The sequence below is a fragment of the Bacteroides sp. FSHCM14E1 genome (genome assembly GCF_019633785.1).
In the GTDB taxonomy this organism is placed as follows: domain Bacteria; phylum Bacteroidota; class Bacteroidia; order Bacteroidales; family Bacteroidaceae; genus Bacteroides; species Bacteroides hominis.
In genome coordinates this window covers 1-57,671 of the sequence record NZ_JADKYL010000003.1, presented here as the reverse complement: position 1 = coordinate 57,671, position 57,671 = coordinate 1, and the positions used below count along the sequence as shown (strand labels likewise).

The window sequence follows — 57,671 nt, the reverse complement described above, 5'->3', positions numbered from 1 at the left end:
AATATCAGGGACCTAACAGTCAGACTGATGAACGTAAGAATGGGCTGAAACTGAATTTACAGACACTGGTCAGTTATAACAATACGTTTGGAAAACATACTGTAGGTGCACTGGCGGGATACGAACAGGAATATTACCGTGAGGACTGGACTAAGGGATACCGGAAAAATTTCTTGAACAATGATCTTTGGGAATTGAATGCCGGTTCACCTGATGGACAGACAGCCAATGGCTCAGCCAATGAATACGCATTGCGTTCATTCTTTGGGCGTCTGACTTACGACTATGACAATCGCTATTTGGTAGAGGCAAATATCCGTCGTGACGGAACTTCACGCATCTTTAAAGACTCCCGTTGGGGTGTGTTCCCCTCTTTCTCGGGGGCATGGCGAATCATCAATGAACCGTTTATGGAAGGAACCCGCAATGTACTGTCCGATCTGAAGCTGCGTGGAGGTTGGGGCGTTCTGGGCAATCAGGCTATTTCTTACTATTCTTATCAATCTGTACTTGATCAAGCCAATTATTCCTTCGGTGGAACAGTTGTACAGGGAGTGGCTCCGGTAGATGGTGCTAACCGTAACCTTGTTTGGGAGACCACAGAAACATTGAACTTCGGACTCGATATGGGATTCTTGGGCAATCAGTATACTTTGTCTATTGAAGGATACCGTAAACTGACTTATGACATTCTGATGAAATTGCCGGTGAGCACCTTGTACGGTCTGAATGCTCCTTACCAGAATGCAGGTAAAGTAAAAAATACCGGTTTTGAAATGACTGCAGGCTATAAACTGAATACTCATGGCTGGAACTTCCAGGTGTCGGCTAATGCTGCATATAACAAGAATGAAGTACTTGACCTGAAGAATGGCGGAGCACGTATCTGGAGCGGTAAGTATTTTAATCAGGAAGGTTATGCCATCAATTCTATCGGAGGATATATTGCGGAAGGACTTTTCAAAACAGAAGAAGAGGTTGCCAATAGCGCTACGATACCCGGTACCGAAACTGCACCCGGTGACATCAAATACCGCGATATCAATAATGATGGAAAAATTGACGGAGAGGATCGTGTTTATATCGGTAATACAATGCCTAAGTGGACTTTCGGGCTGAATCTGTTTGCTGAATGGAAAGGGTTTGATGCTACTTTCCTGTTCCAGGGAGCTGCTGATGTGCAAGGGTATCTTGCAGGCCCCGGTGTAGTGGGCGAAATGATCGGAGCTAAGGGAAAACCTTCTTATATGTATCGTGATTGTTGGGATGCTGAAACCAATCCGAATGGCAAGTTTCCGAGAGCATTCTCTTCTTATCGCCAGAACAACAGTATCTATAATCCCTCTTCTTTCTGGATTGTCAACTCTTCATATTTACGTTTGAAGAACTTCCAGTTGGGATATACACTGCCCAAAGAATGGTGTAATGTGATGGGGATTTCGAGAATCAGAGTTTATTATAGCGGGCAGAATCTGCTTACCTTTACCAAATTTGATAAAGGCTTCGATCCGGAATCACCCGAAGGAGGAAGCTCTTATCCTCAAGTCAAAACAAATACATTTGGTTTAAACATAACTTTCTGATAGATAATACGTATGAAAAAGATAATATATAGTTTGTTATTTGCCGCTTTGTTCTCGGCATGTAGTACCGATTTTCTGGATCGGAATCCTTTGGACAAACCCTCAAACGAAGCCTTTTGGAGAACTGAAAAAGATGCCATGGCCGCAGCTACAGGATGTTATAATGGTTGGTTTTCTATGGATGAAGTGATTTATGCCGACTGTGCGTCGGATAATGCTTATAATCCTTTTACTTGGGAAGGCTGGGCGGTACAGGCCGCAGGAACAGCGACCCCTACCGATCCGGGTTATAGCTATATGGGATATGGGAACATGGTTCGCTATAATAATTTCCTGGAGAATATCCACCGCCCCGAAATGAATGAAGATTTACGCAAACGCTTGACAGCCGAAGTACGTTTTCTGCGTGCGTGGGATTATTTTCAGAAAGTGACACATTATGGTGATGTCCCGTTGGTAACTTCCGTACTTGAAATTAAAAATGCCAATTTACCACGTACCGAGAAAGCGAAAGTGGTTGAGTTTATCTTGAATGAACTGAAAGAGATCGCTCCGCAACTTCCCGAATCTTACTCCGGAAGTGATGTCGGACGTATTACTCGTGGCGCAGTTTTGACACTGAAAGCCCGTCTGGAACTGTTCGAACACCAGTATGATGATTGTATGGTTACTTGTAGCGAAGTAATGGGATTGGGCTACGAACTGTTTCCCGATTATAAAGGTTTGTTTAAGATTGCGAATGAAAATAATTCGGAAGTTATTCTGGATATACAATATGTAGAAAGCTTGTATGGTAACTGGGTTTTAGGAGTATTGCCTCCGGCCAGTGTGGGTGGATGGTGTTCTATCAATCCTACTCAATCACTGGTAGATGCTTTTGAGTGTGAAGATGGAAAAACGATCGAAGAGTCTGAGGTATATGATCCGAAAGAACCTTACTTGCACAGAGACCCTCGTTTGGCTGTTACCGTATTAGCTCCGGGAAATCTATACGAAGGAAAACGTTACGACCCAATTGATGTGAAAGATCCGAATGGAGATTATTATGCTCCCTACGGACGTTCTAAAACAGGATATTTGGTTCGTAAATATGTGGACGATTTGTCTGATTATGCGGATATGTGGGATTGTGGCATGAATGCCATTGTCATGCGTTATGCAGAAGTGCTGTTGATGTATGCCGAATGTAAAATAGAGCTGAATCAGATTGATAATTCCGTTTACGATATTTTGGACGACATACGTACCCGTGCTAAAATGCCGGTTGTAGACAGAACCCGATATACCGGTCAGGAGAAGTTGCGCGAATTACTCAGAAGAGAAAGACGTGTGGAACTTGCTATGGAAGGACTTCGGTGGTTCGATATTTGCCGTTGGAAAATCGGTGAACAAGTGTTGAACGGTAAGGTATACGGTTGTTTACTTGGAACGGTCGATCCTGTAACCGGTGCCCTTTCATTGACAAATGAACGGATTTTTGTTGAGAACCGGAAATTTGATCCGGCAAAGCATTATCTGTGGCCTATTCCGCAGACAGTGATCGATGCCACTCCGGCAATTGTACAGAATCCCAATTATTGATTTGGATGGGGAACTTTGAATACTTATATACAAAGAGTGCAATATTATTGTTTGCACTCTTTGTTACTACAGATGTTTACTCGAATTGTGTTGAATCATGCCCGTCGGGTAGGGAAATTCATGTGTCTTCTTCGCGTGGTAATGATTCTTATGGAGGAGAGGAAGCCCGGCCTTTAAAGACCATACAGGCTGCTGCCAATATTGCGCGGCCGGGAGATGTCATTACTGTTCATGAGGGGGTCTATCGGGAATGGGTGAATCCCCCCGTTGGAGGGGAAACAGCGGATAAACCTATTATTTATCAGGCTGCCGGAGGAGAGTATGTGGAAATCAAAGGTTCGGAGAGAATTAAAAACTGGAAAAGGCTGAGTAATACTACCTGGAGTGTAGCAATCTCGAATAATATATTCGCTGCGTTCAATCCCTATGCTGATACTTTGAAAGGAGACTGGCTTGAAAAAGGTAAATGGGCACATACCGGAGAAGTTTATTTGAATGATCGGGCGCTTACGGAAGCTCCACGACTGGAAAATGTATTATTAAACAAGACAGATAGTGTCCTGTGGTTTTGTAAAGTTACTAAAGACACAACTTATTTGTGGGCTAATTTCGGTCAGAAAGACCCGAATGAAGAATTGACCGAAATAAATGTTCGGCAAGCTGTGTTCTATCCGGAAAAGCCATTCGTCAATTATATTGTTGTGCGCGGATTTCGCATGAGCCATGCCGCTACTCCATGGGCACCGCCGACTGCTGAACAGATAGGATTGGTGGGTACACATTGGAGTAAGGGGTGGATAATAGAAAATAATACGATAAGCCATTCCAAGTGTGTCGGCATTACACTGGGAAAATATGGAGATGAATGGGATAATAAATCCGAATCTGTTGAAGGCTATATACAAACTACCCAACGGGCACTTGAAAATGGTTGGGATGAAAAGCGGATTGGTAACCATTTGGTGAGGAATAACCATATTTCCTATTGTGGTCAAGCTGGAATAGCCGGAAGTCTTGGAGCTGTTTTTAGTAGAATAGAAACGAATGTCATACATGATATCGGGTTACAGGAAACTTTTTGGGGATACGAATTAGCCGGAATAAAATTGCATGCTGCAGTGGATGTAATGATAAGCGGGAATCATATCTATCGGACAGAAGGAGGAATTTGGCTTGATTGGATGGCACAGGGAACCCGGATAAAAGGTAATCTGTTACATGACAACCAGACACAAGATCTTTCTTTGGAAGTGAATCATGGTCCCATACTGATAGATCATAACTTGTTTTTATCTCCGGAACTGGCGCAGATTAGACTTTCGCAGGGAGTTGCGTTCGTCAATAACTTGATTGCCTGGGAGATTTGGCCTACTGATAGCGTTGATAAGCGTGAGACCCCTTATTTAGAGCCGCATGGTACATCTATTATCGGATTTCATGATTGTCCTTGCGGCAACGTGTCCTATTTCAACAATATTTTCATGCGGACAGATTTGACTCCTTATGATCAGTGTCGTTTGCCAGTGCAAATGAAGGATAACGTGTTTTGGTCAGGGGCTATACCATCCATTCATGAGACTATGTGTGCAGTAGATACCACTCAACATCTGGTTGGGATAAGGAAATGTGAGGATGGCTGGTACTTACAAATAGATGTTCCCGAAAGTTGGGAGAAAGAAAAAAAACGGGTTATTCCTACTGTTGGACAGTTGAGATATGCAATTATTTCAAATCAAGCTTTTGACAAAATGGGCGGACTACCTGTGTCGTTAAAGGAGGACTACTGGGGTAAAAGACGTAAGAGTAAGATAACTTATTGTCCGGGTCCTATTGAGTTTGAAGCGAAAGGATTACAAATGATTAAAGTTTTTTGTGAAGATGAAAAGATTGTATTATAGGATTATTTTTTCTTGTTTAGCTATTCTGTTTCCACTTTCTCTGCTTTATGCGGGGGAAGTGGAGACAAGAATTTCGCTGAACATGAATCTTGGTTGGGCCTTTCACCGCGGGGATATTGTAAATGGTGAATATCCTGATTTAGATGATTCCAGCTGGATAGCCGCTACCCTTCCTCATATTATGCAATTAGAGAAGAAACATTGTGGCGGGGATATTATCTATGATGGAATAGGTTGGTACAGACGCACTTTCAAGGTACCGTCACAATACAAAGATAAAAGGATCAGTATCTCGTTCGAAGGAGTGATGAACGCCTGTGAGGTATTTCTGAACGGGCAAAAAGTATATACTCATCGAGGCGGATATATTGGTTTTGTGGCAGATCTCACTTCTTATCTTAATTGGAATCAAGATAATTTGTTGGCTGTCAGAGTTTCAGCAGAGTATGATCCGCTTACACCTCCCGGTAAGCCACAGGGAGGAATGGATTTTTATTATTACAGTGGTATTTATCGGGATGTGGAAATGATTATTGCCGATCCGCTTCACATCACTCATGCATTAGAAGAGGATGAAGTTGCCGGTGGCGGAGTTTTCGTCACATATCCGATAGTTGAAAAAGAGAGAGCTGTTGCTCATGTAAAAACACATATCAGAAATGAAGGTCAATATCTCCGGAAGGCGCAGCTTCGTACCCGGATGATTGATAAAAACGGTAAAGTGGTAGCTTGCCAACAAGACTCTTTTCGTTTGTTGGCCGGTGAGGCTCTTCATATCGAGCAAGATTTAAAGATAGACAATCCTTTTCTGTGGCATCCATATACTCCCGATCTGTATCAATTAGAAAGTACGGTTATTGAAAATGATAAAGTGACAGATCATTGCGCTGAGGCAGTTGGTATACGTACGATTGCTTACACCCGTGACGGGGGATTTTTCATAAACGGTGAACCGCTTTATTTGCGTGGAGCAAATCGTCATCAGGCATTTGCCTATATTGGAGATGCCGCTTCCAACTCCATGCAAGAAAGAGATGTGATCGATTTGAAACGCGGGGGCTGTAATGCCGTCAGGGCAGCTCACTATCCACAAGATCCTGCTTTCTTGGCTGCTTGTGATAAATATGGGTTATTGGTTGTGGAATGTATTCCCGGTTGGCAGTATTTTAATAAAGATTCTGTATTTATTTCCCGTCTCTATGAAGTCGGGAAAAAGATGATTCGTCGGGATCGCAATCATCCTTCGGTAATTCTTTGGGAAACAGCTTTGAATGAGAGCCGTTATCCGGCGGAAGTGGCCCGGGAATTACATGCCATTGCACATACCGAATATCCCGGCGACCAAATGTATACTGCCGGTGACTACTTCGGACATACGGACCGGGTTGATTATTTTGATGTATTTTATAAACAGGTATCCCGTTTCCCGAAAGATGGGGATGTGATGAGTAATTATCCGGAAGACCAGATTGCGGTGAAACCACTGTTCTGTCGTGAGTGGGGTGACGGCGTAGGAGAAAAACCTCGTGTGAGCCTAATGGAGAATGAAGAGGAACAATTGAAGCAGTGCCGGGGACGTTTTCAGCAGCTTAACGGACATGGATACTTTGACTGGTGCATGCTTGACGCAAATCCACGGATGGGGGGACATTTTTTGTGGAGTTATAATGATTATGCACGTGGAGCAGAGCAGGAAACTATGTTTTGTGGAATGGTCGATATGAATAGATATCCCAAATTCAGTTATTATATGATGCAGAGTATGCGTGATAAGGATATATCCCAACCCGGATTATATGACGGACCGATGGTATTTATCGCGTCACAGAATACAGCTCCGCGTTATGTCTCATCCGTGAAAGAGATTACCGTATTTTCCAATTGTGATGAAGTCCGGTTGTTTCGTAATCATCAACTGATAGGTAAACAGACGCGCATAGAGCGTACTTCGTTTTATCATCCTATTGTGGAGAAAGGGGGAAGTCCCTGTTATGTCTTCGATGCCGGAACCTATGAAGCCGGTGAATTAGTTGCTGAAGGACTGGTAGACGGAAAGGTGGTTGCAACTCACAGTGTGCGTACTCCCGGACAACCCCGGCAGATTGAAATCTGGTTGAAAGAAGATGGAATACAACCCATAGCGGATGGTTCGGATATGATTCCTGTCTATTTTAAGATCTGTGATTCGTATGGAACTCCCGTTAATACTTCAGATGTCAGGATATATATATCCGTATCCGGCGAAGGGAGTCTGATAGGGGATGGTATAGAGCGTATCGGGGTTAATCCTCAGCAAGTAGAGGGTGGAATCGGATACACACTGATACGGACTACTTGTCGTCCGGGTAAAATTCATGTTTCGGTTTCGGCTGATGGGCTTAAGGGAGATAGCCGGGAGATTACGACCCGAAGATATAACGGAGCGTATGTGCCTGAGGGACAACATGCTTCCTATATCGGAAATGAAGAGGAAGGAGCAGTTGTGAAGGCAACTGCTTGGGAAAATATAATTCGTACAAAAACTCCGTTGAAAATAGTGCGGGTTGAAGCCACTTCGGAACAGAAACGTTATACAGCCGCATGCATTACAGATGGAGACGATTTTTCGTGGTGGATTGCTGACAATGAAACTCAGCCTCAAGTAGTAACGCTTGAACTGGATAAATCCGAGAAAGTGTTTGCAAGCCGTATCCGGTTTCAGAAGGATAGTTCCACTTATACACATAAAGTGGAAACCTCTATCGACGGAAAAAATTGGGAACTTCTGTATGAACGTGAGTGTACGGGGTGGGATTTTAAGCCGGTGCAGATCGGTAAGGAACTAAAATATATGCGTATCACCATTGAGAAAAGTTCGGAAGGAGCAGCCGGACTGGCTGAAGTCACAATCTATAAGTAAATTGATAATTGGAATATAAAAAGAGACTACTACCATGAAAAATTTTTGTTTATATATTCTTTTAGGATGGTTTGCTTCGCTACAATGTTTGTGTGCTGAGAAAGAACCGGTAAAGGATGCGGATATACAAAAGGTGTACGTAATATTCAAGACCCATTTAGATGTAGGATTTACTGATTGGGGCTCTAAAGTGATTGACACCTATACCTATAATTTCATTCCGGCAGTTTTAAATCTGTCAGAAGAAATTATGAAAGATTCGTTGTCACAGATTGATTATCCCTGGACTTGTGGGTCGTGGCTTATCTGGAATTATTTGGAAAGGGCTTCAAATGAAAATGGACAACGAATGAAGGAAGCTATTGGTCGGGGAGACTTTACCTGGCACGCAATGCCTTTCACAATGCAGGTTGAATTGTGTGATAGTGCCATGCTGTCCGCAGCATTGAATATTTCGAAAAAACTGGATCTGCTTTTTGGACGGAAAACGATTGCTGCAAAAATAACGGATGTACCCGGTGTCACGAGGGGGGCTATTTCTGTCTTAAAGCGGAATGGGATTCAGTTGTTGCATGTAGGGACAAATCCGGGTGCAGCTGTGGCACGATTTCCGGAGATATTTCGCTGGAAGAATGCTAAAGGCGATGCCATTAATGTAATCTATCAATCAGACTATGGCAAACCGGTGCATCTGCCCGGAACAAAAACTGCTGCGGTTTTTTGTTTCACTCATGACAATCATGGACCACATTCCTTGAAAGAGATTAAGCGAATCTATGCCGGCTTAAAGCAAAAATATCCGTCAGCCCGGATCATACCGTCTTCGTTGAATGAAGTAGCTCTTGAATTGAGTAAAGTTGAGAACAGTCTGCCGGTCGTTACTCAAGAGTGGGGAGATACGTGGATATATGGTATTGGCAGTGATCCTATGAAAGTGGCTCAGTTACGTCAGTTAATGCGTTTACGTAATCAATGGATACAGGATGGTAAGCTAAAGGTTAATAGTGAAATGGATACACAGTTTTGTATTCCTTTGCTGTTAATGGCTGAGCATACATGGGGAGTGGATGTAAAGTGGTATTTGAGGAATTTTGATAAATATCAGTTCGATCTTTACCCTTCCTTTTTGGACAGTGAAGAAGCCCGGTATTCCGAACGCTCCTGGAGTGAAAAGAGAGAATATATTTATCAGGCTATATCCAAACTCACTCCGGCCTTGCAATACGAAGCGATGCAAGCTCTCATGAAACTGGTTCCGGTGAAAAATCAAGATACTGATTTCCGTTCCTACCGTTCAAAAGCAAAGATAAATACCCCATTTTTTCGGTTTGCTTTCAATCAGGAGAATGGTACACTATGCTATCTGGAAGATAAACAAAAGGGCATTGTTTGGGTAGATGATACGCAGGGTTGGGGGGACTTTGCCTATCAACGTTATTCCGGAGCCGATTTTGCACATTTTATTGATAGGTATTGTCCAAAGAATCCGGAAGGATGGATGTTGGCGGATTATGGAAAGCCCGGGCTCGATAAACTGTCTGTTACCCATGGGATATGGAATTATAAGGCATCGGATATCCGGATAAAAAAGGAGGTCGGACAGACCACTGTCCGGATTCGCCAGCAATTGAATGAACCTGTTTATGGTGCACCGGAGTATGTTGAAATAATATATGTATTCCCGTATGACTCACCTGATATCAAGGTGGAGATCAATTGGTTTGATAAACCGAAGAATCGTGTTCCGGAAGCTGTTTGGTTTTCGTTCTTTCCAAAAGCCTGTGATTCGAAAGTTTATGTTGATAAGATGGGAGAGCGTGTCGATGTGGAAGATGTTGTTTATAACGGAGCGAGGCAGATACACGGAGTGACGGGAGACGTTCTCTTTTCCAGTGGAAAGGGAAAATTGAGTCTTGAGTCTTTGGATGCTCCTTTGGTGGCGTTTAATAATCGTGATTTATTGTCATTCGACAATAAGGTTGCAGACCCCGATGCCGGTATCCATTTCTGTTTATTGAATACTCTATGGGGGACGAATTATCCGCAATGGTTTGGAGATAATATGAAATATCGTTTTAAACTTAAATTTTATTGAAAATCAGATGAAACAACCGTCTAAGAATTGGTTATTATGTGTCCTATTGGGGATGATAGTGTGTTCCTCAGCAACGGCTCAGAAGTTGCCCGAGAAACAGTTTTTCCATCCCGACCGGGTGAGATACGACAAAGATTGCTTTACAATCGAAGGGAAAGATATTTTTATACTCAGTGCTGCATTCCACTATTTTCGTTGTCCGCAAGAGTTGTGGCGTGACCGTTTCAGGAAGATCAAAGAAGCAGGGTTTAATACAGTGGAAACTTATGTGCCCTGGAATTGGCACGAACGGAATATGCCTAAGAATGTAGATGATTATTCACAATTCGACTTTGATGATCTGAAAGCATGGCTGCGTATGGCACACGAGGAGTTCGGATTTTATACCATTGTCCGTCCTGGCCCTTTTATCTGTGCCGAATGGGCGGGAGGGGCATATCCCCGTTGGTTGGCTAAATATTGCCCGGACAGTTATGACACCAGTTTCTGGCTCCGGAGCAACCATCCCGAACATATGAAATGGTCTGAACACTGGTACAATGCTGTTTGCCGAGTATTTTGTGATGAACAGCTTACACATAAGAAACCCGGAGAGAAAGGAATCATTATGGTGCAGCTTGAAAATGAATATATCTATTTTGATATGGAATCTGAGAAGAAAGAAGAATTTCTGCGTGTACTGTCAGATGCTTGTATCCGGAACGGTATCGATGTTCCCCTTTTCACTTGCGTAACTCCCGAAGTTCGCGGTTCGCACGATCCGGTGATCAGTCAGTTATTCGATATGGATAATCAATATGTATGGTGGAATATGCATGAAGCCAAGTCACGTATTGAAAATCTGAAAGCAGAACAGCCTAATGCTCCTGCCTTTGTGTGTGAGTTGCAGGGAGGGTGGTTCTCTACGGTTGGCGGACGCTTGAGCGAAGATAGCTATCTGGACGGACGGCATGCCCGGGGAATGGCGTTGATGGCAATGGCAGGAGGTTCTACCGGGTTGAATTACTATATGTTTTTCGGTGGAACACATTTTGACGGCTGGGGAGCACGACGTATGACTACCACTTACGATTATGGAGCTCCGTTGAAAGAAACCGGAGGCGTTGGAGAGAAATATGCTGCAGTGAAAGGAATCGGTGAGGTGGTCGGTAAATTTGGAAGCCGGCTTGTCAGAAGCAAGTCTGTACCGTTTGAGATGAAAGGAAATGATAATCTGACGATGGGGGTACGCCGGGCTACGGACGGAACTTTATTTATTTTCTTACTGAACCGTGATAAAAAGCAAGAATTCCGTCAGATAGTCAGCTTGACTATAGAAGGAAAGCCGATGCGGATAGATTGTCTGTTGGGGGCGCTTGACAGTAAGTTACTGGTACTTTCTCCCGGAGGCACTTCGACCGAATGGTATCCCCGTGAACAGGTATTGCCGGCACGTCCGGTTGCACTTCCTGCCGCCATATCAGTAACGAAAGTATGGCGAAAAGACGAAGATTTTCGTGGTGACTGGAAGCCTTTGCGCAAAGGTGTATCGCTTCCCGAATTGGGTGTGAACGATTGCCGTTATTCTATGTATCGCAGCCGGGTGAACCTCACTCAAAAGGAAGTAGATCTTTACGGTTCGTTGGTGTTCGAGCTTTTCACTGGTGACCCGGTTTACGTACAAGTGAACGGAAAGTTTGCCGAGCGGGTGTCGAGAGACGAATTGGATAACACCTTTATCGTTTCAGGATTGTTGCATAAAGGAATGAACGAAGTGGTTGCTATCTACGAAAACCGGGGACATGCTCATGGTTACCGTCCGATGGAAGAGTTGAGCGGACTCCGGCAAGCCGGTTTCGGTCGTAAACAGACGGGAATTTTGCCGGTAGAGGAATGGGAAGTAAGAACCATTGATAAAGAGGAACCGCTGTCTGCCTTGCTTGCCGAAGAAACGGGCTGGGAAAGAATGCGGCTCGATCAACGGACCATTGACAATCTGGCCACTTTGCAGATAGCCGGACTTGAAAAGCCGGAATGGCCTGCTGCCTGGATTTTGCAGGAGAAGGCCGGAAGTGCAGTTTATCGTACACACCTTAGGTGGACACCGGAGATGATTCGGGAAGGAATGACTGTTCTGGAATTTGGCTGTATCGATGATGCCGGAACTTTGTGGGTGAATGGTAAGGAAGTGGGTACGCACGAAGAATGGGATAAGCCTTATGTAGTGAATGTTGCTCCATTCGTCAAACCTGGCGACAATGAGATAGCTATTGTGGTGAGTAACCAGAGTGGGGCAGGAGGCCTCCTTAAGGCTGTCCGCCTGAAACAGGAATTCGAAGTGATTAAAAAAATAAACTGGGAGGTCTCTGCCGATCTGGGAGGAATCTGTCAGGGCTGGAACAGAGAACCGGATAGTACGGAGGGCTGGTCGGTAGCAGAGCTTCCTGCAGATTATCCTTTAGTCTGTAAAGGAAGGATTACAGAAACTCTTGAAGCCGGTGTCGGACGGGATGCATTGCTTACCTGGTATCGTCTTGAGTTTGATATGCCCCGGAATGATCCTTCTGTCCGGATACCTTGGAAGTTGATAGTAAATGCTACGGGTACCGGTTATATGTGGCTGAACGGACATAACATCGGACGCCATTGGGAAGAGGGTCCGCAACGGGAGTTCTATCTTCCGGAGTGCTGGCTACGTCCCGGTGAAAAGAATGTGATAGTGTTGGGATTGCGCCAATCTGAAAATAAAGGTGCCCGTTTGTTTGGGGCAGAAGTGGCTCCTTATGTTGAAGATGCTGAATGTATCCAATAAAAAAAGTACAAAAATGAAAAGAGTTTTTTATATTATGATCGCATTGGTGCTGCCTTTTTGCAGTGTCGGTGCACAAACTTCGGTGTGGAACCCGGATAATGGAAACGGGACATTTACAAATCCTATAATGTGGGGAGACTGGCCTGACCCCGATGTCATTCGAGTAGGGGATGATTTTTATTTTGTTTCTACCAGTATGCACTATGTTCCCGGTTGCCCTATTGCTACCTCAAAGGATCTTGTAAACTGGGAGATGGCCGGATATGCGGTAGAGCGTTATGATGAGCATCCCTGCTATGATTTAAAAGGGGGTGACCGTTATCTTCGGGGATCGTGGGCGGCTACCATTCGTCATCACAATGGTAAGTTTTATGTGGGCTTCTGCACTCCTTCATGGGAGGGGGAAGGTCCCGGACACTTCTCAATCTGTATTGCCGATGATGTGAAAGGTCCTTGGGAGCGTACAATCTTTCCTGAATATCTGTACGATCCCGGATTACTGTTTGATGATGACGGAAAAGTTTATGTCGTCCACGGACAAGGTACGCTTTATGTCACGGAGCTGAATGCGGATGCCAAATCTGTGAAAGGAGAAAAAGTGAAAATCTGGGAAAAGAGGTTCAAGAACGCTCACGAGTTTGGAGGAGGATATGGTATGGAAGGTGCACACGTCTATAAGATAAACGGGAAGTATTATATCACTTGCCCGGCAGGCGGAACCGAAGGCTGGCAGATTTGTTTGCGTTCCGACAATATCTATGGTCCTTACGAACATAAATTAATTATGAATGATTGTAGCTCTTATCCTCCCAACGGTTTGCATCAGGGAGGGATGGTACAGCTTAAGAATGGTGATTGGTGGTTTATCATTATGCAGGACAGGGGGCCCATCGGACGTGTTCCCCATCTGGTTCCTGTAGAGTGGGTAGATGGATGGCCCATGTTGGGGCGAAATGGTAAAGATGCCATTACGTATCCAAAACCGGAAGTAGGTAAAGCATATCCGTTTGCTTCTCCTGCTACAACGGACGAATTTAATACTCCCGTACTCGGGCTGCAATGGCAGTGGAATCATAATCCGGACAATACCCGATGGTCCTTGAAGGAACGGAAAGGCTACATGAGGCTGAAAGCTTCATATGCCGACTCATTGAAAACAGCTCGTAATACATTGACACAGCGTGTGCAGGGGCCTTCGTCCGAGGCAACGGTCGAAATCGACGTGTCCGGACTAAAGGATGGAAATGTGGCAGGATTTGGAATTTTCGAGTTTCCTTATGCCTATGTCGGTGTGGAACAGTCGGAGGGTATAAAAAGAATCGTGATGTGTAATGACGGTAAGAATATTGAGGTCATCGACAACTTTACGGGAAATAAATTGTGGGTACGTGCCCGTGTGATGGATGTGAACTTCCGTGCTACTTTCTATTATAGCCTCGATGGGAAAACATTCATTCCGATAGGTAATGATCTTAATATGGGGCTTGGGTTGGTCTGGACAGCCAATCGCTTTGCTTTATTTAATTTTACCAGAGATAAAGCCGGTGAAGACGGATATGCCGACTTTAACTGGTTCCGCTTTACCAATAAATAAGAATCAATTATTGGGTTGAGAATAGAGATATAAAAAGAGGTGTATCGAAACCCGTATTCACCACAGGTTACACAGGATTTACACAAATAAATATCATTAGCTATCGATAGACTAAGCTCGTTCTGTGGAACTCTGTGGTGAATTATGCTTTCCCCGCCTTGTATTCCGATCTACTATCCGAAGCATTTATTATCCACCGGATATAAGAATTACAGGGTTACGGGAATTAAAGCAGGGGGATGCCTGTTTTACCAAAATTTATTCTGTTCGGCATTGTATTCAAATCCGGCCGATTCCAGTTTGCCAATCAGTGTTTCTTTATTGACATTCATATCGTCACATAGTTCATCGAGCGATTTGTAACAATCGCGGAGTTTCATGTTGATGACGCTGAACAACATCATCGGATCTTCTGGAAGTTCCATAATCATTCTTTTTTAAACGGCTGCAAAGATACGGTAACTCTGTTTATTCTGCAAGAAGAGCCCTTGTTTATTAGAACCATGAAAGGCATCGGTCTTTATTTATCAAAATAGTGGCATAATATCGGATTACCTACTGTAGTCAATATGGGTTCTTTAGACACCTCACCTGTCTGTATGTCCAGAGAGTAGATACCTTTCGCTTTAGTCGAAGAGTTACCTATCAGCACAGTTCCTTTGTAGAGGGCAAGCATGACTCCGAAACCATTGGAAAGGTCGAGTCCCTTGATCTTTTTCATGGACCGGTCGTATAGGTTTATTTCTACAGCGAGATCGGCGATGGCGGTATGTCCTTGTTCTCCAGGCTTGTAGTAACCGGGCATATTGATATAAGCATATGCTTTTCCATTGTTTACATACCGGATGGCAGAGATAAATCCCGCAGTTTTTTCTTCTCCGCTGATGTCAGCTCCCGTAATGGTCCAGCGATACGTTGGGTCGAACTCAGTCTCTCCTGCCTTGATACGCAATATGCCGGCATTATGACCTTTGACCATGCCAAAGGCACCGACACACGAAATATAGATATCCTTTTTTTCATCCATGAAGATTGAATAGCGGTCAATCGGACGGGTAGGCATGGAGATACCACTGGTTTGGTCTGTAATCATTTTCAGTAGTTTATCCGTTTGAGTGTCTATAATGGCAATGTCGCTGTATGGACGGTCCTGTGGAGGAACCCATCCGCCCACCATCTGGCTGAGGCCTACGTATAAAAGTCCGTCGCGCAACAACATGGCAGAGGGGTCCGGATTATTGTCGGACACTCCGAGAGAAGACAGATCGATCTCTCCCTTCTGGACCATGGTGATAGGGTTGAAAATAGCGATCCTGCCCAGTCCTGCCATAGATAGGTAGGCTTTTTCAGCAGAAGCGAAAACAATATTGGTGGCCGAAGAGTTGGGAGGCAATTTCATTGTTCCTGTTTTTGATAACCGGCCGTTGACTCTTGTGTATTTCACCAGTTCGTTTTTACTGTCACCCATGTATCCCGGGAATACAAAGATGTCGTTTCCTTCAATAACCGGATATGCTCCTCCGTAGGGAATGGGAATTCCGTTGTTATTGTTGGTGTTCTGCGGAAATTCATCACGGATCAGCTGCAGGTAAGCGGCTCCCGTCATACCATCGGGGTTGGGCAGAATAGTTGCCAGGGCGATGTTAGCATTGTCGGCCGGGACTTTAGGGTCAGGATCCTTTTCGCATGCCGAAAATACAAGTGCAGCACCGGCAAGTGCCAGTGTCAGATTTCTAATCTTCATAGTTCTCTTGGTTTTTAAATAAATAATCTTGTTTCATTTCAATACATATCTCAGCCTTACTCCCCAATTGCGTCCGGGTAGAGGACGGTTGAATTCGGACATCATCCGGGCATTAGTCAGATTGTTTATCCGTGCTGTGATGATGAACCGTCCGTTCATGAAGCTATGCTCTATTCCGACGTTGGCAGAGAAGGTGCGTGGTATTCTTCGCTCTTGGAACCGGCTTTGTTCAAAGTCGTAGAAATACTCTTCAACGAAAGAACCGTCCGTAAAGATGCGGGTATTCTGCATTTTGCCTCCGAATAGATTTTCTTTATGAAATTCCAGTCCGGCGTTTGCCAGAAGATAGGGGATGTTAGGCATCCGGCTACCTTTGGTCGGGTTGGGGACATGAGTGTTCGGTTCGAACTTTCGTACATCCCGCAAATCCTGATAGGTCATGTTGCAGTAGCCGTAAAGCCAGTGGGTAAGGTCCGCTTTCACCTCTACTTCTGCTCCCAAAGTGCGCATTTTTCCGAAATTCTGGTATTGCGATTGCAGATAACCTCCGGTAAACCGTATCATATTCTCGAGATACCCATAAAAAGTGTTCAATTCCAGTTGAAGATTACTGGCAGACTTTCCGGTACGGTCGAACAGGAACCCCAGATTGATGCTTGTGTTCCGTTCCGGGAGCAGATTTCCGGAAGGAGCGACTGCATATCCATCGCCCAAAAGTTCACTTTCGGCAGGCAGGCGTACGTCATATCCAACCGAAAACTTACCCATGAAGTCCGGAGTGAATCTGTAACGGAGGGCATTGCTGATACCGAAATCCCGTTTCAGCATGTCTACTTTTTCTGCTTCCGATGACATAATGCTGCTCATGTGAGTATTCATGCCGTATGTATAATACTTCACGTTAAGTGAATTCAGGAAAATATCATTGTTCGTGCGGAAATCGTATCCTATTCCGGCAATCCAACTCATCATCGTACTTTTGAAGTTGGTTTTATAGCCGACAACTTTGTCCTTCAGGTCATCCTTAGGATGTCCGGATGCATAACTGAACAGCGAGTTGAAGTTAACAGAATGGTTGTTGTTGATAACGTAGTTCAGGTGTAACTTGTGGGTGATTGTATGTTTCTCGTTTCTGGCGTTTGAAGCCCATTTGCCTATTTCCCCTCCATATTCGGATACGGCGGGGTAAGTGGTACCGTCCCAATTGTACCGATATGCGGCGGTATCCACCATATGAAATACCGTATAAGCATAGGCCAGATTCGATTCCATATCGAGCCCCTCGACAAGAAAGTTTTCTTTCTCCAACTTGTTGGCAAAGAGGAAAGCGTCAGAGTAAGTGTGGGCTTTTTCAATATTATATTCGATTCCTTGGATTTCTTTGAAAGTGTGCATAAAGACAGGTTCAAACTCAATCAGGTCGAACCACCATTTACGTGCTTTCAGACTACCTGCAACAGCTAACTTTTTAAATTTATCGTGGTTACGTTTAATGACAAGCCCCTCTTCGAAGGGAGATTCCATCTTATAGTTGTTGTCAGAATAGGTATAGAATCCCCCGCCTCCGAATTCCAGTCCTTTAGAAGCAATATTCCGTTTGGTTACCAGTGAAAGCTTGTGGGTATTGAAACTTTCGATGCTGTAGCTGGCATCGAGGTACTTGGGCGGATACTCCCTGATGACAATGTTTACAGCTCCGCCTACGGATGATCCGCCAAACCTTGCGGGTACCACTCCTTTGTAGATTTCAATTCGGTCGATCATCTCCACGGGTATGTCATTAATGTCGATGAAGTCCGAATTATCATTCATCGGGCTTCCGTCAATGAAGAAACCGATTCGTTTCCCCTCCAGACCGCGTACCGATACCCGGGACGCACTGCCTACACCTCCTGTGTTACGGATGGTTACACCTACGGTTTTCGACAAGACATCTTGCACATTACTGACCGTCCCCTGTAGCTGTTGCATGCTGATTACCGACATAGGCATGGCCTGCTCGCGCAGTTGGCGGGCTTCACTTTTGGCTGTGATGACAACTTCACCCAGTGACTGAGTTTCCGGTTCCAGGCGGATAACCAGCTTTTTACCTTTGGTATTCGGAATCGTTATTTCCTCTTTCCGGGTGTGATATCCCATAAACGAAAAAGTGACCGAATAACGTCCCGCAGGAGCTTCGATGAGGAACTCCCCGTTTTTATCCGCCGAGACGCCTTTCTTCAGTGCTTCTATATATATGTTGGCACCCGGGAGTATTTCCTCGTCATTGGTGTCGATGATGACTCCGCTCAGTTTGCCCGGTTGTGTTTGGGCCGGGAGGCCGCTGCACAGTGAGAGCAGAGTGATGATGAAAACACAGATTTTATTTCTCATATCCTGTTCTCCTTATTTAGATGATTGTTGTTGGAACTTCATATGTACTATCCGGGACGATTTCCGTAAAGATGGGAATAGTGGGAGCATTACTTTGAAGAACAGAGGCCATCGTTTTTTTAAGCGGTCCATATACAGGTATTCCTTAATCACGTGTAGTCCCGGATACCAGTCTTCCATCTCATATACGTTGTCTGTTCCCCATCGGAATGGTGCGTTATACTTCTTTACGTCCGGATGCCATTTGTAGTTACGGGCTGTCCATGTATTAATTACGTCGAATGCCATTTCCGCATGGTGGAAGCGTTGCCCGATCCGGTAAATTAACTCTCTGATATCTTCTTCTTTGAAGTACATCATCACTCCTTCCGATATGATCAGCAGAGGAAGACCTCTGGGAACAGAGTTCATCCATGAATCATCGAACATCGACCGGGCGATCATTTTATAATTATCCGTTTCCTTGAAGAAAAGTTTTCGTAACCCGATGGATTCTTCTACGTCGATGTCTAACCAAAGGCAATTGTGCAATGGAAGTCTTTTGCAGCGTGCATCCAGTCCGCATCCCAGATTTACGATGGTAGCTCCCTTAGGGTGTTTCGACAGGAAGTCGAGGATGATTTCGTCCAATACGAGGGTACGGGCAATTGTGCCCACCTGCGAACCTTCCGAAACTTTGTCTTTCGAAGAACTTGCCAGTTCGATTCGGTGGAGTATATCTATGGCATAAGGGTCTTTGATAGCGCCGTTGGGTTTTACTGTTTCTATAGCCCTTATTCGCAAGGTTATAAACAGAGTTTCGGGAACTCCTGATAAATTTACTTTCATGTTTAGTTTCTGCTTTTATATTTCCGGTTGTTGTTTATTATTCGTGGAGAATTACCTATTAATGGGGATTGTGCCGATAGGTGGCTTATTGTAATTTTGTATCTACTCTCCAATTGGAGACAAAAGTAGAGCCTTACCGGCTTTTACTGCTTACGCGAAAAGGAACTTGACTTTAACTTAAAGGAATAATGATGGCAACTCGGTTAATGAAACATGATTTGCATGAAATGATGCTGGAATGGCCCGTACAGAATCTGGCGGGAGAGAGCCGGACAGAAAGAAATAGTTATCGGATTGACAATGGGTATTTGAAAGCGACATTCGAAGAAATATGTACTCCGTTTTTTTCGATTATGGAACATCATATATCATGTGAGGAGTCCATTGAGATGTATGCACAGGCCGATGAATATCATGCTGTTTGGTTTTGTGCCGCCTTAGCCGGACACGTCACTTGCTTTTATGACCCTATTACCCGGAGTGAGGAGTGGAACAAAGGAGATGCCAATCTCCTGCAATGTGACGGGATAGACTCATGCGTCTGTTTCCCTAAGCATACGCCGTTTCACATGATGGAGATTATGCTTTCCAACGATTATATCCGTGAACTTGCCGGACAATATCCCGACCTGTTTGGTAATGAAGATATCGAAACCATTTTTTGTGATAGACTCTACAGGGCATATCGGACAAATCGCCCTTTTTGTACCGGTATTTATAAAGCGTTGAGTGATATTAAGCTTTCACAGCTGAATGGGAATATGGCACTTATGTATGTGGATGCCAAGATTAGGGAAATTCTTTCGCTTTTTCTCGCACGGCGGGGAGGAGAGGAGTGTCTTCATTGTTCGTGTTCTGTCGGGATAGAGTGTGATAAGATCCATCATGCCAAGGCCATTATTGAGCAGGAGTATCTCAATCCCCCTTCGCTTCATCAGTTGGCATTGCGGGTAGGTACCAACGAATGTACCTTAAAACGAGGTTTCAAAACGGTATTTGGTACCACCGTGTTCGGCCATATTTTTGATTATCGTATGGAGATAGCCTGTCGTTATCTGCTGGATAGCAGTAAGACGATACAAGAGATCGGGGCATGTGTCGGTTATGAATATCATGCCCATTTCTCTACGGCCTTCAAACGGAAGTTCGGACTGACCCCTCTGGAATACAGGTGCAGCCGTTTGGGCGCCTCCTGAGGTAACGACGGGATTGCCGTCCGACGGAATAAATGGTAAAAGCGTTTGAGAAAAACTTCCTTTATCAGCAGATTTACACGATAATATCATTGGGATAAATCCGTATATGAAGTCTGGTCTGTGAAAGTTTGCGCAGGTTTTGCTCCCTTTGCTTGTTCAGACTTTGACGGCAGAAACAGCCAGCATCATAGGCCGTCTCAATTCCTCTTCCATATCCTTGATCTGTTGCAGCATCTCTTTAGTCGGTTGAGGCTCTATCACATTGGTTATGGTAAATCCGGCCTGCAATAGTCCCTGCAATATGGAAGTTAAAGTATGATGGAATTTCACTACCGTTTCTCCCAAGAAAGAAGTCTCCCGGTATCCTTCAGTGAAATAATGATCTACCGGTCAGTGCTGTGCGGTTCCTGCTGTGTTGTAAAACCAATCTTCGGTTCCATGTGCCGTAAATATCGGATGTTCCATTGTAAACACGAATGTTCCTCCTTGGGCTAATGTACGGTACACCTTTCGGAATATCTCTTCTAAATTTTCAATGTAGTGTAAAGCCAGTGAACTGACAACTACATCAAAGCGATTCGACGGATAATCATAGTCTTCTATCCCTATCCGGTGATATTCTATTTTGTCGGACTCCTTCTTTTTTTCAGCCTCTTGTAGCATTTTCTCAGACAAATCAATACCAACCACATGGCTTGCTCCTTTAGAAGCTGCATATATGCAGTGCCATCCATAGCCACATCCCAAATCAAGTGTCCGTTTCCCTTCAAAATCAGGTAATATCTTTTCCAGTGTCGGCCATTCTCCCGCACCTTTCAACCCTTCTTTTGAGCGTAGCATCTCGCCATATTTCTCAAAGAAGGATTCTTTATCGTAAACATTCTCCTTCATAAATTATTAATCGTTTCTGTTTATACATCTTGCCCTGCATTTCACCTATGCATTAACCGCTGAAGGGGCAAAAGTACGAAAGATAATCTGCTGATTATCGGAATAGATCGTATTTTTGTGCCGATATCCACTTTGCTTTTCTTTGATCCTGAGAATTTTCTATAAAGTTATTAACAGGGTAAATTGTTGATATATAGGTGATAATCTCTTTTTAAATAGGCTTTGTGAACAACTTCATGGAAAGTCGTTGTCTGCTTTGAGACATCTTTTTGGATTCGTTGTTGGTGGAAACTTGTCAATGGCTTTAAATACACTCATAGCGAAGTTAGATACTAAATCCAGAAGCACTTCGACTAAAGTTCTTTTCATCCCTTTGGAAAGTAGCTTTCTTCACCTGACTTTCTTCATCTTAGCGGCTGAGATTTACATCTTAGCCGCTAAGATATAGATCTTGGCTGTCAAGATGCACATCTCGGCTGCTAAGATGAACTTAAATTACTTTCTTTCTCTGTTTCTCATTTAATGCTTTAGCACTTTGGAACGGGTAGTATCTTATTTAAGAACTTGCTTCTTAGCTTCCTTTTCACTACAGAGTATACAGAGAGAATCCCTTTTATTTTTCTTATTGAACAGCTTTTGAACGAAGTTATTAACAGGATAATTATCTGGCTATCTGTGGTTTGTTTTGTAGTAAGCAGGTTTTATGAACAGGTGTGAATAAGGAACTTGTTGATAACTGGGAGAGGGGTATTAATCAAACAGCCTCAGAATTGATTCTGAGGCTGTTTGAGTGATCCGCCTGGGATTCTCCTATCGGAGTTACCATGCTGATATTTAAAACTTTATATTTTTAGTTTCAAGCATATCCCATGAATTATCCCACTAATTTGCTACGTGCTTTTGCGGTAGTTTGCTCATGGAGAATACTAGGTGCAAAGATAAACATATTTGTTGATTTATCAAATTTCGAGAGCATATAGGCATTATAATTATTATAAAGTAGTAATAGCCTCTTTTACTACATCATTTAACCAATTGTGTCCAATTGCAAAATTACGAAAAGCCAAAAATTCATTATCATTATCATTGGCTTCATTAACAAAACGTCTGACCAATATATTTATAGCCTGCTTTTGTTCTTCTGGAGTTGAATTATGAACAAGCTCTGAAATTATTTCTCTCTTAAATTTATCAATAATTTTTTTTCTACTATCATTTAAATATTTACGGTCTATTCTACATGTTTCTATTGTATATTTATAATCTTCGTTATCAGAAGTTATTTTCCCATCTCTTTCAAATATCAAGTAAGGACTTGGATCTGATTGCTCTGGATTTATTAACTTTGGTTGCTCTTGAAGATTATATTTGTTGGATGATATAGTATTGATGCTTTTTAAATTTTTTGTACTAGGGCATTTAGCTCGCTTTCCTTTTATTGCGAAGTTTATGCCTTTATAATTATTGCAATAGTGGCACGCTAATAAAAGATTATCCCAACTATATGCTAACCAGTAGTAAATTTGCTTAGGTCTAAAATGTTCAATATGATATTGTTCAACCTTTTGTTCGCAAAAAGCACATTTGTTGTTATATATAAGCACTAATCTATCTCTAATATCATCAGTTTTATATCGATCATTGTAAGGTGCTTCATTAATATAATGTTTCTTTGCTATTAGTTCTAATCTCCTTTGGTGTGTTAACTTATCATCACCAATAACTAGTGATGGTGGTATTACTGCTAAGTCTTTATTGATCTTCTTCATTTTGATCTTCTTCTAAAATGCTATCTATCAAAGAGTCAATTTCGTTCTCACTAATAAAATTCTTACCTTTTTCTTTTTGTTCTTGTAACTTTGAAATAAGTTTCTTGTTTATTTTATACAATAAATAAGTGTCGTTAGTATCGGAATTATTATCATCTGTGTCTAATCTGGAATCTTCCAATCCAAACAGAGAAGAAGTTACTAAAGTATTCATCATGAGATGATCTAAGTCCTTTCTATAATAGGGTTCACTCACTTTTGTTATGCCGTTCACTCTATATGTTCTAAATATAATAGAATCGTCTGATGCACCTTGAATAATTGTAGGGCTGTGCGTCGTAAATATGAACTGTATATTTGGAAATATATTTCGTAACTTACTAACAATTATTCTTTGCCATTTTAAATGCAAATGTTGATCTATTTCATCGACTAAAACAACACCTTTCGTTTTGAATATATCGTCGCTATTATTTTTATATAAACGATACAACAAATCACAGACAAAAATAATGATACTCCTATATCCTTCTGATAATTGATCTATACCTAGGAAACATCCTTTTTCCTCAAAAAAAACCTTACTCCCTTCAATGTGAGTTTTAACGTTTCTTTCGAGTAAATTAAATAGAATGTCTTCTAATTGTTTAGTTGCAACTTTTATTTTTAGCTTATTTTCTTCAGCTTGTTCCTCTTCCAATTTTAGATTTTTCAGCCATTGCTCTGGGCTATTTAGTGTAAGATCATTATTGAATAATGACATGAAACCATATTTTTCAGAAGGATCAGCATTATATCTTCCGCGATGTGTACCATAAGCATAAAGATTATCAAGATATATTGCATTAGAAATATTATATTGATGCCCCCACTCATCAATACCATATAGATCGCTATTATTATCCAATATATCGGATGCAATTCCTGTATCCCGCTTTTCAGTTTTATATTTGATATAATTTCCGTTAAAAGCAAGATATATTGCCATTATTATAAGTGACTTTCCGTCACCATTTTCTCCAAGAAAATATATTTCTTTTGATTTTTCTAGGTCAATATCTACTGGCTCTTTTATTGATAGAAAATTCCTGATATGTAATTCTTTAACATAGCACGCATTAAAGCTATATCCTTCAAGCCATGTTTTGAATTGATCAAAAGTTAAACTTAAAGCTTTATGAAATTCATTTTTCTCACATATACTATAAAACTCATCATTCGAGAGTTCTTTGTTTGTAAATCTAGAAAACCTTTCTAATAATACTTTTTTAAATAATTTTCCAACTTTAGGATTATAATATGCAACGGAGAAGTCATAAGGTACTTCATTTTTTCTCCTATTTGTCGGTTCTGTTGCTTCTGCAACCACTAAAGCACTGCGAATATTAGTAAGCTGTTTGTCTTTAGAATCAATATAAAAGACACCTTTCATGTTATCTTTTGAATACTTAGTTGCAAAGTCTTTTACAACCCCTCCATGAGTAAAGATCAGAGCTAGTAATGAAAATATTTTCTTTTCTATTGGATATTTTTGAATTTCAATCCAATAATCAGGAATTGGATCATCTAGAGAGTTGATACCAAGAAATGAACGCAAAATTCTTTCATTAATTTTTGCTTCCTTATTCTTATATTTCTGTATAGTATCAACACTATATATAACATCTAATGCTTGGACTATATCATATTTAGTCCATGATGTCCTTAGTTCTGTAAAATCTATCTGAATAGAATCCATGATTATACTTTTTTATAAGATATAATAAGCTCATTCACATCTAATTGGTTTTCATCAGAGCGTCCCATTTTGCTGTGAATATATTCCCTTGATTGTAAATCGCATTTATATCCTTTTCCCAAGACTGAACTCCCAATGTTTAATATTTCTTCTTGACTAATCATTCCATTATTGCTGTAGCTTAGGACTAAATGGGATTCCCTATTTTTAACCCCTTCAAATAATAATTTGAAAGCATTTCTCACCTCTTTCTTCTTATCAAAAGGGGATTGATGCCGATCATCCCTATACCGACCTTTATACTTTATAATGGGGTGGTCATATCGGACTAAAGTTTCTATAGCATGATAAAACCTTGAGTAATGAACCGTGCTATATGGTGGGTCTGCATAAACGATAGAATTTTTTTCTATTACTCGAAGACAATCCATATAGTCTAGTGATGTTACTTTATATTCAAAATTAGTTTCTATATTTAATGTGGAAATTAACTCTTCAAATTTTTTAGAAAACAAATTCCATATATTTTTATGACGATATATTAAAATATCATTCATATTAGATTCAGTAACATCTCGATATTGCGCAAAATGACCTGTACTTTGTGATGCATAAGACATTGAAAAGATTAAGGATGATAATATTGCATAATACGAAGGTGTACCAATATAATCTTCTGCTATTGCTCTAATAGAATCTATCCATACACATTGTTCAAATGACCAATATGTACCAGAATAATATTTTGTGAATAGGTTAAAACCTATTCCAAAATCAAAACTAATCAGTTCTTGTTGAGCTTTCTCAAGTTGCTGTAACTCTTTATAGTTGGTGATTTGGGTATAATTAAATTCTAATTGAGGATATCGTTCTTTGAACTCTGCGACTAAAAAACAAACACGTTTCTCAATCTCCTGTATTTGTAGAGGCGGAATTAAACGATTTAGATTTAGCAAATACGTATTACTAAATATGGCTGAGTATTGCTGTATATCGTTTGCATGTATATTATATTCGTCTTTTAAAGATGCGGAAATTATAGATGTTCCTGAAAATAAGTCACATAGCCATTCGGAATTCACATTTAGATTTTGAATTGATTCTGTTACATATTCCAATATTTCTCTTTTGGCTCCCATATATTTGATTAAATGGGGTATATTTTGACTATTAATCATAAACGTAAGTTAATTCTATTTCAATTATATGCAAATATAGAGAAAGTTTTCCGCTTTCTCGCTGGATTTGAGATTTTATGTATGCAAAATATAGTATCTCTCCTTATAATACTTTTAAAATTTGAACAGATACTTTTACCGTTTGGGCTTTCTCTGTTTTCTCTTTTTGGGTTTAGGCATTTGCTCTTCTAATGTAGAACTCAATGTAAAGTCTACTCCCAATGAAAAGATAGATAACAAGGAATCACCGCCATTGTTGTTTTGTTGATTGTTAGAATGTTTGTTTTCCATCTTGCTATCAAGATTGCAACAAATATTGTTTTCTTTTTCAGTGGATTGGAATATATCTTTTTTCTTTTCACCAGTAAAAGTTTGCGTCTGTAATTCAAGTTGTGAAGAGATAGAATCGTTTTTCATTGTGTTGTGGTAGTTAAACGATTCGTAATGTTGGCGGTCGTAACCAAAGAGTTTATCAAAGCCCTGTTCCGCTTGTTGGAACAGGTTCACACGGTCAAAACCTCCTTTGATTATCCCGTTCTTGGTATTCTTATGATTGGTAAGTGGTGATAGCTTTTTTTTATTGGCTTGGTCTTTTCGGCTCACAATCAAATGACAGTGAATATTTAGTTTATTATCAGAACAACTACGGTCAAAATGAATCTTGCCATAGAACTTTATATCCGATGCTGATAGTCCTTTGTTGAAGTTCTTGGCATATTCAGGGATAAATACCTCACGAATATAGCGTTTCATCGCTTCGGCTTGTTCCTGTTCGGTGTTACCCATTGCCCAAAGCTCACTTTCCGATGGGTTGACATGGATAGCGTAAAATTTAGCATCTGTTTTCAGCAGTTGCCCGATATTACTGTCTATTTCCTTTATCAAAACCGATTTATAGATATTATCCTTCGTCAGATTAAAAAATCCATCGGTATAGATTCCCTTTTCTATACGCTCCAAATCTTCATGTTCCATGTAACTTGCCAGTTGTCGGCTACTTCCTGTATTGCTGTATGTCCTTTTTGAGGGTGGAGCAAAATCTATGTGCATAAGCCTATGTATTTATCAGGTTTGTAATCTCTACTTTTAGGTTTTCTTTCCGTTTGCTATCCATCACACCACAAGCGGAGAGTTCAGAATATAGTTGTATCAGGTGGAGTAGCTTCTTATAGTTCCGTTGATGTATCTGATAGAGTGTCGAAAGTTGTTTGCCCTGCTGATTGATTACATCGGCATGATTGCAGAACTGTTCACTCAATTTTTTCAGTACAGCTGTTTGTCTCTTCTGGTTAGCTTCCAGTTGGGAGAGTATAAGAGTTTCCAAAGTTTTGCCGATAGCATCGAAGCGCAAAGCGATAGAATTAGTTGCCCGTATCATGGGATTCAGTTGCTCTTCCTCGTAGTGTCGGATGAAGCGGATAATATCATCCTGCCTCTTATTTATTTTCGCCAGTTCCGATTTTACGGATTCAGGTGCTTCGGAAGGGTTGATATGTGCCTTTTCAATATACCCGAATGCCAACTTTACAACTTCGCTCTTTTTCAGTGAATAGCGTTTGCATATCTTCTCTACCAAAGCTGCCGTTTCCTTGTCTATGGAAATGGTAGTGAAAATCGTTTTTCGACTGTTATTTAGCATGATAATTACTTTTTTATAGAAATATGAATAGATAAATGCCTGATAATAAGTGTTGAAAAGAAAATGCTTATTACTGGTGTCATTACAACGTGTTCTTGTAACACGCTAAAGCCGAAGGCTTTGCCCCGCAGGGCAAGAGGGAAGAACAGGATTTGTCCAGTTCCCTCTTGCTCGATTTAGTGAAACGGGCTGAACCGATAGGTGAAGCAGTTTCTGTTAAATCGAGGTGACAACACAAAGAAATAGCCCGCACACAGGCTTCTTCCTTCTACTGCATTTTGCTATCAGGGCTGATTTGTCAACTGATTGTCTTTTTCAAACCGTTTGTAGGTTTGGGAATCGGCACGTTCACGAACAAAAGCTCGAATATCTACAGCCCGATAATAGGTTTTCCTTCCGATAGTGAAATAAGGAAGTTGATTATTTACTCTATAGCGTTGAAGAGTTCGGAAAGATACTTCCAGGAGAAAAGCTAAATCCTGATTATCAAGAATCTTCTCATTATCATCTAGTACTGTATCAGTATTGATAAGAGATTTCAAATCTTGTCCGATTACGGTGAGCTTTTTAGATAGCTTTTCCATCCACTTCTCAAAGTTTTCATTGTCTATATACATTTTGCTTCATTTTTTAGTTCAACATTATTATTTTCAATCGATTGATGAAGCAAAGTACGGTAAATGGATGCAAATAAGTTAGGGGTGTAGTATATCTACTCCCCTAACAATTGTTGGTAAGTTCTTGATTTATAGATAGCCTTTCTTTTTACTTTCTTCGGCAATAGCTTTGCGAAGTGTATCTAAAAATTCAGTTACTTTAGATGGCTTGCGCTTTATGACGCTTTCGTGTTTCTTGTGAACATCTCCTAATTTGATATTAAAGAGGTGTTCAAATGCTCTCCCAATTTCTGTTAATGGTGATTTTGTTCCGGCATGGGTTACTACTCTTTGTGATAGGAATAGTCCACTAATCAACTCCATGATTTCAACTAGATTGGTATTGTCGGTCAAATAGAGTGGTGAAGGTGGAAGGCTGCTTATTCTATTTTGAAATTGGCTGGGGTACTGAATTTTTAGATTCAGCAGTTCCATTTCTGCGGTAATAGTAGCCTGTACCTTTTGTATGAACAGCTTTTTAAGCGCATTTTTCCCCCTGCCCGTAAAGAGGTATTGTTTCAAGTAAAGCTATCTCGATACGGGTAGCTGCAAGAATTCGATAAGTAGTTGAATAATCATTTCCATTACTTATAGTTCTAATCTGTTCAACAAATTCGCCATAGGCTTCTTGCATTTCATTATTAGTTACTTCTTGTGAGGTTTCAGAGAATAGTCCGAACATCCTCATGTTTAACAATACATTCATAAGCATAATTTTAATGGTAAGTATTATATAGAAAGACTTAACGTCTGATTTCATGCTTTTATATTACCAATAAATATCCATTATGCCAGAAAATACTAAAATCAATCTACGAATATGAATCTAAACTAAATGAGCTTCTTTCTTTAGAAAAGAATGAAGTGATTTGATAGAACTAAACACATATCCTTGATTTTCCTTTTCTAATTTCTTCATTTTTGAGAGTGAGGCTATCCATGCAGCAGATAAGCATTGTATTCCAACTTTACTACAAGCGGTAATATCGGAAAATTCATCTCCAACATATACCATTTCTGCTGGTTGGGTATTATATTTTGATATTAGTTCCGTCATTGATTCCGCTTTTGTGTTTCTATCTGGCGATCCGATTGAAATACTATCAAAAAGAGCTTCCATTTCAAAATGGTGAAGCGTAATATCACAACTCCTTTGACCTTTACCTGTTATTAAAGATACAATAATTGAGTTCTTCTTCAATTCTGTTATCAATTCTCTTATCCCCGCAAATGGTTGAATGTAGACTGTGTGCATTTCTTTGTATTTCACATAAAAATCAATCAGAGCTTTTTCCCAATCTTCTGAAACGACCTCTTTAATCATTCCCTCTTCATTAAGTCCGAATGTTTTCACAATATCATCTTCTGACAATATTTTTGATGCATAGGGAGATACTGCCTGCTTAAAGGCTTCGATACACATTGGGATTGTATCGGCAATTGTACCATCCAAATCAAAAGCGACCAATTTTATCATAGTTTCTTAGTTTGATTGATTTGACGTATCACTTTACATGGATTTCCAATGGCTAAACTATTTGCCGGAATATCTTTTGTAACAACACTACCTGCTCCAATTACACTACCGTACCCAATTGTTATTCCGGGAAGGATTATTACACCTCCACCAATCCAGCATCCATCCTCAATTGTAATAGGCAAAGCGTAAGTGCGGCGAACTCGTTTTATTCCATCTTCTGTTTCAACAGGCGCTAGCCGTTCATCTAAATCAATAGGGTGAGTTGCTGTATAAAGCTGAACATTAGGGGCAATAAGAACATTACTTCCGATAGTGATTTTATTACAATCCACAAAGGTACAACCGGTATTTACAGTGACATTATCTCCTATATGTATATTGCAGCCATAATCACAAATAAATGGACTGGCAACCGAAACTTTCATTCCGATACTACCTAGCATCTTTTTTAGCAAGCTGTTTTTTTCTTCTTTATTCTCATAAGGTAATGAATTATATTTCATCAATAACTTATGTGTTCGGGGCTTTAAATCCAAGAAAACTTGGTTATGACAATCATACCATTCACCAGCCAGACATTTTTCCATTTCTGTTTTCATAATTGTTACGTTTATAAGATTGAAACTATTTCGGTTATATCTTTTCGTTTAGATGATTTTTCAGGTGGTTGTTTTACATAACCTAATGAAATAATTGCCACAGGGTACATATTGGGAGATAAATGAAGATTATCCTTTAGCATATCAGGATCGAAATTACATACCCAGCAGCTACCTAATCCTTGTTCTGCTGCGGCTAAACAAATATGTTCAGTCGCTATTGCTGCATCAATATCTGCATGGTTCTTATTGTCTGATTTTCTCACCCAAGAAATTGAATTGTCAGCACAAACTACAATATAGAGTGGAGCTTCGGTAAACCATTCACGTGGATAAGATTGTTGAATCAGTAGTTTGGGTTTATTACTTTTTACGACAAAAAAGTGCCAAGGTTGATAGTTTACAGCAGAAGGAGCAAAACGGGCACATTCTAAAATGTAGTCGAGTTTTGCTTGCTCAATCATATCAGAAGAGTAGTTTCTTGCTGAATAACGTTGTTTTGATAGTTCTAAAAAGTTCATAAGTAATCTAATTTTGATTTATGGCAAAGTTATACCTATTTTGTTCTAAATATAGGTATATATTTTCGCCATATTGGTATAATTCCGCTTTATGTGTTATATTTGAGGTATGAAAAAAGAAAATCTTCATCAACCATTTGAGATCAGCTTTAACGAGCATAGTGAATCGTTATTAACTGAGCATGAGCATACTTTTTTTGAACTAGTCTACATCTTAACAGGAACAGGTATTCAATGGATTAACAATAGTATGTTCCCATATCATGATGGACACTTGTTCTTGATAACTCCAAATGATTCTCATTCCTTTGAGATTCACACAACTACAAAATTCATTAACATCAAGTTTAATGACATCTATATACATTCAGCCATATTTGGTTCAGAGAATATCCAGAGATTAGAATTTATTTTGCAACATGCAAATCATCAACCGGGCTGCATTCTTAGAAATAAGGTGGATAAGTTATTAGTGAAACCAATGATTGAAGCAATTATTCGGGAGTATGTAAATAGGAATCTTTATAGTAAAGAGATTATCACGCAGTTGATAAATACTATAATTATTGTTGTGGCAAGAAATATAGCTATGTTTTTACCTCAACAAGTCGATGAATGTTCAGATGATAAGTCTCTCGATATTCTTCAATATATCCAAGCAAATATCTATCAAACAGGTAAAATTAGAGCAAAAGAAATCAGTCAGCATTTTGGTATATCTGAAAGTTACTTGGGACGTTATATAAAAAAACACACCAACGAAACAATGCAGCAATACATATTAAGCTATAAACTAAAATTGGTCGAAAGCAGATTGTTACATAGTCAAATGAGAATAAATGAGATTGCCGAAGAACTAGGATTTACCGATGAAAGCCATTTGAGTAAATTCTTTAGAAAAAACAAAGGCTGTAGTCCTTCAAGTTTCAGAAAAAGTAATAAGACAATATGATGCGTATCTATTCTTAATCTAATATATTTCAACGATAACATATATACTATTTATCTGTTTTCTTATTTCAATAAGAAGCCAGCAATAGTCAAATCTCACCACTTCCAGACAGTTTTTAAAACGTCTCTTGATTCTTCTTTCATTTGCCGATGAAAATAGAATCAACACGTTTTATAAACCATTTAAAAGAGAAAGTATGGAAGTAGTAACCATTGAAAAGAGAACCTTTTCGTATGTCTGCGAACGGTTCACTGAGTTTGCCAAACGAATAGAAAGTTTGTGCAGCACTCATACCCAGAAAGTAGAAAACTGGCTGGATAGTCAGGAAGTGTGTCTGTTGTTAGGCTTTAGCAAGCGAACACTGCAATATTACCGAAGTAGTGGACGGCTGGCTTATTCTCAAATCGGCAGCAAGATTTATTATAAGTCTTCCGATATTGAAAGAATTATTGCGGACAGTGAAATACAGAATCAATCATCCAAACAAACCATGCCTTATGAATAGAACTAAAGAAGATTACCCGTCCTTCAACCTGTTTTCTATTGTCGGCACATGGGAAAGCGTTAATCTGAATCCTACGGTTATCATCTACCGGAATGATAAAGAGTATGTTCTCTCTATTATATATGTATCGGAAACCACAAAACAGGCTTCACCCGCTACTTATGAGATACAGCGAGATGGTAGCCAGTATTTTATTGCCACTGCATCCAAACGGCTCTATGTAGATTATGATCCGGCAAAAGATGTACTTAACATTTCATCTTTGGGTGACTATCTGCGTAACCAGCCAGCTATCTTGAAATCAATATTTCAATAAAACAATCTTTCAATTATGGAACTAATAAATAAAGATACCCCGCAAGTTAAAGAGTTTATTTCCTCGCTTGATTCGATGCTGAACAGTATTGAATCTATAGTCAAGCATTACAAGCCCTACCTGAATGGGGAACGCTTTCTTTCCAACCATGAAGTTTCCAAGAAACTGAATGTCAGTTTGCGAACCCTGCAAGAATGGCGAGATACAGGTCTAATCCCCTTTATCCAGATAAAAGGTAAAATCATCTACCGTCAGAGTGATATTGATAAACTGCTCCAAAAGCACTACTTTGAAAGTTGGAAAGAGTAACCTGCCAAGCCCAAAACATTGTTTTTCGGAATTTAATTTGAATCATTGACTTTCCCAGTGAAGTATTTAGTCTGTGCAAGTCTTTAGATGAAAATACGCTCGAACATAGTGAGAGGAAGATTCTCATCTAAACCGAAGGCTCGGACTTGAACAGGCTAAATACGGAACTTACCTTTGTCAATGCTTCATATTGAGTTCTGGAAAACTTACTATAAAAGAAAAGGATTGAGAAAATGAAATTCATTCTTCCCAATCCTTTTTCAATATTAGCTACTATCTTTATTATATAGCCAATTCCGACAGGCAGCTATTTACTTTTTGCATATCCTTGAAAATATTCTGATCCAATACCCTTGCATAGTGTTTTGTTACGCTTGTATCTGCATGACCTAACATCTTAGCAACATTCTCCATACTTACGCCATTTGCAAGGCAAATGCTTGTGGCATAGCTATGACGGGCGGTATGTGTGCTAAGATTTTTATGAATTCCGCACACATCGGCAATCTCCTTCAAATAACTGTTCATGCGTTGATTACACAATACAGGTAAAAGTTTTCCGGTACACTCTGCCACATCCTTATATTTATCAAGTATAGAAGCTGCCACAGGCAGCACAGGAATGTTACACATGATTTTAGTCTTTTGGCGGTTCTTCCTTATCCAAAGTTCCCCTTTATTGTCTTTTACCAAGTGTTCGGGTGATAAATCTTTCACATCGCTGAACGCCAAGCCAGTAAAAATGCAAAAGACAAAAACGTCACGTACCTGTTCTACTCGTTTAATTGTAAACTCTTTGGCGAGAATGATTTTAATCTCGTCCATCGTCAGAAATTCAGGATCGGTTTCTTCCAATTTGAAACGGTAGTAAGCAAACGGATCTTTCTTTATCCAGTCGTTTTCCAAAGCAATACGGATAATCTTCTTTAAGTTCTTCAATCGGGTAATAGCGGAGTTCTGCGCACAACCTTTTTCAATCTTCAAGAAAGCATCGAACTTAGAAATGAAGTTGGCTTCCAAGTTATTCAGGGCAATATCAGATAACTGATATTCTTTCTTAATGAATTCCTCCAAATATCGGGTAGTGGTTTCATACCGTTGAACGGTTTTACTAACAAAGTCTTTGCCGATCAGCTTACGACTTTGTTCGTTGTGTTCTCTGAATACTTGCAAAAGGGTTTTGCTTTCTTCATCCACACCATAATACAGTTTTCTCACAAGATCAACGGTGATAACCTTGTCGGAAGTTTCCAGTTCCCTATAAATTTGGTGTATGCGTGAGCGTGTGATTTCTAAGTAGTGGTTCAGTTCCACCGACATACGGTCTTTTCCTTTTGAATTCTCTTTTGCTTGATTCCATAGGTTTACGGGACAACTTCTTTTGATAGAAATATCTACCATACAGCCGTTTACAGTGATTCTCATGCACACAGGTGCTTCTCCGTTCTTTAATAACTTGGCTTTTTTGATAAAGAACAAAACAGAAAATGATTTTCGAGCCATTTTTACATCGTTTTTTTAAGTTACAAAACTATGTATTCTCTTCCAAAGTAAGTCTATGCAAAATGCTATGAATCAGTGAGAAAGATGCAAATTCGTGGGACTTTTTAGAATTAAATTTTAGTCCCACGATTTATCCACCGATAATATGCTTGAAACGGCTATTTTCTGCTACCTGCCAGAAAAAAGAAATCCCTGATAATATCTGATTATCAGGGATTTGCTTGATTTTTCTTTTGTTTTCAGTGATCCGCCTGGGGCTCGAACCCAGGACCCCAACATTAAAAGTGTTGTGCTCTACCTGCTGAGCTAGCGAATCAATCCTTATTTGCGTATCAGTTATTTCCTGATTGCGGGTGCAAAGGTAGTGACTTTTTTTATATCTGCAAGCTTTTGGGTGAAAAAAGTTTTATTTATTTTTCGTTATCTTCCTCTATCTTCTGATTATCAGATGTTTCATGTGTGTCGTATTTTATTCTCTCTTTGTTGATGATGAAACGTTGATAATAGGAGAGCATTAGGGTGGTGAGCGGGAGTGCTATGATCATACCTAACATTCCGAGCAAGGATCCCCAGATGGAAAGAGATAAAAGAATGATGGCAGGGTTGAGCCCTGTGATCTTTCCCATGATTCTTGGGACAAGAAAACCATCTTGGATGGCTTGAACAACAATAAAAACAACGAGGGCGCCTGCCAGGATTACCCAGAAATTCTCACCGGTATCAGCAGCTTTTAGGATTGCTAATATGACGGTGGGCAAGAAACCGATAATCTGCAGATATGGAACCATATTGAGGGCACCGATGAAAAGTCCCAAGGCAATAGCCATCGGAAAGTCGATGATCAGGAACCCAATGCTGAACAAGATGCCGACACAGAAGGCAACAAGTGCCTGGCCGCGGAAATAGCGATTCATTCCATCCTGTATGTCATTGACCAGATTGGATGCAAAGGTACGGTATTTGCCTGGTAACAGGTGAAGCCATCCTTCTGCGATGGATTCATAGTCGAGCAAGATGAATACCACATATAATAAAATGATGAATGAAGCGAATACGCTAAACAGAATATTAATAGATTCCGCAACGAGTGCCCAAAGTTTAGGAACAGTCTCTTTAATGGTATTCATTATATTTTCTTCACTTAGGATTCGGTTCAGTGCTTGAAGGTCGATATGTCTGTGGATAAATTCCGAAAGAGTAGGAGGCACTGTTCCGGAACGATAAGCACCATTAGTCAGATAAGTAACCAACAGATCGTTCATTCGTCCTATTTCGGCAAGCATTGGGGGCACTAAAAGGTAAAAAATGGCAATTCCTACTATGGTAATGCTGAACAATGCGCAGAAAATAGAAATGATCCTGCTTTTAAAGCGTAATTTATACTGGAAAAATTTGACGAGCGGATAAATCATATAAGCGATAAGCCATGCCACAAAAAAAGGTAGCAGTACGCCGCTGAGCCTTTTAAAAAGTATCAGTAATCCCACAATGAGCGCACAGCAGATGGAACCACGTATGAAACTATCAAATGTAATCTTTTTCCTTTCCATAATAATCTGACGTTTGATGTGCGACCTCACCGGAAATGTCCGGGCTTTGCTACCGTGAGGTCATTATGATTTTTCTTTGTCCTCTTGCAGGGCTTTCTGGTAACACTCCCGACATAAAGGTTCGTATTCGGCTGTTTCACCCAATAGCACCTGTTTGTCGTTTTTCACCGTACGGTGTGAAAAAGAGGCTAATTGTCCACATTTTACACAAATGGCATGTACCTTGGATACTTCGTCGGCAATGGCACACAAAGCTGGCATCGGACCAAACGGTATGCCTTTGAAGTCCATGTCCAATCCGGCTATGATGACACGTACCCCGTTGTTTGCCAATTGATTGCATACATCTATTAATCCACTGTCGAAGAACTGTGCCTCGTCAATGCCTACCACATCAATTTCGGATGTGAAAAGCAGTATGCTGGCTGAAGAGTCGATGGGGGTGGAGGAAATGGTATTACTGTCATGTGAAACAACGTCCCCCTCAGAATAGCGTGTGTCAATGGCAGGTTTGAATATCTCTACGCGTTGGCGGGCAAATTTGGCCCGCTTCATGCGACGGATCAGTTCTTCGGTTTTTCCTGAAAACATGGAACCGCAAATTACTTCAATTCTTCCTCTTCTTCTCGTCTCTTGTATATGATCTTCTGAAAATAATACCATGCTGATGTATGTTATAATTGGTTGCAAAAGTAATAGTTTTATTGGCTTCTCGGTGTTTTTTCATTATTTATTTCTACATTTGCGAAGTCATTCAAGAAGAAATTCAGATGTAGATATGCAAGCATTGTTGAACGATATAGAATTGGATATTCAGGAACTTAAATGCCTGATGGAGGCCGTTTCGCGTAAACCGGATTCTGCTTTGCGTGAAGTGGCAAAGAGAAATATTGTGCAAATGCGTGGCCGGTTGGACATCTTACTGGAACAGTTGGATCGGGGAGCAATACCGGAAAACGAACTTCCTGACCGGATTATAAATCCAATGCCGGAACCTGTGTCTGCAGCAGCAGCAGAAGAAGAAGAAGAAGAAATAGTTGTGGGTAACCCGGAGAAAGATGAAGAGCCGGTAATAGTTCCGGAGGCTCCGGAGATGCCGGAACCTGAACAATTGGAGTTGCCTGAAGTGACCGTAGAACCGGCACAATCGGCTGAAGTATCTATGAAGATTGAAACCAATACGGCTTCTACACCTATTTTGGCCGAGCGGATTAAAACAGCCGGAGATTTACGCCGTTCAATCAGTCTGAATGATTCGTTTCGCTTTTCCCGTGAACTGTTTGGGGGAAGCATGGAGCAAATGAATCATGTATTGCAACAGATTGGGGAGATGCATTCACTGGATGCGGCTCTTGTTTTCTTATCTTCTAAAATAAAGGTGGAAGAGGAAAATGAAGCTAAAGTTGATTTAGTGGAACTTCTCAAAAAGTACTTTATATAAAAACGTGATTATTAGGATATGGGAAAACTATATGTGGTACCGACGCCGGTCGGGAATTTGGAGGACATGACATTCAGGGCTATTAAAGTCCTGAAGGAGGTCGACTTGATTCTGGCGGAGGATACCCGTACTTCCGGAATCTTGCTGAAACATTTTGAGATTAAAAACGCGATGCAATCCCACCATAAGTTTAATGAACATAAAACGGTGGAGAGTGTTGTTAATAGAATAAAGGCAGGAGAAACCATTGCTTTGATTTCGGATGCCGGAACACCGGGAATTTCTGATCCGGGTTTTCTGGTAGTTCGTGAATGTGTGCGCAATGGTATCGAAGTACAATGCCTGCCCGGAGCGACAGCTTTTGTTCCGGCGTTGGTAGCATCGGGATTGCCTAACGAAAAGTTTTGTTTCGAAGGTTTTCTCCCTCAGAAAAAGGGGCGTATGACAAAATTGAAATCGTTGGTGGATGAACACAGAACAATGGTGTTTTATGAATCCCCACATCGTTTGCTGAAAACATTGACACAGTTTGCCGAATATTTCGGTCCCGGACGTCAGGTATCTGTGTCCCGTGAAATTTCAAAGATTCATGAGGAAACGGTTCGCGGGACTTTGAGTGAATTGATAGAACACTTTACCGTTACCGAACCCCGGGGCGAGATTGTGATTGTACTTGCAGGAATAGACGATTAATAATAACTTCATTTAAAAACGTAAAACGTAATCGTATGAAAAAGTTAGTAGTTTTATTAGTATGCGCAGCTATGTTGGCTTCGTGTAACGGCCTGGGTGGTGGAAGTAAGGACCTGAAGGCAGAAAATGATTCTCTTTTGATGGAGTTGACCCAGCGCAATGCCGAATTGGACGAAATGATGGGTACTTTCAACGAAGTTCAGGAAGGATTTCGTAGAATAAACGCAGCTGAAAGCCGTGTTGACTTGACCCGTGGCACTATCTCTGAGAATTCTGCAACCGCAAAACAACAAATAGCATCTGATATTGAATTCATCACGAAACAGATGGAAGAAAACAAGGCACAGATCGCTAAGTTGCAGGCTATGCTGAAGAATAGTAAGAATAATTCGGCACAATTGAAAAAAGCCGTTGAATCTTTGACTCAGGAGTTGGTTGCTAAAACTCAGCGTATCGAAGAACTTCAGGCTGAATTAGCTTCTAAGAATATCCGTATTCAGGAGTTGGATGCTGCAGTAACCGGACTGACTGCCGATAAAGAGTCATTGGCTGCTGAAAATGAAGCCAAGGCAAAGACCGTAGCAGAACAGGATAAGGCCATCAATAGTGCATGGTTTGTGTTTGGTACTAAATCGGAACTTAAATCTCAGAAGATTCTTGAAAAAGGGGATGTGCTGAAGAGTGCGGATTTCAACAAGGATTATTTTACTCAGATCGATATCCGTACTACTAAAGAGATTAAATTATATTCTAAACGTGCTGATTTGCTCACTACTCATCCGGCTAAATCTTACGAGCTGGTTAAAGATGATAAAGGTCAGCTGACTTTGAAGATCACGAATCCGAAAGAATTCTGGAGTGTATCTAAATATCTGGTAATCCAGGTCAAATAAGTAGTATAAAACAAACGTAACTGATAAGGGCACGGACTACACAGTATGTAATCCGTGCTCTCTTTTTTGAAATGTACTTGATATATTAATATGAAATATAGAAACCTGTTTTTTGATTTAGATGATACTCTCTGGGCCTTTTCCCAAAATGCGTATGATACGTTTGAAGAAGTTTACGATAAATATGGATTGGGAAGGTATTTCGATTCGTTTTCCCATTTTTATTCTCTTTACCAAAAGAGGAATGCGGAGTTGTGGGTAGAATATGGAAACGGGGAGGTGACTAAAGAAGAGTTGAATCGACAGCGTTTTTTATATCCTTTGAAAGCTGTTGGCGTTGACGATGAAATGCTTGCAAAACGTTATTCTGACGATTTCTTTTTGATAGTTCCTACTAAAAGGAGGCTAATGCCGTATGCGGAAGAGGTACTTTCGTATTTGGCACCTAAATATAATTTGTATATTCTTTCAAATGGTTTCAGGGAATTGCAATCCTGTAAAATGCGTTCGGCAGGCATTGATACATATTTTGATAAAATAATTCTTTCGGAAGATCTGGGAGTGATGAAGCCTTGGCCGGAAATTTTTCATTTTGCTTTGTCGGCTACACAATCCGAACTACGTGAATCATTAATGATTGGGGATAGTTGGGAAGCTGATATTGTTGGTGCCCATGGAGTGGGAATGCATCAGGCTTATTATAATGTGTCCGGACGCACTGATTTTCCTTTCCGTCCTACTTATTCAATGACTGATTTGAAAGAGTTGGTGGAACTGTTGTAACATTTATAGATATATTGTATTTTTGCGTTCAATATAGAACGCATAAAAATACAACTATGGACACTCTCTTGCCTTTTGCTTTACTCTGTTTCACTTCTTTCTTTACATTGACTAATCCGTTGGGTACAATGCCCGTTTTTCTGACCATGACTCATGGTATGACTGATAAAGAGCGGCAAGCGGTTGTTCGCCGTGCCACTTTCGTCTCGTTTATCACTTTAATGGTATTTGTTTTTGCAGGGCAATTCCTTTTTAAATTCTTCGGTATTTCGACCAACGGATTTCGTATTGCAGGTGGAGTGATTATTTTCAAGATAGGCTTTGATATGTTGCAGGCACGGTACACTCCGATGAAATTGAAAGATGAAGAGATTAAAACCTATGCTGACGATATTTCGATCACTCCACTTGCCATACCTATGCTTTGTGGTCCGGGGGCGATAGCTAATGCCATTGTTTTGATGGAGGATGCCCATACCATTGAAATGAAAGGAACGTTAATTGGCATTATTGCTTTGATCTATTTTATTACCTTCTTGATTCTGCGTGCGTCTACCCGATTAGTTAAAGTGCTGGGGGAGACCGGAAATAACGTGATGATGCGTTTGATGGGACTTATTTTGATGGTGATTGCTGTTGAATGTTTTGTTAGTGGATTGCATCCGATATTGGTAGGTATCTTGAAAGAAGGGTTGCTATAAATCAGATACTGATTCGTTCAGAAAAAGAAGAATGCCCGGATACGTTTTATATGTAAATCCGGGCATTCTCTTTATTGTTTGATAAATACTTTAGAAAGCATTATGCTGATTAGCGGCTGCCACCGGCCCACCAAACCGGATCGGTATATACATACTGGCCGTTTCCGAATGCAGATTCTACGTTCGGGTTTGCACTTACATCATCTGCTCCATAAGGTGCGCGAAGTGGGAACTTGTAAGGGTTGTCCAGTTTGATATATTCCTCACCCATTGCTTTGAGGCGGCGTACATCGTTATAGCATTCTGTTGTCTCACCGAAGGCTCCAAGGAATGCAATATATTTCTGTACCATTACCTCTTTTACAGGATTGGCATCGAATAATGGTTTTACGTTGTTGGTGAAATACTCTTCTGCTTCAGCAGTTGTGATAGCTTTAGTAGTCTCTTTAACGCCTCCGTAACTTTTTACTGTAGGAGCGTTAAGTGCAGCTGTTACACCTGTTTCTGCATTTGCAATGGCTGCAACAATAGCATCTTTCAGAGCATCTGCTGCATCATTGGTCTTATTCAAGCGAGCCAATGCTTCAGCTTTCAGGAAAAGTAATTCATGATAGCTCATTAATAAAGTTGGGCATGTTTGCGAATATACGAATATAGGAGTATTATATTCATATTTAACAGACTCTGCCGTACCGTTATCGGCCATTAGGAATCTTGGGTCATCTGCACCGGTTACTTGGATGGACACAGCTTTTTCTTCTCCAGTTACCTTACCTTGTCCAATGCAAAAGATACGGCGTAATCTCGGATCCTTACGTTCTATTAGTTTATCAGCGTAGCTTTTACTTGCAGCCAATCCGTCACGGCTCCACTGGAAGTCAAATAACGGGTTTAAGTTTGTTGCACTATAAATAGAGAAAGCAGCCTGATCCTGAATAGATGTATATGATTTCTCTATGTACTCTAAAATTTTTTGTAAATCAGCTTCTTTTGAAGAAGAACGAGCTAACAGACGCATTGTATAACGAGCTTTCAAGCCGTATGCTAGTTTTAACCATGCTTCTCCGTCACCTTTATATATGAAGTCATACTCACCAATTTCATTGCTTTTGTCACCTTTGGGAAGATCAGTGATTGCTGCATCCAAATATTCCATAATGGTAGTATAAATAGCTTCTTGCTTATCTAATTCCGGGGTCATAAACTGGGGTTGTCCATTGACTAATTCCGGAAGAGCAGCCTGACTGAAAGGTGCATCTCCAAAAGAGTCTGCGATCAGTCCTGCATTGATTGCCGCCAATACTTCGGCGATACCTTTAGTTGTATAGTTGCCTTTCAATTCATCAGAGCTGATATTAATGGCGATACGTGCGTTTTTCAGTGTAGAGTATAAATTGCCCCATACATTGTTAAAAGTAGAGGATGCCGAGGGCTCTCCGTTACGTTTCTCCGCATTTGCCAATTGATTGTCTACTCCAACCATATGCTCTACGTAGGTAGAATAATATGTATTAAAGTCGCCTCCGATATTGCTAAATGCAGTTGCAGTGATTACGTCAGCCAAGATGAATTTGGCAGGTACACTGGTTGTGTGGTCTTTGTCTTCATTAATACGATCCATTGTATCTTCCGAACAGGAAGCAAATGCAACGGAAATCAATGCCACAGACAATATGCCTTTTGATAAATTAAATATTGATTTCATTTTTGTCCTTTTTAGAATTTAACTGTAATACCAAAACCATAGCTTGATGTTCCCGGGAGCGAGAAGCGTTCGAAAGCACCGGCCATGTTGTTATTTCCCTGTGATGATTCAGGGTCAATACCATTATCCATTTCTGACCAAAGCAATAAGTTACGTGCAAAGACGTTTACTGTTACGCCTAAGTATGACTTATCCAGTACCGGATAACTTAAAGCGATTTCGCGTAGTTTCAGGAATGAAGAACCGTATACTCCGGCTTCAGAGATCGTACTCAATCTGTCGAAGTAATTATAAGCGTTCTCACCGCTGATTTTGATGTCATTAGGTGCGTAAGAACCATCTGCCAACTGTTTTACAGCCGGTTTATTGAAGTAGAAGTAATCAGCTTTACGATAGTCTGCTGATTTCTGGGTTACACCATAATAGTCGAGTGTTGACACAGTACCGGCATACATACATCCACCTTGCTTCCAGTCAAGTACTGCAGAGAGGCGGAACTTATAAAATTCAAAAGTAGTATTGAAGCCCAGTCTGAAGTCAGGAGATACACTTCCCAACACTCTGTTTTCACCTAATGTCGGCATACCGTTTTCATCTACGACAATCTGACCATCTTCGTTTCTTTGATAGCTTGTACCATAGATAACCGGGAATTTATCACCGGCACTCAGACGTACTTGCGGATCAACAAAACCTCCTAACATGATGCTTGATACACCCGGAGCTAATTTATCGACATAGTTGTCGATTTTAGAGAAATTGAATGCAAAATCCCAGTTGAAGTTCTTAGTTTGGATCGGATTTACACTCAAAGTGATTTCGTGTGAGTTTGTATGTACCGATCCACCATTTGTGATCAATTCGCTATATCCGGTAGAAGTAGCCAAAGGCACCTCGAATATCTGATCCTTTACATTCTGGCGTGAATATGTATAGTTCAATGAAACTAAACCGTTCCAGAAACTGAAGTCTGCACCGATTTCGTATGATTTGGTGTTCTGAGGTTTCAGATTAGGATCATAAATTTTGTAATATGGAATATATGAGCTGATCGATCCAATAGGATACTGGATAGGAGTTCCTGAAGAGAATCCGCCACCATAGACCGGAGTTTTATAGTAAGAAGGATAGTAAGTACCTGCCTGCCCTACTTCTGCATAAGAAGCGCGAATTTTACCATAAGTCAGAACATCATTCTTCAGTGCTTCCAATTCGGTAAAGATGAAACCAAGAGAAACGGAAGGGTAAGTGAATGAACGGTTGTTGCGTGGCATGGATGAAACAATATCATTACGAACAGTAGCATTCAAATACAACATGCTACGATATGCTAATGAAATGTTACCGAAGTTACCAACGGTACGCTCGCGATGGTAGGTTCCTGTAGACGAATAGATTGATGCGTTAGCTATATGGTTCCATCCTGGGAAATTGAAGTTATTTCCGAGGTTGTATTTGTATTTTGAAGAATTATCGACTAATTCATTACCATATAATACATTTAAGTCAAGTTCCGGAGTGATTTTCCAGTCATAAGTAACAGTTAACAATGAATTTATTTCATTGTTTGTAACGCTCTGCTCTTCAATGCTACCTGTTCCGTTGGAGTGTCCATATCCCCATGTATCGGTATAGTTAGTGGTATAAGCATCGGTACCTAACTGGTATTTTACATCCAGTTTATGATTTTCTGTACCGAAATCAGTAGAATATTTAGCAAATGCATTTCCAAAAAAACGTTGAGTACGTTCTTTAAAAGAGTTATTTTCAACGGCCCAATAAGCACCATCAAAACCGCCTGTTGAACGATACGTGTTTTGTGTATAAGGATCTCCATCAATGTGTGATGGGATACCGGCTAAATCGTAGCTGGACGGTGCACCATATACAGTTGCCAGGATACCATTGTTGGCACCGGTTTGCTTTTTGATTTTAGAATAAACGAAGTTTCCATTGAAACCGGTAGACCAATTCTTGTTCAATTGAGCTTGTGCAGTTAGTTTTGCATTATAACGATCCATACCTGTAGAAGGTACAATACCGTTTGCAGTAGTACTTCCTAAAGACAAAGAGTAACTTCCTTTATCGAGGCTTTGTGCCACGTTTGCACTGCTGTTCCACGTTACACCTGTATTAAAGAAATCTTTAGCATTGTCATATGCACGAGGAGTAGCCCATGGGTCCAGTCCTGCTTTGGCACGCTGGTCTACATAGTATTGCCCCTGATGTTTACCGTATTTCTGGGTATAGGTATTATCCGTATTGCCACCATATTTGGGATCGTTAGCCAGTTCTGAGATCAAAGGACCCCAAGAACGAGAATCTGATGGGCTAAAAGCACCATTAAATCCTTGTGCGAATTCTTTTTGGAAATTCGGCATAGTAGAAACCTTATCGAATGATAAACCAGTGTTGATGGTAACTTCCGGTTTACCTTTACGTGCACCTTTACCGCTCTTGGTAGTGATTACTACCACACCATTTGATGCGCGCATACCATACAGAGCAGAAGCAGCTTGACCTTTCAGGATGTTGATGCTTTCAATGTCATTCGGGTCGATATCTACTGCACGGTTTGCATAGTCAGAGCCTGTAACAGAGTTGAAAGTATCCAAGTCTGTAGATGATGAGATAGGCATACCATCCACAACATACAGGGGAGTGTTATCTCCTGTAAACGAGCGTGATCCGCGAATAGTCATTTTGGAAGAGGCACCCGGCATACCTGATGACGGTGAGATCTCCACTCCTGAAACTTTACCTTGTAAAGCGCTGGAAAGGTTACTACTTGATGCTTGAGTCAGCTTATCTCCTTTCACATCTTGTACGGCATACCCTAACGCTTTTTTCTCTTTTGAGATACCCATTGCTGTTACTACGACTTCGTCAAGTGCCTTAGCATCAGTCTTTAATATCACTTTGATTATCGGTGCAATTGCTACCTCAGCAGTCTGCATACCGATATACGAAATCTGCAAAGTCTTTGCAGAACTGTAGTGTTTGCTAAAACGCTTATAATGTGCGTATTATACAACGATATTGAACTTAGTAAAAAGAAAAAAAGATTTATTAAAACGCTTATTATCAAAATACTACAAATCTTCTATTTTATTGAGAAGCTCAAAATGAAACACTTCATATATCTTACAATAATCAGATAATACATTGATTATCAGTACGAATAAGATTCTGCATTCTATTTCCTATTCTACTACATTTTTCCTTTGTACTAATTGACTATTTGCTTTATATAGATATTTTATTCACCTATCAATAGTCGAAATTTAGAGTAGTGTCACATTCACAGATCGCATATAAGATAAATATTTTTTAATGTGTCTTTCATTTGTATCTTGAAATAAACGACATTTTTTCTTTGAAAAACAGTTTGAATTACTTTTGGCTAATATACAACAAATGTCATAATGAAACTCAATAGGAAGTTCCATTATTGTGAAATAAAAAAGGCCACTCCCTTTAAAGAAAGCAGCCTTTTAATTACATGATTAATCCACTATTAATATCCGGGATTTTGTTGAGCTCTCAAGTTTGGATTTACATTTGTTTCATCAACAGGAATCGGGAGTATAGCTCTAAAGTAAGTTCGGTCAAAGCTTTGCGATTCTTTAATTAGTGAATAATGATACCCCTTATCTGCTTCATCTTTATAGCGAACGATTGTTTCATTATTGCGTAATGCATCAAAGTAACGTTGACCTTCACCAATCATTTCTTTTCTTCTTTCAAGAATGATTCTTTCTACTGTAGCATCTGCTTCCGAAACAGCCTTAGCTTCCGGATTCGCTCTCAGAATAATTTCATTCAGGTATTTAGCAGCTTTATCCTGGTGTCCCCCAAGCTTAGCCGCCGCTTCTGCAGCGCTCAAATATACTTCCGAAAGACGAAGTAAAGGCAGATTATTTAAACGCATTTCACCTACATCGTCCTTATCAGCCGGGAATTTATTAATGAAGATTTTTGCATCGCCATATTCTTCTTTAAGATCCTTATCATACTGAGCCGGCAATACCATACCTATACGAACATCTTTAGGATCCTGACTCAGCATAGCCATAAAGTTTTTTGTAACTATTGCATCCGCATATCCGTTCTCGTTCAGCAAATAAGCAATACCATTACGGTCAGTCCAGTCATCATTACTTGCATTTATAACTTCGAAAATCATTTCGTTCGTATGTGCTCCATTGTTTTTATACCATGCATCTACATATTCTTCATTAGTCCAAAGTTTATATGGAGAGTTGGTTATAATATCTTCAGCAACTTTAAGTGCATTCTCGTTATCACCTTTAGTCAGATAGACTCTGGTAAGCAAGGCTTTTGCTGCCCATTCATTAATATATCCCTGAGTCTTATCTTTAGCAAGATATCCAGAATTAATAGCGTCAGTCAAGTCTCTGATGACTTGCGTATAAACTTCTGCTACTGTATTTCTGGAAGGCAAATCATTTCGTTCCAAAGGTTTCAAGATAACCGGGACACCCAAAGAAGCTCCGTTATCGGCTGTATAAGGCATACCATAGATTCTCACTAAGTCAAAATGAACCAATGCCCTGACAACCAATGCTTCTGAATATATTTTACCTATTTGTGCTTCTGTTGCGTCAGTCACCTTTTTTTCGTTAATTGCTTGAATCAGACGATTGGCACGGCGAACTACATTATAAGGTATATTCCACATATTAGGAGCATCATCCACAGTATAGCGCATCTCATAGCATGATGACGAACGCATACCCTGAGTTCTGGCTTGCATATCCTCAGCACGGACATCTCCATAATAAAACATACGGGCACCGTAATAGCTGGTGCTATTAGAGTTTCCCTGAATACCATCATACATACCTGTACGTGCAGTCAGAGCATCATTATAGTTTGTAATTGCATCTTCTGATGGAATTCCGTCAGCAGGTTTTCTATCCAGCCAATCATTCCCGCAGGAAGACAAACTTAGGATAGTAGCAACCAGTGTTATTGATTTATATATCTTTTTCATAAATTCTTTTTTCATAAATTGTTTCTACTTGATTAAAAACCGATTTCAATACCAAATGTAACAGTTCGAAGAGCCGGAGTCTCGAATGTACACAATCCGTCAACCGGAACTTCCGGGTCAACATACAAACTCTTTTTCTTCCAAGTTAGCAGGTTGTTTCCTGAAACATAAGCTCTTAATTTACTGATACCTGCTTTAGACGACCAGTTTTGCGGTAAAGTGAATCCCAAAGTCATATTCTTCACACGTAAATGATCTGTAGACATCAGCCAACGCGAAGAGGCTTTATTAGTGTTACCGTATGCAAATTGTGGCAATTTGGCATTATCACCTGTTTTCTGCCAGGTATCTTCCATCTTGTAATAAGCAGGAACATTACCCACATAATTATAAGTACCTCCATTAGATTGTAGCCAGGTAGCATAATCATAAGCATGTCCGCCTAAAGAGTAAGTCAGGGTTAAATTGAAATCAATAAACTTCCAACTGATATAATTGGTCAAACCACCTTGTACTTTAGGTTCGATAGAACCGATAATCGTTTTATTAGCAGCAGCAGAATTTGTTGTTGTTTCACGGCTACCATCTTCACCGTTTATATAATACAGTTCTTTACCTGTTTGAGGATCAACACCTGCATATTCATAGGCATAGATAGAATAATATGGTTCACCCACACGGTGGATAGAAACCCCATCAATGATTTCCTGTTGTTCGCCATCCAACTTGGTCAGCTTATTCTTATTATGTCCTAAGTTCAAGGAAGTAGTCCAGAAAAGGTCCTTGTTCTGGATGTTGGTAGACTTCAATTCCAATTCAAAACCACGATTTCTCATTGAGCCAACATTCACAAGCATATTAGCAGTACCCGCACTATTGATTACACCGACTGCAGCAGAAATCGGTTTATCCATTAAGAGATCTTTTGTCTCACGGTTATACCACTCAGCAGAAATAGTCAACCTATTGAGTAGTGTAAGGTCAATACCGATATTTGTGGCATAATTCTTTTCCCATTTCAGATTCGGATTATAGAAACGAGCTTCTGACGAACCACCATTTCCATTATAATTATATCCAAATTCATATACCCCCATATATCCGTAATAGTCTTTGGGCTGTGTACCATTTACACCGTAAGAAGCACGGATCTTAGCATCAGTAATAACATTGGATAATGATTCCATAAATGCTTCCTGTGAAAGTCTCCATGAACCTGATACAGACCAGAAATTGCCCCAACGACTATCTCTTGATAAACGCGAACTTCCATCACGACGGAAACTACCACTTACATAATATCTTCCGGCATAATCATAATTCAAACGTCCTAAATAGGAAGTCATTCGATAACTATTAATGTTACTGGCACCTCTTGAAACACCTGCATTTGTAATCTCCGGTAAGTAGGATGGATAAGTATTACCATTAGTATAGGTATAATCGTATTTGTAATCCTCCGTTTCAAATCCCAACAGTACATCGATATTATGGTGTTCTGCAAATGTCTTGTTGTAAGTTAACTGAGTTTGAGTATTCAACTTGCTTCTGTTCATCATATAGCGTTGAAATACCCCTTTTGAAGAACGACCATCATTGGAACGAGGATCCCACCATACACGATTGTTTGTCTGGTTAAAATCATAACCCAAAGTTTCTTTTATATTCAAATTATCCCAGATATTCCATGTTGCGGCCAATGTATTCAAAGTACGCACAATTGTACTACGATCATAATTATACGTTGCAGTCTGAAGAGGATTGGCACCATTCAAAGCAGGGAAACTCGTACTAAATGTACCATCTTCATTATATGGGAATGTAGAGGGAGAAGCTGTCATAGCCAGACACATGATGGGGCTTGAGAAACTAGTCCCTTCCGAGTTTACTTTTTGATTTGAATTTGTAAACATCGTACTTGCCTCAATTGTAACGCGGTCTGCCGTATGACTCATATTTGCACGTCCGGTGATACGCTCGTATCCAGACTGTAGTGTAATACCTTCCTGTTTGGTGTATCCAAAAGAGGTATAGAATTTAGTCCGCTCATTTCCTCCTTGAGCATTTACTTCATAATTTTGGTGAGAACCGTTTCTGAAAAGAATATCTTCCCAATCAGTATATCCGCTCCAAGGTTTTGCAGCATATTTATCAATATTATTATCTGCATAGTTCGTGGCATAAGCTTCATCCTTTCCAGAATTTAAAGCATAGTTTTTAAGACCCATATATAGGATATCGCGTCTATCTTCACCATTCAGAATGGGACGATAATCAATAGCTTTGTTGGAGAATCCCCAGTCTGCCCTCACATTGAGTTTCAATTTTCCTGAAGCTCCCTTTTTAGTAGTAATTACAATAACACCGTTTGCTGCGCGTGAACCGTAAAGTGAGGCAGCCGCTGCATCTTTAATTACCGTCATTGATTCGATATCATTACTGTTGATGGTGGACAATAAGCTATTACCTGACTGAGAATAAGTGAATTGACTTGCGTCACCAGTCATTACAGGTACTCCATCAATGACGTATAACGGATCATTGCCGGCATTAATTGACCCCATTCCACGAATACGTACAGATTCAACAGCACCCGGTTGTCCGGAAGTAGACGTAATCTGTACACCGGCAACAGAACCGGCTAATTTATCTTGTACACTTAAAGAAGGAACATCCTGAAGTTTCTCCGTCGTAATACTTGATGCCGCTCCCGTAAAAGATGATTTTTTAAATGTACCATATCCTGTTACAACGACTTCGTCCAACACTTCCGTATCAGGTTTTAGCGTAATCTTCATAACAGGCTTAATCGCCACCTCAACAGTTTGCATACCAATATACGAAATCTGCAAAGTCTTTGCAGAACTGTAGTGTTTGCTAAAACGCTTATAATGTGCGTGTTATAAACAGTGCATGAACTTGGTATACATGTCTGTTCTCTATATCAATAATTTAATAATCAGTCAAATATAAAAATACTAAGAAGCCAAAGTTATTATATGTTTTATTATATCTCCCTCATAATAAGCATATAAGATAATGTCAATCAGTGTTATATAAGCAATAAGCTTTGGTCGTTATTCTACCATTTCGCTTCTCCAAGTAAATTCCGTTTTTTGTATGTACATATTTTTGATCTAAATCCTCAAAATATCATTTTTTGTTTTTTAATCACTTTCCAGATAAAAGATAAGTTTAATTTTTTCCTGTATTATCCTTTTAGATTCTTGAATGACAGATACAAATAACAAACCCACTACAAGTAGTTTCACTCGTAGTGGGTTCATTGTATAAATTTTACTACTTTAGATTAATATCCGATATTTTGTTGATCTTTCATTGCTGGATTGGCATCTATTTCATTTTGTGGGATTGGTAATAAAGTCTTGTAGAAATCACGGTTAAAACTGCGTACTTCCTCTTTTAATGCTTGTTGCCATCCCTGATCTTCTTTAGATGTATAACGAACTATAGTTTCATTATTACGCATCGCATCAAAAAAACGGTGTCCTTCGCCTATCAATTCTTTTCTTCTTTCCGATAAAACCCTATCAACCGTAACAATTGTACCCTGCACTGTGTTAGCCGGATTAGCACGTTTTACAATAGCATCTAAATACTTTATAGCTTTATCATTCTGATTGCCTAATTTGGCAGCAGCCTCAGCTGCATTTAAGTATACTTCTGACAAACGAAGCAACGGAACATTGTTATAACGTAAATCACTTAACCCATCTGCAGGATATTTATTTAAAAAGACTGTATTTGTCCCATACAACTTCTGGAAATCCTTAGTTGTTGGAGCTAAAAATACACCTAAGCGTACATCCTTCGGATCTTCATTTAACAAATCGAGAAACTTTTTAGTTGCAATTACGTCTGCATATCCATCCTCATTATATAGGTAGGCGATACCCTCACGATCTGTCCAGTCTGTAGAACCAGTAATAGCTATTTCAAAAAGCATTTCGTTAGAATGAACTCCACTGATTTTGCTCCATGCGGCAACATATTCTTCATTAGTCCAAAGTTTATATGGAGAATTGGTTATAATATCTTCAGCAACTTTGAGTGCATTCTCGTTATCACCTTTAGTCAGATAGATTCTGGTGAGCAAGGCTTTTGCTGCCCATTCATTGATATACCCCTGAGTCTTATCTTTAGCAAGATATCCTGAGTTAATAGCATCAACCAAGTCTTTGATAGCTTGCGTATAAACCTCTTCTACTGTATTTCGGGGCAATTTGCTATCTGAATCCAATACCATAGTAACTACAGGAACACCCAATGAAGCAGGTGCTCCAGGAGCAGTATAGGTTTTACCATACACACGTACCAAATCAAAATGTGCCATAGCCCGGGCTACTTTTGCTTCTGCTGCATACTGAGCAATGATATCCGCTGCTTCTTCCTTATCAGTCAGTTTTCCACTTTCTGCTGCTTCAATAATTCGGTTGGCACGTCCAATAATAACATAAGGCGTTTGCCAGATATCAGGTGCATTGTCCGCAGTTGAATAAGTCATGTCATAACTCAATTGAGAACGGCTGCCGGATTTTTCTGTCTGCATATCTTCGCCTCTTACCTCTCCATAATATAACATACGAGCAGCATAATAATCGTTGAAATCGCTAGTTCCCTTAATCATTTGATACATTCCAGCACGTACAGAAGAGAGGTCAGCACTCGTAGTAACAGCTTCATCTGCTTCCACCTGGTTGCCTGGTTCTACGTCCAGCCAATTATTGACACACGAAGACATGCCAACCGTTAAAGTAATAGCTATTAATGCTTTATATATTATATTCTTCATATTTATTTTCTTTTTTAATTATTAAAAACCAATTTCTATACCGAATGTATACGTTCTTAATGCAGGCATTTCGAACGTACACAAGCCATCTACAGGCATTTCCGGATCAACTAACAAGTCCTTTGATTTCCAAGTTAGCAAGTTGTTAGCAGAGAAATAAACTCTCGCCTTGGAAATTCCCATTTTAGATAAAAGATTCTTGGGTGCAGAAAATCCTAATGACAGATTTTTCAAACGAAGATAGTCAGTAGGCATTAACCAACGCGATGAAAGTACGCGTGAGTTCCCATATTTGAATTTAGGCAATTTAGCATTATCTCCCTCTTTTTTCCACATATCTTCCAATTTATAGTATGAAGGAATAGCCCCATAAGATGTATAAGTGCCACCGTTGTCATGTAACCAGGTTGCATAATCTACGGCTTTACCCCCTAAAGAATAAGTTAGTGTCAGATTAAGATCAATAAATTTCCATTTTAAGAAATTTGTTAATCCGCCTTCTACTTTCGGATCATGATGTCCAACAATGACTTTCTGAGCTTCAGAAGTCAGGGTTGTGGTTTCATTAGTGCCGTTGTTTTTATAATACATTTCATTACCTGTTTTGGGATCGACACCTGCATATTCGAACATATAATAGGAATAGTATGGTTCACCTACACGATGTATCAACGCACCGTCTATTTCATCCGTTTGGATACCATCCAGTTTAACCAATTTATTCTTATTATGCCCAATGTTAAAGGTCGTTGTCCAGATCAGATCCTGAGTCTGCAGATTAGTTGAGGATAAACTAAACTCGATACCCTCATTTTCCAGAGAACCTACATTCTGCAAAGCTGTCGGAGCAAAACTGATTGGATCATAATAACCTGGAACATAAGAGATCCGTTTATTCATTAACAAATCACTTGTTTTACGTGTATAATAATCCACAGTTAGACTCAGACGTTCCCATAAAGTCACGTCTAATCCAAGGTTAAAAGCTTTATTCTTTTCCCATTTCAAATTAGGACTCCCGATGCCAATAATTCCCATACCCGATTGTCCATTATAAATTTGTCCAGCCCTATACATATTAGTCATATAACTATAATAAGTACTGGGTTGTGTCCCATTTACCCCATACGACAAACGAAGTTTACCATCAGTTATTACATTTCTGATAGATTCCATAAATGACTCTTGCATAAATCTCCAAGATCCGGATACAGACCAAAAGTCTCCCCAACGATTATTTCTTGCTAAACGGGAACTTCCATCACGGCGGTAACTGACCCCTGCATAATACTTATTATCAAAATTATAATTCACACGCCCCAAAAAAGAAGTTAAACGCGATTTATCACGGTTACTATTAGAAGAGGTTTCTCCTGCATTTGCAATTTCATTCTTGTAACCAGGATATTGAGAACCATGAGTATACACCCAAATATCCGTGAAGTCTTCTGTTTCAAACCCCAATAAAGCATCCAAGTTATGTTTTTGGCCAAATGTCTTGATGTAAGTTAGCTGGGTCTGGGTTGTCAATGTTTCCAGTGTACGATTATAACGCTGAAATACTCCATTGGAAGAACGTCCGTCCATACTACGAGGATCCCACCATACAGATTCAATTGAAGAAGTATAATCAAAGGCTATTTTTTCACGTAACTTTAACTCATCCCAAAGAGTAACAGTAGCTGTCAATGTATTAAATGAACGTGTAATATCATTACGATCATAATTATAAGTACGTGTTTGGACCGGGTTTGCGCCATTCGTCAAAGGAAAATTAGAACTGAAGGTTCCATCTTCATTATAGGGAACGACAGAAGGTGACGCTGTCCAAAAAGCATTCATAATAGGACTGGCAAAAGAAGTTCCTTCGTTAGTCATATTCTGATGAATACGTGAAAATAAAGTAGAAGCTTCTAATCTTACACGTCCTGTTTCATGAGATAGATTTGCATTACCTGTCATGCGTTCTAAACCCGAACGTTCAGTAATTCCTTCTTGTTTAGTGTAAGCCAAAGATGTATAAAATTTCGTCTTCTCTGTTCCACCTTGAGCACTGATTTCATAATTCTGGTGACTACCATTTTTGAACAAGATATCTTTCCAATTTGTCCAACCGCCAACTGGTTTTGCAGCAAAAGTATCAATATCATCTTCTAAAGCAACTTCAGCCTGGGCTGCAGTCATACCCTCTTCATCCATATAATAATTCTTTAGACCAAACTTAATCAATTCACGACGATCATCTCCACTAAGAGTCGGACGGTAATTGACTGCTATATTGGAGAATCCCCAGTCACTACGAAAATTAAATTGAGTTTTTCCTGTGGATCCCCTCTTAGTTGTGATCACAATAACACCATTAGCAGCACGTGAACCGTAAAGTGAGGCAGCCGCTGCATCTTTGATGACCGTAATTGACTCTATATCATTACTATTTAAGGTAGCCAATACGTTGGTACCGGTACTATTATATCCTTCACCTGTATTGGGAGTATTAAAAGCGCTAATATTTCCTGATTGTACTGGGGTGCCATCAATTACATATAAAGGATCATTCCCTGCATTCATAGAACCCATTCCACGAATACGCACGGATGTTGTAGCTCCCGGTGCACCTGAATAGGAACTGATTTGTACTCCCGGGATAGAACCTGCAAGTTTATCTTCTACAGCCATAGTGGGGATATCTTGCAATTTTTCAGTGGCCATTGTGGATGCTGCACCTGTGAAAGTCGATTTTTTAAATGTACCATATCCTGTCACCACTACCTCATCGAGAATTTCGGTATCTGATTTTAATATAATTTTCACAACTGGTTTAATTGCTACCTCAACAGTTTGCATACCAATATACGAAATTTGCAAAGTCTTTGCAGAACTATAATTGTACTATAAACTGTTTATTATCAGTATTTTATAAAAGATACAGAGAACTTGTGCTTATACTACGATATCAATGGTTATATGTTTGAATATCAAATATATATGATAACAGTACTAACAATAAAAGCTGAATGATTCCTATATCGATCTCCCACTATTGTACACGTAATCCGCTTATTGTAAGTGAAATATAGATTAAAAAGTATACGATTGAAAAAAGAATGTTATACTCAATAGTTCCAAACGAAAAAAAAAGTCATAAAGCAGTCTATTATTATTTTACATAAACGGTTTAGAAATGAAAAAGGATAATTACTAATTTGATATTTATATAAAAACAGAGAATGCCAACCTAAATTTCCTTATAATAGGATTAATAAACTTATATATTTAATAAACAGCCAATTAAACCGTTCACATTTTGCATGTAGGAAGTTAGTTTTAACATCATGTTAAAACTAACTTCCTACATGCAAAGAATTAGTGATTTTCAATCAGAAAACAAGTTCTTTATAGAAGCGGTACTTGCGAACTGTGATTCGTGTTAACAATGTTAATAGCCAATACATCTACGTAAGGCACAAATCTCTGTTACATGTAAGATACTTTGCGATTATTTTTAGACTTTTCTAAGTCTCGTACAATAGTTATGTCCATTATATTAGTATAAACTTGAGTTGTCTTCACGCTTTTATGTCCCAATAGCTTTTGTACAGTAGTAATATTGACTCCACTGTATATTAATAATGTAGCATTGGTATGGCGAGCGGTATGGAACGAAATACGTTTATTCAACCCTGATAATTTTGCTATGATCAATAATTCCTTATTCACATTTGAATTATCTCTAAGCTTAAAAAAATCAGCAAGATTATCCTGATATTTATTCAAGACTTCTATTCCTTTTCCCTCAAATAAAAGATAAAGCGGAAGGCGTACTTCCGTATTCGTTTTCACAGATTTATAAATAAGCCAGGTTTCCTGATGCATTTTCACTATGTTTTCAGGGGATAAGTTGGTGAAGTCAGAATATCGTAATCCTGCATAACAACAAAAGAGGAAAGCATCTTTTGTCTTTTCCAGTTTCATAAACCGACCATCCAATTCCAAACTTTCAATCTTTCCTAATTCTTCTGGAGAAAGGTGAGTATGGCTGTTTTCGATACTTTTAATTTTATATTTTCTAAAGGCATATTTCTGTATCTCCATATATTCTTTATTTATGGCTACATTGATATGTCTTTTCAAATGTTTCATGTGCTTCGCAATGGTATTGGTGTGATACCCTTTTTGCTGGAGGTAATGATCAAATGAGGATATAAATTCAAATGTCAGATCTGAGAATGACACATCTTTCTTATAGCCTCTCAATAACTCCAAAGTTGATAAATGGTTACGTTTGGTACTCTCCTTCAATGAAGATTTGGCTATTTCGTTGCGGAAGAACGCAATAAACGAAGTTCCATCATCCTGACTTTCCATTGAATTTTTTAGTGAATCCAATGAAATTTGTTTTCCCTGTTGCCACAATCCCAGTTCTTTCTTCTCTATTTCTGCCATGAACTCATAGAGCATGTGATTGATAGCATCCGCATTAGGGTGGTTTTTAACCATCCTTTTCTTGAAATCCCATTGGTCAGGACTCAAGTAAACCTTGGTAGAAAAATATTTCTTCTTCCTGTTTAAGTAAGCCTCAACCTGTACCAACGCCATCCCTTTTTTGTTCAGGCTCTTTTTTCTATTATACACTAAACTGTAAATAATTTTATCCATTTCCTTTATTTTTAATTAATACTATGGACAAATAAGACGTGCATAGACTCAATATTAGAATTGAATAAGATTTAATATCTGCTAAAACCTGCTATTTTTTATATAGAAATAACTAATTTGTATTTTTAAAAAGTGGCTAATTTATATTTATAAAAACTTCCTTAACAGAAAAACGAGCACTATTTTTGCTCATATTAAGCCTTGAATATACAAAAATGGACCAAAATACATATTATTAGCACCTGCAACATGTTAGCAATACAAACCTCGTTTACGTTTTTTAAGGCATATTTCTATGTTATTAGACATAAAATTGCGCATTTAGATAACGATTTGTTATATTTGCAAGGTTTTTTTATAGAAATAATTGTTCGTTTCATATTTCTTAATATATTTGCATTTTGTTAGAGTAAAGAAACAATTAATGTAAAGTTAAACTTTAAGAGAGAATTTATGAAAAGAAAATTAATGCTGTTATTGACTTGCCTTTTTATAGGTATAGGTCTAGTAACCGCCCAAACTCAGAAGGTAACAGGTGTTGTTATTTCTGAAGAAGATGGGCAACCAGTTGTTGGAGCCTCTGTATTAGCTAAGGGCACCACTGTAGGTGTTATTACTGATCTAAATGGTAAATTTACGTTATCTGGTATACCAAGTTCTGCAAAGACTTTGCAGATTTCGTATATCGGTATGCAGACTGCTGAGGTAGCAATTGCACCTAATATTAAAGTGATATTAAAGACTGATTCTAAGGCACTTGATGAAGTGGTAGTAGTAGCTT

40 protein-coding genes, 1 tRNA gene and 4 pseudogenes (1 of these 45 running past the window's edge) are annotated in these 57,671 nt (G+C 39.7%); 18 read left to right on the top strand and 27 right to left on the bottom strand.

Translation table 11 applies throughout. The annotated features are described in order from the left end of the window. The 7 genes in view from ISX59_RS05905 to ISX59_RS05875 are tightly spaced (at most 34 nt apart) and all read left to right on the top strand, a layout consistent with a single transcriptional unit that may run on beyond the window. Positions 1 to 1,583, top strand: the end of a protein-coding gene (locus ISX59_RS05905; RefSeq protein WP_032540275.1) for a TonB-dependent receptor. 1,699 nt of this gene lie to the left of the window's left edge; only the last 1,583 of its 3,282 coding nucleotides appear in the window; its start codon lies off the left edge, out of view; it ends in the stop codon at positions 1,581 to 1,583. A gap of 12 nt (positions 1,584 to 1,595) precedes the next feature. After that, complete coding sequence (locus ISX59_RS05900; RefSeq protein ID WP_005810627.1) at positions 1,596 to 3,164, top strand: RagB/SusD family nutrient uptake outer membrane protein; 1,569 nt, start codon at positions 1,596 to 1,598, stop codon at positions 3,162 to 3,164. Positions 3,165 to 3,169: 5 nt separating this feature from the next. Continuing rightward, positions 3,170 to 5,062, top strand: a complete 1,893-nt coding sequence (locus ISX59_RS05895) for a right-handed parallel beta-helix repeat-containing protein (RefSeq protein WP_220575728.1) — start codon at positions 3,170 to 3,172, stop codon at positions 5,060 to 5,062. Beyond that, complete coding sequence (locus ISX59_RS05890) at positions 5,043 to 7,961, top strand: glycoside hydrolase family 2 TIM barrel-domain containing protein (protein WP_032540274.1); 2,919 nt, start codon at positions 5,043 to 5,045, stop codon at positions 7,959 to 7,961. Before ISX59_RS05895 ends, ISX59_RS05890 begins: the two co-directional genes overlap by 20 nt. A gap of 34 nt (positions 7,962 to 7,995) precedes the next feature. Then, positions 7,996 to 10,056, top strand: coding sequence for a DUF5054 domain-containing protein (locus ISX59_RS05885; protein ID WP_193683223.1), 2,061 nt, complete (start codon positions 7,996 to 7,998; stop codon positions 10,054 to 10,056). 7 nt (positions 10,057 to 10,063) lie between these two features. Then, a complete protein-coding gene (locus ISX59_RS05880) occupies positions 10,064 to 12,847 on the top strand; it encodes a beta-galactosidase (protein WP_220575727.1) in 2,784 nt (927 codons plus the stop codon). A gap of 13 nt (positions 12,848 to 12,860) precedes the next feature. Next, positions 12,861 to 14,441, top strand: a complete 1,581-nt coding sequence (locus ISX59_RS05875) for a glycoside hydrolase 43 family protein (RefSeq protein WP_005810615.1) — start codon at positions 12,861 to 12,863, stop codon at positions 14,439 to 14,441. A gap of 248 nt (positions 14,442 to 14,689) precedes the next feature. Here ISX59_RS05875 and ISX59_RS05870 read toward each other — a convergent pair whose 3' ends face one another. From ISX59_RS05870 to ISX59_RS05855, 4 genes are all read right to left on the bottom strand, one after another. Continuing rightward, entirely contained in the window at positions 14,690 to 14,866 is a 177-nt protein-coding gene (locus tag ISX59_RS05870) for a DUF4250 domain-containing protein (protein WP_005810613.1), read from the bottom strand. A 95-nt stretch (positions 14,867 to 14,961) separates the two neighbouring features. After that, positions 14,962 to 16,185, bottom strand: a complete 1,224-nt coding sequence (locus ISX59_RS05865) for a hypothetical protein (protein WP_032540271.1) — start codon at positions 16,183 to 16,185, stop codon at positions 14,962 to 14,964. 33 nt (positions 16,186 to 16,218) lie between these two features. Then, on the bottom strand, positions 16,219 to 18,558 hold the full coding sequence (locus ISX59_RS05860; protein WP_186993352.1) for a TonB-dependent receptor: 2,340 nt from the start codon (positions 18,556 to 18,558) through the stop codon (positions 16,219 to 16,221). A 12-nt stretch (positions 18,559 to 18,570) separates the two neighbouring features. Next, the gene (locus ISX59_RS05855) at positions 18,571 to 19,386 is read right to left on the bottom strand and encodes a class I SAM-dependent methyltransferase (RefSeq protein WP_032536861.1); all 816 of its coding nucleotides are present in this window, start codon (positions 19,384 to 19,386) and stop codon (positions 18,571 to 18,573) included. Positions 19,387 to 19,574: 188 nt separating this feature from the next. Here ISX59_RS05855 and ISX59_RS05850 point away from each other — a divergent pair, with 188 nt between their 5' ends. Then, on the top strand, positions 19,575 to 20,582 hold the full coding sequence (locus tag ISX59_RS05850) for a helix-turn-helix transcriptional regulator (protein WP_005823133.1): 1,008 nt from the start codon (positions 19,575 to 19,577) through the stop codon (positions 20,580 to 20,582). Positions 20,583 to 20,738: 156 nt separating this feature from the next. On the opposite strand, the pseudogene ISX59_RS05845 reads toward ISX59_RS05850, so the two are convergent. The 12 genes and pseudogenes from ISX59_RS05845 to ISX59_RS05790 all read right to left on the bottom strand — a co-directional run bounded on the left by ISX59_RS05845 (position 20,739) and on the right by ISX59_RS05790 (position 31,053). Further along, positions 20,739 to 21,473, bottom strand: a pseudogene (locus ISX59_RS05845) (class I SAM-dependent methyltransferase). Positions 21,474 to 22,465: 992 nt separating this feature from the next. Then, the gene (locus tag ISX59_RS05840; protein ID WP_032540267.1) at positions 22,466 to 23,242 is read right to left on the bottom strand and encodes a retron system putative HNH endonuclease; all 777 of its coding nucleotides are present in this window, start codon (positions 23,240 to 23,242) and stop codon (positions 22,466 to 22,468) included. Then, positions 23,226 to 24,980, bottom strand: a complete 1,755-nt coding sequence (locus ISX59_RS05835) for an AAA family ATPase (RefSeq protein ID WP_220575726.1) — start codon at positions 24,978 to 24,980, stop codon at positions 23,226 to 23,228. Before ISX59_RS05835 ends, ISX59_RS05840 begins: the two co-directional genes overlap by 17 nt. A 2-nt stretch (positions 24,981 to 24,982) precedes the next feature. Continuing rightward, complete coding sequence (locus ISX59_RS05830) at positions 24,983 to 26,158, bottom strand: DNA adenine methylase (protein ID WP_032540265.1); 1,176 nt, start codon at positions 26,156 to 26,158, stop codon at positions 24,983 to 24,985. Positions 26,159 to 26,293: 135 nt separating this feature from the next. After that, the gene (locus ISX59_RS05825; protein ID WP_032540264.1) at positions 26,294 to 27,208 is read right to left on the bottom strand and encodes a DUF5712 family protein; all 915 of its coding nucleotides are present in this window, start codon (positions 27,206 to 27,208) and stop codon (positions 26,294 to 26,296) included. Positions 27,209 to 27,212: 4 nt separating this feature from the next. Then, positions 27,213 to 27,797, bottom strand: a complete 585-nt coding sequence (locus tag ISX59_RS05820) for a BfmA/BtgA family mobilization protein (protein WP_032540263.1) — start codon at positions 27,795 to 27,797, stop codon at positions 27,213 to 27,215. A 284-nt stretch (positions 27,798 to 28,081) separates the two neighbouring features. After that, positions 28,082 to 28,414, bottom strand: a complete 333-nt coding sequence (locus tag ISX59_RS05815; protein WP_032540262.1) for a helix-turn-helix domain-containing protein — start codon at positions 28,412 to 28,414, stop codon at positions 28,082 to 28,084. 129 nt (positions 28,415 to 28,543) lie between these two features. After that, the gene (locus ISX59_RS05810) at positions 28,544 to 28,888 is read right to left on the bottom strand and encodes an RteC domain-containing protein (RefSeq protein ID WP_046452704.1); all 345 of its coding nucleotides are present in this window, start codon (positions 28,886 to 28,888) and stop codon (positions 28,544 to 28,546) included. A gap of 43 nt (positions 28,889 to 28,931) precedes the next feature. Continuing rightward, positions 28,932 to 29,159 (bottom strand): hypothetical protein, encoded by a 228-nt coding sequence (locus tag ISX59_RS05805; protein ID WP_173664699.1) that lies wholly within the window; start codon positions 29,157 to 29,159, stop codon positions 28,932 to 28,934. Positions 29,160 to 29,279: 120 nt separating this feature from the next. Beyond that, positions 29,280 to 29,930, bottom strand: coding sequence for an HAD family hydrolase (locus tag ISX59_RS05800; protein WP_032539620.1), 651 nt, complete (start codon positions 29,928 to 29,930; stop codon positions 29,280 to 29,282). Next, positions 29,927 to 30,532: a sugar O-acetyltransferase gene (locus tag ISX59_RS05795; RefSeq protein WP_032539619.1), complete on the bottom strand. Its 606-nt coding sequence runs from the start codon at positions 30,530 to 30,532 to the stop codon at positions 29,927 to 29,929. The genes ISX59_RS05800 and ISX59_RS05795 overlap by 4 nt, the downstream gene beginning before the upstream one ends. Positions 30,533 to 30,543: 11 nt before the next feature. After that, entirely contained in the window at positions 30,544 to 31,053 is a 510-nt protein-coding gene (locus ISX59_RS05790) for a nitroreductase family protein (RefSeq protein ID WP_032539618.1), read from the bottom strand. 109 nt (positions 31,054 to 31,162) lie between these two features. On the opposite strand from ISX59_RS05790, the gene ISX59_RS05785 reads away from it, so the two are divergent. The 4 genes from ISX59_RS05785 to ISX59_RS05770 all read left to right on the top strand — a co-directional run bounded on the left by ISX59_RS05785 (position 31,163) and on the right by ISX59_RS05770 (position 33,135). Next, positions 31,163 to 32,005, top strand: coding sequence for an AraC family transcriptional regulator (locus ISX59_RS05785; RefSeq protein ID WP_032539617.1), 843 nt, complete (start codon positions 31,163 to 31,165; stop codon positions 32,003 to 32,005). Between the two features lie 196 nt (positions 32,006 to 32,201). Then, a complete protein-coding gene (locus ISX59_RS05780; RefSeq protein WP_032539616.1) occupies positions 32,202 to 32,510 on the top strand; it encodes a helix-turn-helix domain-containing protein in 309 nt (102 codons plus the stop codon). Continuing rightward, entirely contained in the window at positions 32,503 to 32,826 is a 324-nt protein-coding gene (locus ISX59_RS05775; RefSeq protein WP_032539615.1) for a DUF3876 domain-containing protein, read from the top strand. The genes ISX59_RS05780 and ISX59_RS05775 overlap by 8 nt, the downstream gene beginning before the upstream one ends. A gap of 15 nt (positions 32,827 to 32,841) precedes the next feature. Next, on the top strand, positions 32,842 to 33,135 hold the full coding sequence (locus tag ISX59_RS05770; protein ID WP_032539614.1) for a helix-turn-helix domain-containing protein: 294 nt from the start codon (positions 32,842 to 32,844) through the stop codon (positions 33,133 to 33,135). A 282-nt stretch (positions 33,136 to 33,417) separates the two neighbouring features. On the opposite strand, the gene ISX59_RS05765 is transcribed toward ISX59_RS05770, so the two are convergent. The 4 genes from ISX59_RS05765 to ISX59_RS05750 all read right to left on the bottom strand — a co-directional run bounded on the left by ISX59_RS05765 (position 33,418) and on the right by ISX59_RS05750 (position 36,851). Next, entirely contained in the window at positions 33,418 to 34,638 is a 1,221-nt protein-coding gene (locus ISX59_RS05765) for a site-specific integrase (protein WP_025835674.1), read from the bottom strand. A gap of 243 nt (positions 34,639 to 34,881) precedes the next feature. Continuing rightward, a tRNA-Lys gene (locus ISX59_RS05760) sits at positions 34,882 to 34,954 on the bottom strand. 94 nt (positions 34,955 to 35,048) lie between these two features. Then, positions 35,049 to 36,188: an AI-2E family transporter gene (locus tag ISX59_RS05755; RefSeq protein WP_044302162.1), complete on the bottom strand. Its 1,140-nt coding sequence runs from the start codon at positions 36,186 to 36,188 to the stop codon at positions 35,049 to 35,051. Between the two features lie 63 nt (positions 36,189 to 36,251). Then, positions 36,252 to 36,851 carry a thymidine kinase gene (locus tag ISX59_RS05750; protein ID WP_005778531.1) on the bottom strand — a complete coding sequence of 200 codons (600 nt, stop codon included), beginning with the start codon at positions 36,849 to 36,851 and terminating at the stop codon, positions 36,252 to 36,254. 4 nt (positions 36,852 to 36,855) lie between these two features. On the opposite strand from ISX59_RS05750, the gene ISX59_RS05745 reads away from it, so the two are divergent. The 5 genes from ISX59_RS05745 to ISX59_RS05725 all read left to right on the top strand — a co-directional run bounded on the left by ISX59_RS05745 (position 36,856) and on the right by ISX59_RS05725 (position 40,699). Next, the gene (locus ISX59_RS05745) at positions 36,856 to 37,629 is read left to right on the top strand and encodes a hypothetical protein (RefSeq protein WP_220575725.1); all 774 of its coding nucleotides are present in this window, start codon (positions 36,856 to 36,858) and stop codon (positions 37,627 to 37,629) included. Positions 37,630 to 37,647: 18 nt separating this feature from the next. Further along, the gene (gene rsmI, locus ISX59_RS05740) at positions 37,648 to 38,322 is read left to right on the top strand and encodes a 16S rRNA (cytidine(1402)-2'-O)-methyltransferase (RefSeq protein ID WP_044302158.1); all 675 of its coding nucleotides are present in this window, start codon (positions 37,648 to 37,650) and stop codon (positions 38,320 to 38,322) included. Positions 38,323 to 38,357: 35 nt separating this feature from the next. Continuing rightward, entirely contained in the window at positions 38,358 to 39,215 is an 858-nt protein-coding gene (locus tag ISX59_RS05735) for a hypothetical protein (protein WP_005810598.1), read from the top strand. Positions 39,216 to 39,305: 90 nt separating this feature from the next. Further along, a complete protein-coding gene (locus ISX59_RS05730; RefSeq protein ID WP_005810597.1) occupies positions 39,306 to 39,998 on the top strand; it encodes a YjjG family noncanonical pyrimidine nucleotidase in 693 nt (230 codons plus the stop codon). A 56-nt stretch (positions 39,999 to 40,054) separates the two neighbouring features. Further along, positions 40,055 to 40,699: a MarC family protein gene (locus tag ISX59_RS05725; protein WP_005778522.1), complete on the top strand. Its 645-nt coding sequence runs from the start codon at positions 40,055 to 40,057 to the stop codon at positions 40,697 to 40,699. 109 nt (positions 40,700 to 40,808) lie between these two features. Here the strand turns inward: ISX59_RS05725 and ISX59_RS05720 are convergent, their stop codons facing one another. From ISX59_RS05720 to ISX59_RS05690, 7 genes and pseudogenes are all read right to left on the bottom strand, one after another. Next, the gene (locus tag ISX59_RS05720) at positions 40,809 to 42,404 is read right to left on the bottom strand and encodes a SusD/RagB family nutrient-binding outer membrane lipoprotein (RefSeq protein WP_044302156.1); all 1,596 of its coding nucleotides are present in this window, start codon (positions 42,402 to 42,404) and stop codon (positions 40,809 to 40,811) included. Between the two features lie 11 nt (positions 42,405 to 42,415). Further along, positions 42,416 to 45,397 (bottom strand): annotated as a pseudogene (locus ISX59_RS05715) (SusC/RagA family TonB-linked outer membrane protein); the annotation flags it as partial. A 524-nt stretch (positions 45,398 to 45,921) separates the two neighbouring features. After that, positions 45,922 to 47,421, bottom strand: a complete 1,500-nt coding sequence (locus tag ISX59_RS05710) for a RagB/SusD family nutrient uptake outer membrane protein (protein ID WP_220575789.1) — start codon at positions 47,419 to 47,421, stop codon at positions 45,922 to 45,924. A gap of 32 nt (positions 47,422 to 47,453) precedes the next feature. Continuing rightward, a pseudogene (locus ISX59_RS05705) lies at positions 47,454 to 50,288 on the bottom strand (SusC/RagA family TonB-linked outer membrane protein); the annotation flags it as partial. A 443-nt stretch (positions 50,289 to 50,731) separates the two neighbouring features. Beyond that, entirely contained in the window at positions 50,732 to 52,234 is a 1,503-nt protein-coding gene (locus ISX59_RS05700; protein ID WP_220575723.1) for a RagB/SusD family nutrient uptake outer membrane protein, read from the bottom strand. Between the two features lie 21 nt (positions 52,235 to 52,255). Then, positions 52,256 to 55,102: pseudogene (locus tag ISX59_RS05695) on the bottom strand (SusC/RagA family TonB-linked outer membrane protein); the annotation flags it as partial. Between the two features lie 606 nt (positions 55,103 to 55,708). Next, entirely contained in the window at positions 55,709 to 56,890 is a 1,182-nt protein-coding gene (locus ISX59_RS05690) for a Tsr0667 family tyrosine-type DNA invertase (RefSeq protein WP_005783269.1), read from the bottom strand. A 453-nt stretch (positions 56,891 to 57,343) separates the two neighbouring features. Here ISX59_RS05690 and ISX59_RS05685 point away from each other — a divergent pair. Continuing rightward, positions 57,344 to 57,671, top strand: a 328-nt coding sequence (locus tag ISX59_RS05685; RefSeq protein WP_206265680.1) for a carboxypeptidase-like regulatory domain-containing protein, incomplete at its 3' end; no start/stop codon positions are given.

Excerpts from the sequence above, each read along its gene's own strand:
- ISX59_RS05855 (WP_032536861.1), bottom strand. The coding sequence starts at position 19,386 with ATGAAAGTAAATTTATCAGGAGTTCCCGAAACTCTGTTTATAACCTTG.
- ISX59_RS05860 (WP_186993352.1), bottom strand. The coding sequence starts at position 18,558 with ATGAGAAATAAAATCTGTGTTTTCATCATCACTCTGCTCTCACTGTGC.
- ISX59_RS05775 (WP_032539615.1), top strand. The coding sequence starts at position 32,503 with ATGAATAGAACTAAAGAAGATTACCCGTCCTTCAACCTGTTTTCTATT.
- ISX59_RS05730 (WP_005810597.1), top strand. The coding sequence starts at position 39,306 with ATGAAATATAGAAACCTGTTTTTTGATTTAGATGATACTCTCTGGGCC.
- ISX59_RS05770 (WP_032539614.1), top strand. The coding sequence starts at position 32,842 with ATGGAACTAATAAATAAAGATACCCCGCAAGTTAAAGAGTTTATTTCC.
- ISX59_RS05900 (WP_005810627.1), top strand. The coding sequence starts at position 1,596 with ATGAAAAAGATAATATATAGTTTGTTATTTGCCGCTTTGTTCTCGGCA.
- ISX59_RS05850 (WP_005823133.1), top strand. The coding sequence starts at position 19,575 with ATGATGGCAACTCGGTTAATGAAACATGATTTGCATGAAATGATGCTG.
- ISX59_RS05825 (WP_032540264.1), bottom strand. The coding sequence starts at position 27,208 with ATGCACATAGATTTTGCTCCACCCTCAAAAAGGACATACAGCAATACA.
- ISX59_RS05890 (WP_032540274.1), top strand. The coding sequence starts at position 5,043 with ATGAAAAGATTGTATTATAGGATTATTTTTTCTTGTTTAGCTATTCTG.
- ISX59_RS05790 (WP_032539618.1), bottom strand. The coding sequence starts at position 31,053 with ATGAACTTTTTAGAACTATCAAAACAACGTTATTCAGCAAGAAACTAC.
- ISX59_RS05700 (WP_220575723.1), bottom strand. The coding sequence starts at position 52,234 with ATGAAGAATATAATATATAAAGCATTAATAGCTATTACTTTAACGGTT.
- ISX59_RS05865 (WP_032540271.1), bottom strand. The coding sequence starts at position 16,185 with ATGAAGATTAGAAATCTGACACTGGCACTTGCCGGTGCTGCACTTGTA.
- rsmI (WP_044302158.1), top strand. The coding sequence starts at position 37,648 with ATGGGAAAACTATATGTGGTACCGACGCCGGTCGGGAATTTGGAGGAC.
- ISX59_RS05755 (WP_044302162.1), bottom strand. The coding sequence starts at position 36,188 with ATGGAAAGGAAAAAGATTACATTTGATAGTTTCATACGTGGTTCCATC.
- ISX59_RS05815 (WP_032540262.1), bottom strand. The coding sequence starts at position 28,414 with ATGTATATAGACAATGAAAACTTTGAGAAGTGGATGGAAAAGCTATCT.
- ISX59_RS05820 (WP_032540263.1), bottom strand. The coding sequence starts at position 27,797 with ATGCTAAATAACAGTCGAAAAACGATTTTCACTACCATTTCCATAGAC.
- ISX59_RS05735 (WP_005810598.1), top strand. The coding sequence starts at position 38,358 with ATGAAAAAGTTAGTAGTTTTATTAGTATGCGCAGCTATGTTGGCTTCG.
- ISX59_RS05895 (WP_220575728.1), top strand. The coding sequence starts at position 3,170 with ATGGGGAACTTTGAATACTTATATACAAAGAGTGCAATATTATTGTTT.
- ISX59_RS05710 (WP_220575789.1), bottom strand. The coding sequence starts at position 47,421 with ATGAAAAAGATATATAAATCAATAACACTGGTTGCTACTATCCTAAGT.
- ISX59_RS05765 (WP_025835674.1), bottom strand. The coding sequence starts at position 34,638 with ATGGCTCGAAAATCATTTTCTGTTTTGTTCTTTATCAAAAAAGCCAAG.
- ISX59_RS05725 (WP_005778522.1), top strand. The coding sequence starts at position 40,055 with ATGGACACTCTCTTGCCTTTTGCTTTACTCTGTTTCACTTCTTTCTTT.
- ISX59_RS05780 (WP_032539616.1), top strand. The coding sequence starts at position 32,202 with ATGGAAGTAGTAACCATTGAAAAGAGAACCTTTTCGTATGTCTGCGAA.
- ISX59_RS05785 (WP_032539617.1), top strand. The coding sequence starts at position 31,163 with ATGAAAAAAGAAAATCTTCATCAACCATTTGAGATCAGCTTTAACGAG.
- ISX59_RS05745 (WP_220575725.1), top strand. The coding sequence starts at position 36,856 with ATGTATGTTATAATTGGTTGCAAAAGTAATAGTTTTATTGGCTTCTCG.
- ISX59_RS05830 (WP_032540265.1), bottom strand. The coding sequence starts at position 26,158 with ATGATTAATAGTCAAAATATACCCCATTTAATCAAATATATGGGAGCC.
- ISX59_RS05805 (WP_173664699.1), bottom strand. The coding sequence starts at position 29,159 with ATGAATGTATTGTTAAACATGAGGATGTTCGGACTATTCTCTGAAACC.
- ISX59_RS05885 (WP_193683223.1), top strand. The coding sequence starts at position 7,996 with ATGAAAAATTTTTGTTTATATATTCTTTTAGGATGGTTTGCTTCGCTA.
- ISX59_RS05880 (WP_220575727.1), top strand. The coding sequence starts at position 10,064 with ATGAAACAACCGTCTAAGAATTGGTTATTATGTGTCCTATTGGGGATG.
- ISX59_RS05690 (WP_005783269.1), bottom strand. The coding sequence starts at position 56,890 with ATGGATAAAATTATTTACAGTTTAGTGTATAATAGAAAAAAGAGCCTG.
- ISX59_RS05875 (WP_005810615.1), top strand. The coding sequence starts at position 12,861 with ATGAAAAGAGTTTTTTATATTATGATCGCATTGGTGCTGCCTTTTTGC.
- ISX59_RS05750 (WP_005778531.1), bottom strand. The coding sequence starts at position 36,851 with ATGGTATTATTTTCAGAAGATCATATACAAGAGACGAGAAGAAGAGGA.
- ISX59_RS05720 (WP_044302156.1), bottom strand. The coding sequence starts at position 42,404 with ATGAAATCAATATTTAATTTATCAAAAGGCATATTGTCTGTGGCATTG.
- ISX59_RS05870 (WP_005810613.1), bottom strand. The coding sequence starts at position 14,866 with ATGGAACTTCCAGAAGATCCGATGATGTTGTTCAGCGTCATCAACATG.
- ISX59_RS05810 (WP_046452704.1), bottom strand. The coding sequence starts at position 28,888 with ATGGAACTGCTGAATCTAAAAATTCAGTACCCCAGCCAATTTCAAAAT.
- ISX59_RS05840 (WP_032540267.1), bottom strand. The coding sequence starts at position 23,242 with ATGAAGAAGATCAATAAAGACTTAGCAGTAATACCACCATCACTAGTT.
- ISX59_RS05795 (WP_032539619.1), bottom strand. The coding sequence starts at position 30,532 with ATGAAAACAGAAATGGAAAAATGTCTGGCTGGTGAATGGTATGATTGT.
- ISX59_RS05800 (WP_032539620.1), bottom strand. The coding sequence starts at position 29,930 with ATGATAAAATTGGTCGCTTTTGATTTGGATGGTACAATTGCCGATACA.
- ISX59_RS05835 (WP_220575726.1), bottom strand. The coding sequence starts at position 24,980 with ATGGATTCTATTCAGATAGATTTTACAGAACTAAGGACATCATGGACT.